At 56.6% G+C, this 57,671-nt stretch carries 50 protein-coding genes and 1 pseudogene (1 of these 51 only partly in view); 20 read left to right on the plus strand and 31 right to left on the minus strand.

Annotation, left to right across the window (positions count from 1 at the left end; all coding sequences use genetic code 11):
* Both gpsA and cysE read left to right on the plus strand, forming a co-directional pair.
* Positions 1-556, plus strand: the 3' portion of a protein-coding gene (gpsA, locus tag ACMGG5_RS06495; RefSeq protein WP_032650747.1) for an NAD(P)H-dependent glycerol-3-phosphate dehydrogenase. Its footprint begins 464 nt before the window's first position; only the last 556 of its 1,020 coding nucleotides appear in the window; the start codon falls outside the window, past its left edge; it ends in the stop codon at positions 554-556.
* A 74-nt stretch (positions 557-630) separates the two neighbouring features.
* A complete protein-coding gene (gene cysE / locus ACMGG5_RS06500) occupies positions 631-1,452 on the plus strand; it encodes a serine O-acetyltransferase (RefSeq protein ID WP_008502718.1) in 822 nt (273 codons plus the stop codon).
* On the opposite strand, the gene trmL is transcribed toward cysE, so the two are convergent.
* The 9 genes from trmL to ACMGG5_RS06545 all read right to left on the minus strand — a co-directional run bounded on the left by trmL (position 1,449) and on the right by ACMGG5_RS06545 (position 11,535).
* Positions 1,449-1,922, minus strand: coding sequence for a tRNA (uridine(34)/cytosine(34)/5-carboxymethylaminomethyluridine(34)-2'-O)-methyltransferase TrmL (gene trmL / locus ACMGG5_RS06505; protein WP_109845874.1), 474 nt, complete (start codon positions 1,920-1,922; stop codon positions 1,449-1,451). The two genes, cysE and trmL, sit on opposite strands and share 4 nt — an antisense overlap.
* 45 nt (positions 1,923-1,967) lie before the next feature.
* Complete coding sequence (locus ACMGG5_RS06510) at positions 1,968-3,308, minus strand: MFS transporter (protein WP_420277620.1); 1,341 nt, start codon at positions 3,306-3,308, stop codon at positions 1,968-1,970.
* Positions 3,309-3,490: 182 nt separating this feature from the next.
* Positions 3,491-4,678: a quinone-dependent L-lactate dehydrogenase gene (gene lldD / locus ACMGG5_RS06515; RefSeq protein WP_061716211.1), complete on the minus strand. Its 1,188-nt coding sequence runs from the start codon at positions 4,676-4,678 to the stop codon at positions 3,491-3,493.
* Positions 4,675-5,448, minus strand: a complete 774-nt coding sequence (gene lldR, locus ACMGG5_RS06520; protein WP_024906606.1) for a transcriptional regulator LldR — start codon at positions 5,446-5,448, stop codon at positions 4,675-4,677. The genes lldD and lldR overlap by 4 nt, the downstream gene beginning before the upstream one ends.
* Complete coding sequence (gene lldP / locus ACMGG5_RS06525) at positions 5,445-7,100, minus strand: L-lactate permease (RefSeq protein WP_023309919.1); 1,656 nt, start codon at positions 7,098-7,100, stop codon at positions 5,445-5,447. Before lldP ends, lldR begins: the two co-directional genes overlap by 4 nt.
* Before the next feature lie 271 nt (positions 7,101-7,371).
* Positions 7,372-7,734 (minus strand): YibL family ribosome-associated protein, encoded by a 363-nt coding sequence (locus ACMGG5_RS06530; protein WP_021242435.1) that lies wholly within the window; start codon positions 7,732-7,734, stop codon positions 7,372-7,374.
* A 58-nt stretch (positions 7,735-7,792) separates the two neighbouring features.
* Entirely contained in the window at positions 7,793-8,383 is a 591-nt protein-coding gene (mtlR, locus tag ACMGG5_RS06535; RefSeq protein ID WP_045907898.1) for a mannitol operon repressor MtlR, read from the minus strand.
* The gene (mtlD, locus tag ACMGG5_RS06540) at positions 8,380-9,528 is read right to left on the minus strand and encodes a mannitol-1-phosphate 5-dehydrogenase (protein WP_023345214.1); all 1,149 of its coding nucleotides are present in this window, start codon (positions 9,526-9,528) and stop codon (positions 8,380-8,382) included. The genes mtlR and mtlD overlap by 4 nt, the downstream gene beginning before the upstream one ends.
* A gap of 99 nt (positions 9,529-9,627) precedes the next feature.
* Entirely contained in the window at positions 9,628-11,535 is a 1,908-nt protein-coding gene (locus tag ACMGG5_RS06545; RefSeq protein ID WP_290094246.1) for a PTS mannitol transporter subunit IICBA, read from the minus strand.
* A gap of 657 nt (positions 11,536-12,192) precedes the next feature.
* Between ACMGG5_RS06545 and ACMGG5_RS06550 the strand changes: the two genes are divergently transcribed.
* The 6 genes from ACMGG5_RS06550 to aldB all read left to right on the plus strand — a co-directional run bounded on the left by ACMGG5_RS06550 (position 12,193) and on the right by aldB (position 19,345).
* On the plus strand, positions 12,193-12,549 hold the full coding sequence (locus ACMGG5_RS06550; RefSeq protein WP_024906600.1) for a DUF3302 domain-containing protein: 357 nt from the start codon (positions 12,193-12,195) through the stop codon (positions 12,547-12,549).
* A 2-nt stretch (positions 12,550-12,551) separates the two neighbouring features.
* The gene (locus tag ACMGG5_RS06555) at positions 12,552-13,688 is read left to right on the plus strand and encodes an HlyD family secretion protein (RefSeq protein ID WP_024906599.1); all 1,137 of its coding nucleotides are present in this window, start codon (positions 12,552-12,554) and stop codon (positions 13,686-13,688) included.
* Positions 13,689-13,778: 90 nt separating this feature from the next.
* On the plus strand, positions 13,779-14,387 hold the full coding sequence (locus tag ACMGG5_RS06560; RefSeq protein WP_024906598.1) for a glutathione S-transferase: 609 nt from the start codon (positions 13,779-13,781) through the stop codon (positions 14,385-14,387).
* Positions 14,388-14,490: 103 nt separating this feature from the next.
* Entirely contained in the window at positions 14,491-15,876 is a 1,386-nt protein-coding gene (selA, locus tag ACMGG5_RS06565; RefSeq protein ID WP_420277621.1) for an L-seryl-tRNA(Sec) selenium transferase, read from the plus strand.
* Complete coding sequence (selB, locus tag ACMGG5_RS06570; RefSeq protein WP_420277622.1) at positions 15,873-17,720, plus strand: selenocysteine-specific translation elongation factor; 1,848 nt, start codon at positions 15,873-15,875, stop codon at positions 17,718-17,720. Before selA ends, selB begins: the two co-directional genes overlap by 4 nt.
* 86 nt (positions 17,721-17,806) lie before the next feature.
* Positions 17,807-19,345, plus strand: coding sequence for an aldehyde dehydrogenase AldB (gene aldB, locus ACMGG5_RS06575; RefSeq protein ID WP_024906595.1), 1,539 nt, complete (start codon positions 17,807-17,809; stop codon positions 19,343-19,345).
* Here aldB and ACMGG5_RS06580 read toward each other — a convergent pair.
* Positions 19,342-20,307, minus strand: coding sequence for a LysR family transcriptional regulator (locus ACMGG5_RS06580; RefSeq protein WP_061716202.1), 966 nt, complete (start codon positions 20,305-20,307; stop codon positions 19,342-19,344). The two genes, aldB and ACMGG5_RS06580, sit on opposite strands and share 4 nt — an antisense overlap.
* A 117-nt stretch (positions 20,308-20,424) precedes the next feature.
* Here ACMGG5_RS06580 and ACMGG5_RS06585 point away from each other — a divergent pair, with 117 nt between their 5' ends.
* Positions 20,425-21,165, plus strand: coding sequence for a MipA/OmpV family protein (locus ACMGG5_RS06585; RefSeq protein WP_024906593.1), 741 nt, complete (start codon positions 20,425-20,427; stop codon positions 21,163-21,165).
* 69 nt (positions 21,166-21,234) lie between these two features.
* On the opposite strand, the gene ACMGG5_RS06590 is transcribed toward ACMGG5_RS06585, so the two are convergent.
* Together ACMGG5_RS06590 and ACMGG5_RS06595 are read right to left on the minus strand one after the other, a co-directional pair.
* Complete coding sequence (locus ACMGG5_RS06590; protein WP_420277623.1) at positions 21,235-23,184, minus strand: glycoside hydrolase family 127 protein; 1,950 nt, start codon at positions 23,182-23,184, stop codon at positions 21,235-21,237.
* A 10-nt stretch (positions 23,185-23,194) separates the two neighbouring features.
* Positions 23,195-24,595 (minus strand): MFS transporter, encoded by a 1,401-nt coding sequence (locus ACMGG5_RS06595; RefSeq protein ID WP_420277624.1) that lies wholly within the window; start codon positions 24,593-24,595, stop codon positions 23,195-23,197.
* Between the two features lie 225 nt (positions 24,596-24,820).
* On the opposite strand from ACMGG5_RS06595, the gene ACMGG5_RS06600 reads away from it, so the two are divergent.
* Positions 24,821-25,630: a helix-turn-helix domain-containing protein gene (locus ACMGG5_RS06600; protein ID WP_420277625.1), complete on the plus strand. Its 810-nt coding sequence runs from the start codon at positions 24,821-24,823 to the stop codon at positions 25,628-25,630.
* On the opposite strand, the gene araD is transcribed toward ACMGG5_RS06600, so the two are convergent.
* From araD to yiaK, 8 genes are all read right to left on the minus strand, one after another.
* The gene (araD, locus tag ACMGG5_RS06605; RefSeq protein ID WP_420277626.1) at positions 25,631-26,326 is read right to left on the minus strand and encodes an L-ribulose-5-phosphate 4-epimerase; all 696 of its coding nucleotides are present in this window, start codon (positions 26,324-26,326) and stop codon (positions 25,631-25,633) included.
* Positions 26,320-27,180 carry an L-ribulose-5-phosphate 3-epimerase gene (locus tag ACMGG5_RS06610; RefSeq protein ID WP_148770358.1) on the minus strand — a complete coding sequence of 287 codons (861 nt, stop codon included), beginning with the start codon at positions 27,178-27,180 and terminating at the stop codon, positions 26,320-26,322. Before ACMGG5_RS06610 ends, araD begins: the two co-directional genes overlap by 7 nt.
* 2 nt (positions 27,181-27,182) lie before the next feature.
* Positions 27,183-27,836 carry a 3-keto-L-gulonate-6-phosphate decarboxylase UlaD gene (gene ulaD / locus ACMGG5_RS06615; protein WP_290094253.1) on the minus strand — a complete coding sequence of 218 codons (654 nt, stop codon included), beginning with the start codon at positions 27,834-27,836 and terminating at the stop codon, positions 27,183-27,185.
* Complete coding sequence (locus ACMGG5_RS06620) at positions 27,833-29,338, minus strand: FGGY-family carbohydrate kinase (protein WP_420277627.1); 1,506 nt, start codon at positions 29,336-29,338, stop codon at positions 27,833-27,835. Before ACMGG5_RS06620 ends, ulaD begins: the two co-directional genes overlap by 4 nt.
* A 95-nt stretch (positions 29,339-29,433) precedes the next feature.
* Positions 29,434-30,753, minus strand: a complete 1,320-nt coding sequence (locus tag ACMGG5_RS06625; RefSeq protein ID WP_024909052.1) for an MFS transporter — start codon at positions 30,751-30,753, stop codon at positions 29,434-29,436.
* Positions 30,754-30,797: 44 nt separating this feature from the next.
* A complete protein-coding gene (locus ACMGG5_RS06630) occupies positions 30,798-31,727 on the minus strand; it encodes a DUF4862 family protein (RefSeq protein WP_420277628.1) in 930 nt (309 codons plus the stop codon).
* A gap of 26 nt (positions 31,728-31,753) precedes the next feature.
* The gene (locus ACMGG5_RS06635) at positions 31,754-32,221 is read right to left on the minus strand and encodes a YhcH/YjgK/YiaL family protein (RefSeq protein ID WP_024909054.1); all 468 of its coding nucleotides are present in this window, start codon (positions 32,219-32,221) and stop codon (positions 31,754-31,756) included.
* A 10-nt stretch (positions 32,222-32,231) separates the two neighbouring features.
* Positions 32,232-33,230, minus strand: a complete 999-nt coding sequence (yiaK, locus tag ACMGG5_RS06640) for a 3-dehydro-L-gulonate 2-dehydrogenase (RefSeq protein ID WP_420277629.1) — start codon at positions 33,228-33,230, stop codon at positions 32,232-32,234.
* Positions 33,231-33,454: 224 nt separating this feature from the next.
* Between yiaK and yiaJ the strand changes: the two genes are divergently transcribed.
* Positions 33,455-34,273, plus strand: a complete 819-nt coding sequence (gene yiaJ / locus ACMGG5_RS06645; RefSeq protein ID WP_021242452.1) for an IclR family transcriptional regulator YiaJ — start codon at positions 33,455-33,457, stop codon at positions 34,271-34,273.
* A 3-nt stretch (positions 34,274-34,276) separates the two neighbouring features.
* On the plus strand, positions 34,277-34,732 hold the full coding sequence (locus ACMGG5_RS06650; RefSeq protein ID WP_048992857.1) for a 4Fe-4S dicluster domain-containing protein: 456 nt from the start codon (positions 34,277-34,279) through the stop codon (positions 34,730-34,732).
* Here the strand turns inward: ACMGG5_RS06650 and ACMGG5_RS06655 are convergent.
* The 4 genes from ACMGG5_RS06655 to ACMGG5_RS06670 all read right to left on the minus strand — a co-directional run bounded on the left by ACMGG5_RS06655 (position 34,716) and on the right by ACMGG5_RS06670 (position 41,468).
* Complete coding sequence (locus ACMGG5_RS06655; protein ID WP_420277630.1) at positions 34,716-36,434, minus strand: ShlB/FhaC/HecB family hemolysin secretion/activation protein; 1,719 nt, start codon at positions 36,432-36,434, stop codon at positions 34,716-34,718. The two genes, ACMGG5_RS06650 and ACMGG5_RS06655, sit on opposite strands and share 17 nt — an antisense overlap.
* Positions 36,435-36,542: 108 nt before the next feature.
* Positions 36,543-37,679, minus strand: a complete 1,137-nt coding sequence (locus ACMGG5_RS06660; RefSeq protein WP_420277631.1) for a collagen-like triple helix repeat-containing protein — start codon at positions 37,677-37,679, stop codon at positions 36,543-36,545.
* 305 nt (positions 37,680-37,984) lie between these two features.
* Entirely contained in the window at positions 37,985-39,241 is a 1,257-nt protein-coding gene (gene avtA, locus ACMGG5_RS06665) for a valine--pyruvate transaminase (protein WP_048992863.1), read from the minus strand.
* Positions 39,242-39,437: 196 nt separating this feature from the next.
* Positions 39,438-41,468, minus strand: coding sequence for an alpha-amylase (locus tag ACMGG5_RS06670; protein ID WP_420277632.1), 2,031 nt, complete (start codon positions 41,466-41,468; stop codon positions 39,438-39,440).
* Positions 41,469-41,782: 314 nt separating this feature from the next.
* Between ACMGG5_RS06670 and ACMGG5_RS06675 the strand changes: the two genes are divergently transcribed.
* Positions 41,783-42,607, plus strand: a complete 825-nt coding sequence (locus tag ACMGG5_RS06675; protein WP_420277633.1) for a protein bax — start codon at positions 41,783-41,785, stop codon at positions 42,605-42,607.
* A gap of 38 nt (positions 42,608-42,645) precedes the next feature.
* Here the strand turns inward: ACMGG5_RS06675 and xylR are convergent, their stop codons facing one another.
* The 4 genes from xylR to xylF all read right to left on the minus strand — a co-directional run bounded on the left by xylR (position 42,646) and on the right by xylF (position 47,623).
* The gene (gene xylR, locus ACMGG5_RS06680; RefSeq protein WP_021242460.1) at positions 42,646-43,824 is read right to left on the minus strand and encodes a D-xylose utilization transcriptional activator XylR; all 1,179 of its coding nucleotides are present in this window, start codon (positions 43,822-43,824) and stop codon (positions 42,646-42,648) included.
* Between the two features lie 33 nt (positions 43,825-43,857).
* Entirely contained in the window at positions 43,858-45,039 is a 1,182-nt protein-coding gene (xylH, locus tag ACMGG5_RS06685; protein ID WP_045907874.1) for a xylose ABC transporter permease XylH, read from the minus strand.
* Positions 45,017-46,558, minus strand: coding sequence for a xylose ABC transporter ATP-binding protein (locus ACMGG5_RS06690; RefSeq protein ID WP_420277634.1), 1,542 nt, complete (start codon positions 46,556-46,558; stop codon positions 45,017-45,019). Before ACMGG5_RS06690 ends, xylH begins: the two co-directional genes overlap by 23 nt.
* Before the next feature lie 72 nt (positions 46,559-46,630).
* Positions 46,631-47,623, minus strand: a complete 993-nt coding sequence (gene xylF, locus ACMGG5_RS06695) for a D-xylose ABC transporter substrate-binding protein (protein ID WP_048992875.1) — start codon at positions 47,621-47,623, stop codon at positions 46,631-46,633.
* A gap of 371 nt (positions 47,624-47,994) precedes the next feature.
* On the opposite strand from xylF, the gene xylA reads away from it, so the two are divergent.
* From xylA to ACMGG5_RS06715, 4 genes are all read left to right on the plus strand, one after another.
* Positions 47,995-49,317 carry a xylose isomerase gene (gene xylA, locus ACMGG5_RS06700; RefSeq protein ID WP_090420479.1) on the plus strand — a complete coding sequence of 441 codons (1,323 nt, stop codon included), beginning with the start codon at positions 47,995-47,997 and terminating at the stop codon, positions 49,315-49,317.
* A 60-nt stretch (positions 49,318-49,377) separates the two neighbouring features.
* Positions 49,378-50,832, plus strand: a complete 1,455-nt coding sequence (gene xylB, locus ACMGG5_RS06705) for a xylulokinase (RefSeq protein ID WP_407820665.1) — start codon at positions 49,378-49,380, stop codon at positions 50,830-50,832.
* A 103-nt stretch (positions 50,833-50,935) separates the two neighbouring features.
* Positions 50,936-51,475: an isochorismatase family protein gene (locus ACMGG5_RS06710; protein ID WP_061716183.1), complete on the plus strand. Its 540-nt coding sequence runs from the start codon at positions 50,936-50,938 to the stop codon at positions 51,473-51,475.
* Entirely contained in the window at positions 51,475-52,395 is a 921-nt protein-coding gene (locus ACMGG5_RS06715; RefSeq protein WP_420277635.1) for a GlxA family transcriptional regulator, read from the plus strand. The genes ACMGG5_RS06710 and ACMGG5_RS06715 overlap by 1 nt, the downstream gene beginning before the upstream one ends.
* Here the strand turns inward: ACMGG5_RS06715 and ACMGG5_RS06720 are convergent.
* The gene (locus tag ACMGG5_RS06720) at positions 52,388-53,383 is read right to left on the minus strand and encodes an acyltransferase (RefSeq protein ID WP_061716181.1); all 996 of its coding nucleotides are present in this window, start codon (positions 53,381-53,383) and stop codon (positions 52,388-52,390) included. The two genes, ACMGG5_RS06715 and ACMGG5_RS06720, sit on opposite strands and share 8 nt — an antisense overlap.
* 183 nt (positions 53,384-53,566) lie before the next feature.
* Between ACMGG5_RS06720 and ACMGG5_RS06725 the strand changes: the two genes are divergently transcribed.
* The 3 genes from ACMGG5_RS06725 to glyS all read left to right on the plus strand — a co-directional run bounded on the left by ACMGG5_RS06725 (position 53,567) and on the right by glyS (position 57,023).
* Positions 53,567-53,872, plus strand: a complete 306-nt coding sequence (locus tag ACMGG5_RS06725) for a YsaB family lipoprotein (RefSeq protein ID WP_024909071.1) — start codon at positions 53,567-53,569, stop codon at positions 53,870-53,872.
* 160 nt (positions 53,873-54,032) lie between these two features.
* Entirely contained in the window at positions 54,033-54,944 is a 912-nt protein-coding gene (gene glyQ / locus ACMGG5_RS06730) for a glycine--tRNA ligase subunit alpha (RefSeq protein ID WP_003860141.1), read from the plus strand.
* A 9-nt stretch (positions 54,945-54,953) separates the two neighbouring features.
* Positions 54,954-57,023, plus strand: a complete 2,070-nt coding sequence (gene glyS / locus ACMGG5_RS06735) for a glycine--tRNA ligase subunit beta (RefSeq protein ID WP_420277636.1) — start codon at positions 54,954-54,956, stop codon at positions 57,021-57,023.
* Positions 57,024-57,116: 93 nt separating this feature from the next.
* Here the strand turns inward: glyS and ACMGG5_RS06740 are convergent, their stop codons facing one another.
* Both ACMGG5_RS06740 and ACMGG5_RS06745 read right to left on the minus strand, forming a co-directional pair.
* Positions 57,117-57,494 (minus strand): hypothetical protein, encoded by a 378-nt coding sequence (locus ACMGG5_RS06740; protein WP_420278607.1) that lies wholly within the window; start codon positions 57,492-57,494, stop codon positions 57,117-57,119.
* Positions 57,398-57,631 (minus strand): annotated as a pseudogene (locus ACMGG5_RS06745) (hypothetical protein); the annotation flags it as partial. The gene ACMGG5_RS06740 and the pseudogene ACMGG5_RS06745, both read right to left, overlap by 97 nt.
* Between the last annotated feature and the right edge of the window lie 40 nt (positions 57,632-57,671).

Genomic DNA, 57,671 nt, shown 5'->3' on the forward strand with positions numbered 1-57,671 from the left:
GCTGGCTTCCACCGACCAGGCCTTCTCCGACGATCTTCAACAGTTGCTGCACTGCGGCAAGAGCTTCCGCGTCTACAGCAACCCCGATTTTATCGGCGTGCAGCTGGGCGGGGCGGTGAAGAACGTGATTGCGATTGGCGCCGGGATGTCAGACGGCATTGGTTTTGGTGCCAATGCGCGTACGGCGCTGATCACCCGCGGGCTGACCGAAATGTCCCGCCTGGGCGAAGCGCTGGGTGCCGATCCGGCCACCTTTATGGGGATGGCAGGCCTGGGCGACCTGGTGCTGACCTGTACCGACAACCAGTCTCGTAACCGCCGCTTTGGCATGATGCTCGGACAGGGCAGCGATGTAAAAGGCGCGCAGGAGAAAATTGGTCAGGTGGTTGAAGGCTACCGCAATACCAAAGAAGTCCGCGAGTTGGCACACCGTTTCGGTGTCGAAATGCCAATAACCGAGGAAATTTATCAGGTATTGTATTGCGGAAAAAATGCGCGCGAGGCAGCATTGACCTTATTAGGTCGTGCGCGCAAGGACGAGCGCAGCAGTAACTAGTCGGAACCGTTGTCATCTGAATGACCCAGCCAGCGCAGAACTGGCTGGTCATTAACTATCGTCTGGAGTAAGCAATGCCGTGTGAAGAACTGGATATCGTCTGGAACAATATTAAAGCCGAAGCCCGGGCGCTGGCCGACTGTGAGCCTATGCTGGCCAGTTTCTACCACGCAACGCTACTCAAACACGAAAACCTGGGCAGCGCGCTCAGCTATATGCTCGCCAACAAGCTGGCGTCCTCGATTATGCCTGCTATCGCCATTCGTGAAGTGGTGGAAGAGGCTTACGCCGCAGACCCGGAAATGATCGCCTCTGCCGCCTGTGATATCCAGGCCGTGCGCACGCGTGACCCGGCGGTCGATAAATATTCTACGCCGCTGCTGTACCTGAAAGGCTTCCACGCTCTACAGGCTTATCGTATCGGCCACTGGCTGTGGAATGAAGGCCGCCGCGCGCTGGCGATCTTCCTGCAAAACCAGGTTTCCGTGACGTTCCAGGTCGATATTCACCCGGCTGCGAAAATTGGCCGTGGGATCATGCTCGACCACGCCACCGGGATTGTCGTCGGGGAAACGGCGGTGATTGAAGATGACGTCTCGATCCTGCAGTCGGTTACTCTGGGCGGTACCGGGAAAACCAGCGGCGATCGCCATCCGAAAATTCGTGAAGGTGTGATGATTGGCGCGGGCGCCAAAATCCTCGGCAATATCGAAGTCGGGCGCGGCGCGAAGATCGGCGCAGGCTCCGTGGTGCTCCAGCCTGTGCCACCGCACACCACCGCCGCTGGCGTACCGGCGCGTATCGTCGGTAAACCAGACAGCGATAAGCCGTCCATGGACATGGATCAGCACTTCAACGGTATTCACCATACGTTTGAGTATGGTGACGGCATTTAACTTCTGAGAATGGCGCCCGGATAACCCAGCTGGCGCCATGCTTCATACACCACGACCGACACCGCGTTCGACAGGTTCATGCTGCGGCTGTCCGGCATCATCGGAATACGGATTTTCTGCTCAGCGGGCAGGGCATCCAGGATCGTGGCCGGCAGGCCGCGGGTTTCCGGGCCAAACATCAGATAGTCACCTGCCTGATAGCTTACGGCGCTATGTGCTGGCGTGCCTTTGGTAGTCAGGGCGAACATGCGCTGCGGCTGCTCGGCTTCCAGAAACGCGGCGTAATCGTGGTGGCGAACGACGGCGGTAAATTCATGATAATCCAGCCCTGCCCGACGCAGACGTTTGTCGTCCCACGTAAAGCCCATCGGCTCAATGATATGCAGACGAAAACCGGTGTTGGCACACAGGCGGATGATATTGCCGGTATTTGGCGGAATTTCTGGTTCGAATAAAACGATGTTAAGCATGCTGCCCCCTTAATTGCGGGGGCAGAATAGCAGAAAAGAGAGGAACTACGCGACGCCGGGTTCCTGCGAGCGGCTGTACAGCATTTTGTAGACGGTTGCCGCAGCGGCCACCAGGGCGGGCACGCTGAGGATCATTAAAATACTGTCTGCCTGCCACTGCATCGAAAGAAGCTGCGCGCTGGTCATGGTACCCGCCACGCCGCCAAAGCGGCCGATCCCCTGCATCCAGGCGATACCCGTCGCGCGGCACTCGGTAGGGTAAAAGGTGGCGGCCAGGGTTTGCATGCCCGACTGCGCGCCGTTCATCGCGATCCCCATCAGGAAAATCAACCCGCCAAACAGGGCGATATGGTTATGCTCAATGCCGAGCAAAAGAATAAGGCCCATCGTCAGCACGAAACCACACGCAACCACCCTGTGCGCTTCCCAGCGGTCCATCATCCAACCTGCAAGCAGGATGCCGGCGGTGCCGCCGAAGGTGAACAGCGAGGTGAGCCAGGCGGATTCAGCCAGAGCATAACCCATCCCCTGCATCAGCGTCGGCATCCAGCTTAGCAGAACGTAGTAGATGACCAGCCCCATAAAATAGGTCACCCACAGCATCAGGGTGCCGGGCAGCCAGGGCATGGAAAACAGCTGCGACACGCTCCCTTTTTTAGACGCGACTTTCTCCTCGGCCAGGAAAAAGCCCGTGACGCTCTCCAGCGTGCCGCGGGCGAACCGGCTGGCAATGCGGCGGACCTGCATGACGTCTCTCCCGCGCTGCACCAGAAACTTCACGGACTCCGGTAAAAACAGCGCCAGCAGCAGCGTTAAAATCAGCGGCGCAATCGCGCCGGTCAGCAGCACGCTTCGCCAGCCGTGGTGGGGGATAAGCCAGGACGAGATCGCGCCGCCGCCCGCCGCACCCAGAGGGAAGCCGCAGTACATGGTATTAATCGCCATGGCGCGGCAGCGCTGGGGGGCAAACTCGGAGATCAGCGTAATGGCGTTCGGCATGGCGGCGCCGAGCCCCAGGCCCGTCAGAAAGCGCCACAGCGTCAGGGTATTGAGGCTTTGCGCCCAGGCCGTGCCCAGGCTTGCCAGGCCGAAGAACAGACACGAAAAGACCAGCACCCGCTTGCGCCCCATCCGGTCCGATACCGGACCTGCGATCAGCGCGCCCAACGACAGCCCCAGCAGCGCTGCGCTCAGCACCGGCCCCAGATCCTGTTTGTGTATCCCCCATTCTGCCGACAGCGTAGGCGCGATGTAACCCATCGCTGCCGTATCAAAGCCATCGATCGCCAGAACCAGAAAGCCCAGCACAATGAGCAGCCAGTGAAACCCTGAAAAGCGACTGTCGTCGATCACCTGCTGAATATCCACCTTACCTGAATAGGTCATACGCTCCCCTCTGATGTGATGTTGTTTTTGTGTTCTTGTCTTTGCTTGTCTATACAATTGCGGACGGCAGGTGGATGTCAAATTTTCTTATCCAATATGTTATCTGGATGTTATTTTCGGCATAAAAAAGCGCCCGAGGGGGAGATCGGACGCGTGAGAAAGAGGCGTTAATGAGGGGGGATTCAGGCCGCGTTTCCCTGAGCAAGGGGAGCCAGCGCTGCAGGTAGTTTGCTTAACTCCTGCACCAGGGAATCCCTGCTGATTTCGCTAATGGTTTTCGCACCGGTCAGCGTCATCGCCACCTTCATCTCTTTTTCGATCAGGTTAAGCAGATTCGCCACGCCTGCCTGGCCGGCCGTCGCCAGGGCGTACAGATACGCGCGTCCCAGCAGCACGCTGTCGGCACCCAGCGCAATCATACGCACCACGTCCAGCCCGTTGCGGATCCCGCTGTCGGCCAGGATGGCGATATCGCCTTTCACCGCATCGGCAATAGCTGGCAGGGCGCGGGCGGAGGAGAGCACCCCGTCAAGCTGGCGTCCGCCGTGGTTAGAGACCACAATCCCGTCTGCGCCAAAGCGGACCGCATCGCGGGCATCTTCCGGGTCGAGGATCCCCTTGATCACCATCGGGCCATCCCAGAATTCGCGGATCCACTCCAGGTCTTTCCACGAGATGGACGGATCGAAGTTGTTCGCCAGCCAGCCGATGTAATCCTCCAGCCCGGTCGGTTTGCCAAGGTAGGCCGAGATGTTCCCCAGATCGTGTGGACGACCGTTCAGGCCGACGTCCCACGCCCACTGTGGATGCGTTACCGCCTGCCAGTAGCGGCGGAGCGACGCATTTGGGCCGCTCATGCCGGAGTGAGCATCACGATAGCGTGCGCCGGGGGTCGGCATATCAACGGTAAAGACCAGCGTGGAGCAGCCCGCCGCTTTAGCGCGCTCAAGCGCGTTACGCATAAAGCCGCGATCGCGCAGGACGTACAGCTGGAACCACATCGGCCGCTTGATGGTCGGGGCGACCTCTTCGATCGGGCAGACGGACACGGTGGAAAGGGTAAACGGAATGCCTTTGGCATCCGCCGCCGCGGCCGCCTGCACTTCGCCACGGCGGGCATACATCCCGCATAAGCCTACAGGCGCGAGCGCCACCGGCATGGAGAGCGTTTCGTTGAACAGTTTTGTCTCAAGGCTCAGGTCAGACATATTCTTCAGCACGCGCTGGCGCAGAGCCACCTCCGACAGATCTTCCACGTTGCGGCGCAGGGTGTATTCGGCATACGCCCCGCCGTCGATGTAGTGGAACAGGAACGGCGGCAAAATGCGCTGCGCCGCGGCGCGATAGTCACTGGCTGCTGAAATAATCATGCTTTGTTCTCCCTGGAAATATCACTTTCGCCAGGCAGACGGGTAATACGCGCCTGTCGGGCCTGGTCTTCATCGAATCGTTTAATGGTGGTGTGCACGAAACCGAGATGCGCCATCATCGCTTTGCGCGCGGCCTCGGCATCACCGGCCAGAATGGCGTTGAGCACCGCCTCGTGCTGTTCGGTCAGCTGGGCAAACACCGGCGGAACCAGATACATGCGCTGGCGGCTCTGCTTCACGGAGGATTGCAGCAGGTCGAAGAACCCGCGCATGGTCTGGAGCAGCACCACGTTGTGCGACGCCTCGGCAATCGCCAGGTGAAAACGGACGTCCGCCTGGGAGGCGATGTCCGGGTCGCTGCTTTGCGTGGCCTCAAAGCAGGCGATGAGTTTCTCTTTGTCGGCGTCGGTTGCCCGCATGGCCGCGTGCCAGGCGGTACTGGTTTCGATGGCGTGACGCGCTTCAAGGATGTCGAAGCTGTAGTCCGGGTCGTTCTCCATCAGCGTCTTCAGCGGCTGAACGATGTTTTGCTCGGACCAGTCGTCATGCTGCCAGCGTACAAAGGTGCCGCCGCCGCGACGGCTTACCAGCACCCCTTCGCTGACCAGCGTCGCCAGCGCCTCGCGCAGTGAATTGCGCGACACGCCAAGCTGGGCGGCGAGCTGGCGTTCGGCGGGCAACTTCATGCCCGCTTCAAGCTGTTGTTCTTCAATCAGCGCCCGCACGCGAGAGGCAATCTCGTCGGACAGGCGTCTGGGCATCACTATCATGGGATCATCCAGGTTAAGACATAGGCCTGCAGGGTGGTGATCACCCCGACCATGCAGGTGAATATCAGGCTGTGTTTCACGGTAAAGCGGAACAGGTCCGACTCTTTACCGACCAGTCCCACCGCCGCACAGGCAATGGCGATGGATTGTGGCGAGATCATTTTCCCGGTCACGCCGCCGGTGGTATTCGCGGCCACCAGCAGGACGTCCGATACGCCAATCTGCTGGGCTGCCGTTGCCTGCAGCGCGGCAAACAGGGCGTTCGACGAGGTATCGGAACCGGTCAGGAACACCCCCAGCCAGCCGAGGAACGGCGAGAAGAAGGTGAAGGCGTGGCTGGTATGGGCCAGCGCCAGTGCCAGCGTCGATGACAGGCCGGAGTAGTTCGAGATAAACGCGAACGCCAGCACCATACCGATTGAGTAAATCGGCAGCATCAGCTCTTTAACGGTCGCCGCAAAGGTCTGCACCGCGGCCGCAGGCTTCATGCGCAGCCATACCACGGAAAGGATAGCGGCAAACAGGATGGCGGTACCGGTAGCGGAGAACCAGTCGAATTTATAGACCGCGGCATACGGCGTGGCGGCGTGCACCACCGGCGGCATACGGGCGACCATCTTGTCGAGGAACGGCACGGAAATATTAATCACCATGTCGTACAGCGCCCCGCCCGGCGCGAACAGGGCTTTAAACGGCGGGATGCTCCACAGGGTGACCGTTGCGGTCAGGAACAGGAACGGCGACCAGGCGCGGATCACCTGGCCCGCGGTATAGCCTGTACGGGCCAGGGTTTGATCGACCTGCGAGGCACCCATGTCGGCGAAGCGGAAAATACGCACCGGCTGCCAGCGTTTCAGGAACAGCGTCAGGCAGACCAGCGAGACCAGCGAAGAGATGATGTCCGGCAGCTCCGGGCCGAGGAAGTTCGAACTGAGGTACTGAGCGATAGCGAACGAACCGCCCGCCACCATCACCGCAGGCCAGGTCTCCTTCACGCCGCGCCAGCCGTCCATAATCGCCATGATCCAGAACAGGACGATAATGGTCAGGAACGGCAACTGGCGACCGACCATCTGGCCGATCTCGAAGCTGTCCAGCCCGGTGACCTGTCCGGCCACCAGAATCGGAATACCCATCGCGCCAAACGCCACCGGCGCGGTGTTCACAATCAGGCACAGGCCCGCAGCATAGAGTGGGTTAAAGCCCAGACCCACCAGCAGCGCGGCGGTAATCGCCACCGGTGCGCCAAAGCCTGCCGCACCTTCCAGAAACGCCCCGAAGGAGAAGCCGACAATCAGCATCTGCAGGCGCTGGTCCGGCGTGATGGAGAGAATCGACGAGCGGATAATGTCGAACTGCCCGGTTTTCACCGAGATTTTATAGACAAAGACCGCGGCGATGATGATCCACGCAATCGGCCACAGGCCGTAGAAGAAACCGTAGACGACGGAGGCCAGCGCGCGATCGACCGGCATTTTGTAAAAGAACAGCGCCACCATCAGGGCGATAGCAACGGTATACGTCGCGGCAAGGTAGCCCTTCAGCTTGAGCTTAATCAGCGCAAAGAAGAAGAACAGGATCGGAAGCGATGCGATCAGGCTCGACAGCCAGATATTACCGGCCGGGTCGTAGTTTTGTTGCCAGAGGCTCATGCAGGTCTCCTGGGGACCAGACAGCCTGCGCTGCGGGTGAGTCTCCGCTCATCTCTGCATCACAGTCTGTGTAAAAGTGGTCCTGCCAATGTTGTGTTGTAGGGTTAATGACAATGAATGGTTAACTGGATGTTATGAGCTAGCAATAGTTTTGTGAGCGGAAATAATGGAATTGTGAACCGGGGGAGGATTGATTGCGCTATTGGTTGGACCAATTCACGCGAAGGGGAAAAGAGTAGGCCGGGTAAGCGCAGCGCCACCCGGCATGAAATCAGAACGCGGTCTTACAAAAGCCCGTCATCTCTTTCAGGCCCATTTCGCGGCCAAGCTCGGTCATCGGGTGAACCACCACCAGACCACGGACGCTTTTCTTCAGCTTGCCCATGTCGGCCTGCTCTTTTTTGGTGATCGCACGACGGTGCGGCATGTTCATCAGCTTCTGCGCTTCTTTGCTCAGCTTCTGGCCTTTGACTTCGCGCAGGCGCTCGATCTCCGCTTCCAGCTTCGCGGTCTCTTTTTCAAGCTCGGCATACTTCTCGGCGGACTCGACCAGTGACAGGCCCGCCATCTGGTGGCGGATGAGATCCAGGCGGTCGCTCAGGCGTTTAATTTCGTTCTTTTCGACTTCTTTCATGACAAATAACTCTGAAAACGGGGAATTTACAGGGAAGGATACACCAATGTGAGCAGGCTTACTTCTGAAACGCTTTTTTTAAGCTGATTCGGGAAATCAGCTCAGTCAGTGAGAGAACCATCGTGGAACGGACAACCTGTTGATAACGCAGCTTTTGCATCGCGTAGAGCTCAGGGTCGCTGTTATCAAACTGCGGTGCCGGAGGAAGCGCGGTGACGCAGTGCAGCTCGCCGAACGGCCCCAGGATTTCATCGTCGGTAAAGGTGTATTCATTACCGTCATGATTGAGTTCTTCGCGCAGCGCCATTAGCAGCTCCGCATCTTCATACTCTTGTCGGTTCAGCACGCCAAGACCATAAATCAGCTTCAGACGCACGGATAAATCGCCCAGCGGTCCGTCTCCGTCCAGTAACGGTTCTACAGCATATTTTACCGCGTAGTCGTCTTTGCGAAACACCTGAAGCACCAGGATATTCACCGCCTCGGTTAACAGCTCGACGGCGGCAATCAGGAAACTTCGTACGGTTTTGCCAGCATTCAGACGCTCAAGCACACGATTTTCAAAGGCCTGGGTTTGTTCCATTATTGCCTGCATATCTGACAATCTGTTATCCGGGCGCAGGCTAACCTGCGCCGCATTGTGCATCATTTGGTTGCGTTGTATGCGTTAACCGCCTCCACAACCACGTCGCTGTTGGCGTCCAGACCGGAAATCTGCGCCAGCGCAGCCTGCGCGCCCTGGGTATCAATCAGCTGAGCCAGTTCCTGCGCCTGCGGGTCCTGCTCGCTGCGGTAGTGCATTGCGGCGGCAATCCCTTTCACCAGGTTGGCGTGCGGCAGGCCGTATTCCAGCGTGCCCAGCAGCGGCTTAATCAGGCGGTCGCCCGCGCTCAGTTTGCGCAGAGGCTGACGGCCCACGCGCTCAACGTCATCTTTCAGATACGGGTTTTCAAAGCGACCGAGGATTTTCTGGATGTATGCTGCGTGTTTCTCAGCATCAAAACCGTAGCGTTTGATCAGCACCGCGCCGCTCTCTTCCATTGCCCCTTTTACCACTGCGCGGATCTTCTCATCGAGGATCGCGTCACGAATGGTCTGATGACCGGCCAATTTTCCGAGGTACGCGGTTATAGCATGCCCGGTGTTCAGCGTGAAGAGTTTGCGTTCGACAAATGCCATCAGGTTATCGGTTAATTCCATTCCCGGAATGGTCGGCAGGGCGCCTTTAAACTGGGTTTTATCAACGATCCACTCGCTGAAGGTTTCCACGGTCACTTCCAGCGGATCGTTGGTCGCGGATTCGGAAGGCGGAACGATGCGATCCACGGCGGAATCCACAAAACCCACGTGCGCTTCAACCCAGGCTTTGTCTTCGTCTGCCACAGCGTTGAGCACGTGGCCTTTCAGCTGCGTGGTGCCGCGCACCATGTTTTCACAGGCGATGATGTTCAGCGGGGTATCGATACCCTGCGCTTTACGTTTTGCGAGGCCTTTCGCGACCGCAGGGGCGATGCGCTCAAGCACAACCGGACCCACGGCGGTGGTAACCAGATCGACGCTGGCGATAAGGTCAATAACGTCGTCGCCGATGCTGCTGACCGCGTTGACGCCAGATACCGTCTCAACCTGCTCGTTTTCACCGACCACATGGACCTGATAGCTATGACGGGCATTCAAGGCATCCAGGACAACCTGATTCACATCGGCGAATGTCAGGGTAATGCCCGCGTCTGCCAGCAGTTTACCGATAAATCCACGACCGATATTACCTGCGCCAAAATGTAATGCTTTCATAGTGTTAACCTTCATCAATGTTTTTACCCGAGAGGGCTGGGGTGAGGAACGTTTTCCCCTCACCCTAGCCCTCTCCCCGGGGGAGAGGGAGGTGTACCGTTATTTGTTAAGCAGAGCCAGAACTTCTTCAACGCTGGTGGTGTTGGCCAGACGCTCAATGACGGACTCATCATCCAGCGCGTTGGTCAGGCTGGTAATCACCTGAATGTGCTCGTTGTTGCGAGCGGCGATACCAATCACCAGACGGGCGATGTCGTCTTCTTCTTCACCGAAGCGCACGCCCTGCGGATACTGACAGAATACGACGCCGGTTTTCAGGACACGATCTTTCGCTTCAACCGTACCGTGCGGCACCGCGATGGATTCGCCCAGGTAGGTCGGGGTCAGTTTTTCGCGTTCCAGCATCGCGTCGACATATTCAGGCTGAACGTAGCCGCCTTTCACCAGCTGCTCACCGGCAAAGCGAATCGCTTCTTCTTTGGTGGCCGCGGTACGACCGAGGAAGATGTTTTCCGCACCCAGCTTAAACAGGTGGGCGTTGCTCTCGTCAAAGCTGTCCTGCAGGCTGGAGCGCACTTTCACTTCGTTGTCTTCGTGACGCTGCGCGGCAACCAGACGTTCGGTCAGGCTGGTATACAGGCCGCTGTCGAGGAAGTTGGTCAGCGAAATGTGCTGTGCCTGTGGTACCTGACGCATGGCGCGTTCGGTCAGATCGCGGTGCGTGATAACCAGGTCAACATCCGGTGGCAGGCTGTTAATGGCGCTGTTGGTCACGGAGATGTTGGTCAGGCCCGCATCCTGCACTTTCTTACGCAGCACGCCTGCACCCATTGCGCTGGAACCCATACCGGCGTCGCAGGCAACGATGATTTTACGCACGTGGCTCAGGTCGTTAGAGACATCACCGGCTGCCAGTGGCGTCGCGCCTTTGGATTCGGCTTTCATGTCGTGCATACGACGGGTTGCGGCTTCGATGTCATCATCTTCTTTCACTTTGCTGGTTTTCAGCAGGATAGAAGAGACCACGAAGGAGACGGCCATTGCCGCAAAGATCGCCGCGAGGTTTGCGAAGTAAGCCCCTTTTGGCGTCATCGCCAGTACCGCCAGGATAGACCCCGGAGAGGCTGGAGAAACCAGACCACCGCCCAGCACGCTCAGGGTGAACACACCGGTCATACCGCCGAGGATAACGGCCAGGATCAGACGTGGGTTCATCAGCACGTACGGGAAGTAAATTTCGTGGATACCGCCCAGGAAGTGGATGATCGCCGCACCGCCAGCAGACTGTTTTGCGCTGCCGCGGCCAAAGAAGATATACGCCAGCAGAACACCCATACCTGGACCCGGGTTAGCTTCAATCAGGAAGAAGATAGACTTGCCGAGATCGTGAGACTGCTGAATACCCAGCGGCGAGAAGATGCCGTGGTTGATGGCGTTGTTCAGGAACAGGATTTTCGCCGGTTCAACAAAGATAGACGCCAGCGGCAGCATGTCGTGCGCAACCATGAAGTTAACGCCTGCCGCCAGAATTTTAGACAGCACTTCAACCGCAGGACCGATGCCGAGGAACGCCAGAATGGCGAGGATCATCCCGATGATGCCCGCAGAGAAGTTATTCACCAGCATTTCGAAGCCGGATTTGATCTTACCATCAACCCAGACGTCGAATTTCTTAATCGCCCAGCCGCCCAGAGGACCGGCAATCATCGCCCCGAGGAACATCGGCATATCCGCACCGACGATAACACCCATGGTGGTGATAGCACCCACGACGCCACCACGGTCACCGCCCACCAGACGACCCCCGGTGAAACCGATGAGCAGCGGCAGGAGATAGGTAATCATTGGGCCAACAAGTTTCGCCAGCGTTTCGTTAGGCAACCACCCTGTCGGAATGAACAATGCGGTGATGATACCCCACGCGATAAACGCGCCGATATTTGGCATCACCATGTTGCTGAGGAAACGACCAAAGCTTTGAACTTTGATCTTGAAATCGGATGACATAAAACACCCCTTCTTCTGTTTACGCTTAGGCTTGTGGCCCGAGGTTTATTGTTAATGAGGCGGCAGAGGTAGCCGGACCCTGTTCTGATGCTGTGAAATCTGGCACTGAATCGTTCAACTGTCCAGACAGCGAAAATTTGTGTGACACATGTCACGTAAATGTAGGGGGTGTGGACATCAATGAGGTGATCTTAATCACAAAACAGGTGTGCAAAAAAAATACGATGGCGAGAAATACGGCAAAAACCACCCTTTTCTGTGATGTTTGTCACGTTTTGGTTTTATGTGTTTGTTTCTGGATTGTGACTGATTTCACAAAATATTTTTATGCGGATTTCTCCGGCTGTGATCGGCGGCAAACTCTGATTCGCGATTCAGCGCCAGGATGATATTGCACGACACGATAAGCTAAAAAACCACTTTTCATGTGTGGTATGGCGAAAAGTTAAAAGGTGGATTACGCTCATATTGTAAGGTTAAGTCTATTATTATTCAGGATATATTTTGACACGCTTATAAACTTGCATGGAGATATTATAAAAATACATACTTCCCGGCCCTGGGAATAATGAACACAACCCCGTGTTTATAAAAATTAATTAGGTTGCGTACCGTTTTATTAATTTAATGAGTTGACGTTGTTTAAGTGAGGAGAATATGTTTCTCAACTATTTTGCGCTGGGCGTATTGATTTTTGTATTTCTGGTTCTGTTTTACGGAATCATCGCCATTCATGACATCCCTTACAATATGGCCAAAAAGCGTAACCATCCGCATGCCGATGCAATTCACACGGCAGGGTGGATTAGCCTGTTTACGCTCCATGCCATCTGGCCGTTCCTGTGGATTTGGGCCACCCTGTACCGCGAAGATCGTGGCTGGGGTATGCAAAACCACATTACAAAGCCTGATGAGGTCCCGGGCATGGATGCGCTCGCCAAACGCGTGGCGGAACTCGAACAAAAGCTGGCCGCGGTAAAGCCTGCTGCTGATAAGAACACGCTGGAGCGCTAATCATGGATCTGTTGATTATTTTGACCTACGTGGCATTTGCCTGGGCCATCTTTAAAATATTCCGAATTCCGGTCAACCAGTGGACGCTTGCCACCGCAACATTAGGCGGCGTATTTATTGTTGCCGGACTTATTCTGTTAATGAACTATAACCACCCGTATACCTTTACGGCGCAAAAAGCGGTTATTTCTATTCCAATCACGCCGCAGGTGACCGGTGTGGTCAGCGAAGTGACCGATAAAAATAATCAGCTCATTAAAAAAGGCGAAGTGTTATTTAAACTGGATCCTGGCCGCTACCAGGCACGCGTCGACAGACTTCAGGCCGACCTGGTAACCGCGACGCACAATATCGATAATCTGAAAGCGCAGCTGGCGGAAGCCGTTGCCAATACCACGCGCGTCTCCGCTGAACGCGATCGCCTCTATAAAGATTATCAGCGCTACCTGAAAGGCAGCCAGGCGAAGGTGAATCCGTTCTCTGAAAGCGATATCGACAACGCGCGGCAGAACTATCTGGCGCAGGATGCGCTGGTGAAAGGCTCCGTGGCTGAACAGGTGCAGATCCAAAGCCAGTTAGACAGCATGGTGAACGGTGAACAGTCGCAGATTGCCTCCTTACGCGCCCAGCTTGCCGAAGCCAAATACAATCTGGATCAGACCGTGGTGCGCGCGCCAAGCAATGGTTACATCACCCAGGTGCTGATCCGTCCGGGGACCTATGCCGCCGCGCTGCCTTTGCGCCCGGTGATGGTCTTTATTCCTGAACAGAAGCGTCAGATTGTGGCCCAGTTCCGTCAGAACTCGCTGCTGCGTCTGAAGCCGGGTGATGAAGCGGAAGTGGTGTTTAACGCGCTGCCGGGCCAGGTGTTCTCCGGGAAGCTTACCGCGATTCTGCCGGTGGTGCCGGGGGGGACCTATCAGGCGCAGGGCGCGCTGCAGTCGCTGACGGTCACTCCGGGTAGTGATGGTGTGCAGGCCATCATTGAGCTGAACCCCAATGCGGAGGTCGATGCGCTGCCAGACGGTATTTTTGCCCAGGTGGCGGTCTATTCGGACCACTTCGCCCACGTCTCGGTCATGCGTAAAGTGCTGCTCCGTATGACCAGCTGGATGCACTACCTCTACCTCGATCACTAATCCTTCCAGGGCAGGAATGCGACACGCAGACCTGCCCTTTTTTCATCGCTTGATCCATACTGACTTTTTTGCAGCATCAAGGATCAGGCAATGAAACTCATCGGTAGCTACACCAGTCCCTTCGTGCGAAAGATCTCGATTCTCCTGCTGGAGAAGGGGATTGAATTTGAATTCGTGAATGAACAGCCCTACAACGCGGAAAACGGCGTTGCGCAGTACAACCCGCTGGGGAAAGTCCCGGCGCTGGTGACGGACGAGGGCGAATACTGGTTCGATTCCCCGATAATTGCCGAGTATATCGAGCTGCTGGGCGTTGCCCCGGCCATGCTGCCGGCTGACCCAAAAGCGGCGCTGGCAGTGAAGCAAATCGAAGCCCTGGCCGATGGCATTATGGATGCGGCGTTAACCTCCGTACGGGAACAGGCCAGACCCGCCGCCCAGCAGTCGGAAACGGAACTGTTACGCCAGCGGGAAAAAATCAGCCGCAGCCTGGACAGGTGCGAGCAGCTTATCCGGGAGGGTAAGATTCACCCCGACAGCCTGAACCTGGGGACCATCGCCATCGCCTGCGCCATCGGCTATCTCAACTTCCGCCGCGTCTCCCCGGGCTGGTGCGTCGACCGTCCGCTGCTGGTGAAACTGGCAGACACGCTGTTTAGCCGCGAGAGCTTTGCCCGTACCGAACCGCCAAAGGCTTGACGCGGGTTATAACACTTCGGCGTCGGAGGCGGTACAATCCCTCCACATGTTAACTCCCTCTCCCGTCGGGAGGGGGGAAGATATTTACTCGCCAGGCGCTTTCATGACTACTCATCATTCGCTGTACAGCCAGATCCCCGCTATCGACCGTCTTCTTCGCGAGCCCCGCATTCATGATGTTGTTGAGCGCTTCGGCCATACCGCGACGGTGGAGATGTTACGCCTGCTTCAGGACGAAGCCCGATGCGCTATTCAGTCAGAAAACGCCTTGCCCGACTGGTGCACGGCGTGGGTGCAGGAAGTTGAACGCCGGCTGGATGGAAAGGCACAAAGCGCGTTACGCCCGGTGATTAACCTGACCGGTACCGTGTTGCATACCAACCTGGGCCGCGCGCAGCAGGCGGAAGAGGCTGTCGAGGCGGTTGTGCAGGCCATGCGAACGCCCGTGACGCTGGAGTACGATCTGGACGGCGCCGGACGCGGGCACCGCGACCGGGCGCTGGCGGAGCTGCTGTGCCAGCTGACCGGCGCGGAAGATGCCTGCATTGTGAATAACAACGCCGCCGCGGTGCTGCTGATGCTGGCGGCCACCGCCAGCGGCAAAGAGGTGGTGGTTTCCCGCGGCGAGCTGGTGGAGATTGGCGGAGCGTTTCGTATCCCGGACGTGATGCGCCAGGCAGGCTGCACGCTACATGAAGTGGGCACCACCAATCGCACCCATGCGAAAGATTATCGCGCGGCGGTGAATGAAAATACCGCCCTGCTGATGAAGGTCCACACCAGCAATTACCATATTGAAGGCTTCACCAAAACGGTTGACGAGGCGGAGCTGGCGGAAATAGGGCGTGAGCTGGATATCCCGGTGATTGCCGATCTTGGCAGCGGCTCGCTGGTGGATCTGAGTCTTTACGGGCTGCCGAAAGAGCCGATGCCGCAGGAGATGATTGCGGCGGGCGTTAGCCTGGTCAGCTTTTCTGGTGACAAGCTGCTTGGCGGGCCGCAGGCCGGGATTATCGTCGGCAAGCGCGAGCTGATTGCACAGCTGCAGCAGCATCCGCTCAAGCGCGCCCTGCGCGCCGATAAAATGACGCTTGCCGCGCTGGAGGCGACGCTGCGGCTCTATCTCCATCCGGAAAAACTGGCCGACCGCCTGCCTACGCTGCGTCTGTTAAGCCGCGATGCCGCCTCGATTCGCGCCCAGGCCGAACTGCTGCTGCCGCGCATTGCCCCGCACTACCCCGATTTTGACGTTCGCATTGAGCCCTGCCAGTCGCAGATTGGCAGCGGTTCTCTGCCGGTGGACAGGCTGCCGAGTGAAGCGCTCACGTTCACCCCGCGTGACGGGCGCGGCAGCCATCTTGACGCCCTGTCGTCGCGCTGGCGCGGTCTCTCGACGCCGGTTATCGGGCGGATTTACGACGGCAGAATGTGGCTGGATCTGCGCTGCCTTGAAGATGAAGAGCGATTTCTGGAGATGTTGTTGAAATGATTATTGCCACCGCCGGTCACGTCGACCACGGAAAAACCACGTTGCTGCAGGCGATTACTGGCATTAACGCCGACCGCCTGCCGGAAGAGAAAAAGCGCGGCATGACCATCGATCTGGGTTATGCCTACTGGCCCCAGCCTGATGGCCGCGTGCTGGGCTTTATAGATGTTCCGGGGCATGAAAAGTTTCTGTCCAACATGCTGGCGGGAGTGGGGGGCATCGATCATGCCCTGCTGGTGGTGGCCTGCGATGACGGCGTCATGGCGCAAACCCGTGAGCACCTCGCGATCCTACAGCTGACCGGCAACCCGCAGCTGACCGTGGCGCTGACCAAAGCCGATCGCGTGGATGACGCACGCGTCCGCGAGGTGTGCGAAACGGTCCAGGCGACCTTACGGGAGTATGGTTTTGCCGACGCGTCGCTTTTTGTCACCGTGGCGACAGAAGGGCGGGGTATCGAGGAACTTCGCCACCATTTGCAGCAGCTTTCGTCGCGCGATCATGCCAGCCATCACCGCTTCCGTCTGGCGATTGATCGGGCGTTTACCGTCAAAGGCGCGGGTCTGGTGGTTACCGGTACGGCGCTGAGTGGTGAAGTCAGCGTGGGAGATTCGCTCTGGCTGACGGGCGTGAACAAACCGATGCGCGTGCGCGGGCTGCACGCGCAAAACCAGCCCGCTGAACGTGCCCATGCCGGACAGCGTATCGCGCTGAACATTGCCGGGGATGCAGAAAAAGAGCAGCTTAACCGCGGCGACTGGCTGCTGGCCGATGCCCCACCGGAACCGTCTGAACGCGTCATTGTTTCCCTGCAGACACACATGCCGCTGACCCAATGGCAGCCGCTGCATATTCACCACGCGGCCAGCCATATCACCGGGCGCGTGTCGCTGCTGGAAAACGATCTTGCCGAGCTGGTATTCGATTCACCGCTCTGGCTTGCAGACAACGATCGTCTGGTACTGCGTGATATTTCCGCGCGGGAAACGCTGGCCGGGGCGCGGGTCGTCGCGCTGAATCCACCTCGACGCGGCAAGCGTAAACCTGAATATCTGCAGTGGCTGGCCGCGCTGGCGCAGGCCAGCGATGATAACGCCGCGCTGCGGGTGCATCTCGATCGCGGAGCGGTAAGTCTGCGTGATTTTGCATGGGCACGCCAGCTGAGCGAGGAAGGCCTAATCCAGCTGACCCGGCAGCCGGGCTTTATTCAGGCTGGAAACAGTCTGCTTAATGCCCCGGTTGCGGCACACTGGCAGCGTAAGATACTGAATACGCTGGCGACGTACCATGAACAGCATCAGGACGAGCCAGGCCCGGGCCGTGAGCGTCTGCGACGCATGGCGTTGCCGATGGAAGACGACGCGCTGGTGCTGCTGCTGATTGAAAACATGCGCGAAAGCGGGGTGATTAAAAGCCACCACGGCTGGCTGCATCTGCCGGATCACAAGGCCGGGTTCACCGCAGAGCAAGAGGCGATATGGCAAAAAGTCGCCACGCTGTTTGGTGATGAGCCGTGGTGGGTTCGCGATCTGGCTCGCGAAACCAACACCGATGAACAGGTGATGCGTCAGGTATTGCGCCATGCGGCGCAGCAGGGGCTGATAGTCGCGATCGTAAAAGATCGTTATTACCGTAACGATCGTATTGTGGCGTTTGCCAATCTGATCCGCGAGCTGGATCAGGAGCGGGGCTCCACCTGCGCGGCCGATTTCCGCGACCGGCTGAACGTGGGCCGCAAGCTGGCGATTCAGATCCTGGAGTATTTCAACCGCATCGGCTTTACCCGCCGTCGCGGTAACGATCATTTATTGCGAGATTCGTTGTTATTTCCTGAAACTCCGTGACCTCCGTCGTAAACACCGTTACCGGCTGGCGAGAAAATCGCCAGCCGGAACTACCCTTGTTGTACACCAACAGCAAGGAGACGGTCATGACAAACAATCCTCCCTCATCGCGTATCCAGCCCGGCGAGTATGGTTTTCCCCTCAAGCTGAAGCCCCGTTATGACAACTTTATTGGCGGCGACTGGGTCGCTCCCGTCGACGGCGAATACTATTCCAACCTGACCCCGGTTACCGGCCAGCCGCTGTGTGAGATTGCCAGCTCCGGCAAGCGCGATATCGACCTGGCGCTGGATGCGGCGCACAAAGCGAAAGAGAAATGGGCTCATACCTCCGTTCAGGACCGCGCGGCCATTTTGTTCAAAATCGCCGACCGGATGGAGCAAAATCTTGAGCTGCTGGCGACGGCGGAAACCTGGGATAACGGCAAGCCTATCCGGGAAACGATGGCGGCTGACGTGCCGCTGGCCATCGACCACTTCCGCTATTTTGCCTCCTGTATTCGCGCTCAGGAGGGTGGAATAAGCGAGGTAGACAGCGACACCGTGGCGTATCACTTCCACGAGCCGCTAGGCGTCGTCGGGCAAATTATTCCGTGGAACTTCCCGCTGCTGATGGCGAGCTGGAAAATGGCGCCCGCGCTGGCGGCCGGGAACTGTATTGTGCTGAAACCGGCGCGTCTGACGCCGCTCTCGGTGCTGCTGCTGATGGAAATTGTTGGCGATCTTCTGCCGCCGGGCGTGATTAACGTGGTCAACGGTGCTGGCGGTGAGATTGGGGAATATCTGGCGACCTCGAAACGGATCGCTAAAGTGGCGTTTACCGGGTCGACGGAAGTGGGCCAGCAGATCATGCAGTACGCTACGCAAAACATCATTCCGGTGACCCTGGAGCTGGGCGGGAAATCCCCGAACATCTTCTTCGCAGACGTGATGGAGGAAGAGGATGCCTTCTTCGATAAAGCCCTGGAAGGGTTTGCGCTGTTTGCGTTTAACCAGGGCGAAGTCTGCACCTGCCCAAGCCGCGCGCTGGTGCAGGAGTCCATCTATGAGCGCTTTATGGAGCGGGCCATTCGCCGCGTTGAGTCTATCCGCAGCGGTAATCCGCTCGATAACGTCACGCAGATGGGCGCGCAGGTCTCGCACGGACAGCTGGAGACTATCCTCAACTATATCGACATCGGCAAGAAAGAAGGGGCGGATATTCTGACCGGCGGACGCCGTAAAGTGCTGGGAGGAGATCTGCAGGAAGGGTATTACCTTGAGCCGACGATCCTCTTCGGTCAGAACAACATGCGCGTCTTCCAGGAGGAAATTTTCGGACCGGTGCTGGCCGTGACCACCTTTAAAACGATGGAGGAGGCGCTGGAGATTGCCAACGACACGCCATATGGCCTGGGGGCAGGCGTCTGGAGCCGCAACGGTAATCTGGCCTATAAAATGGGCCGCGGCATTCAGGCCGGGCGCGTCTGGACCAACTGCTACCACGCCTATCCGGCGCACGCGGCCTTTGGCGGTTATAAGCAGTCGGGCATCGGGCGTGAAACCCACAAGATGATGCTGGAGCATTACCAGCAGACGAAATGTTTGCTGGTCAGCTACTCCGATAAACCGCTGGGGCTGTTCTAATCGCCCAGCTCAGGCCGTCCATGGGCGGCCTGAGCAATTTGCTGGCGCAGGCAGTTCAGAACGCCGTCCAGGACGTATTGCACACGCCAGGGCTGGTATTCACGTTTGCGGAAGATGGCCGTCAGATCGAGCCACCACTCCTCCTGATGCGGGAAGCAGGGGACCAGCATCCCCTGCGTTAATTCTTTCTTCAGACTCTCTTTGGGTGCAAAAACAATCCCAAGATTATTTCTTGCCAGCTCCAGGGCCGTCTGCGTATTGTCGCAAATATAATTACCGGTCACCCGGTAGTCGTGCACGTTATCACTGCCGTGCACGCGGAAACGCCAGATGTTCGCATCATCGACCAGCATGGAATCAATAAGAATGCAGGAGTGATTAATTAAATCTTCAGGTCCCGTTAAGGGATGTTTATTTAAATACTCTACGGTTGCGAATGCCGTAACGGAATATTTTGTCAACACGCTGGCGACCAGGCTTTCGTCTTTCGGTTGCGCATAGGTAATTAAAATATCGCAGTCATCAGGAAAGGAAACGCCTTCTGAAAATTCATTCCGGTCCAGATTGTAGGTTTTCAGGGAGATGCGAATGTCACCGATGTCTTCTATCTGATGGATCACGTGGCGCGCGAGATAGGTCACGATACCTGTGGGGGCATAGATTGTGACCTTTCCGCGCTTTTCATGCTTATAATCAGCAATGAAATTAACGAGTTGACTGTTCTTATCCAGCGTGGCATTAACGTAAGGGAGTAACGCTTCACCAAACTGGGTCAGGGCCAGCTGGCGCGTGGTGCGCTCAAACACCTTCAGTCCAACCCGCGTTTCAAAATCAGACAGATATTTACTGACGTTGGCCTGCGCCATGCCCAGCAGGGCCGCGGCATCACCAATGCTGTGGGTGGCTGCGATGACGGATATAATTTTTAATTCGCGTGGCTTTAGCTGTAATTTATTCATCATGCGCACCCATCTATATGATTTTATATATAATATTATATAAACCGCAGCGTTGCATTGGCAAATTTGTAACCATTATTATGCGCCTCGCTTGTTTGGCATTTTAATGGATTACATGTAATGACTATTAAATACAATTTACTCATCGCTGCCACGTTATTTGCAACATCCTCAGCAATGGCCGGTGACTTTTCACTTGGAGCGGGGGCTGTATTTAATGAGTCTCCTTACAAAGGCTATAACGAAAATACTACCGCAGTACCGTTAATTAGCTATGAAGGCGATCGTTTCTATGTTCGTCAGACCACTGGCGGATGGATCCTGTGGAAAGACGCAAAAAATGAATTCAGTCTGACCGCGTCGTGGATGCCGCTGCATTTCGATCCTGATGACAACGACGACCATCAGATGAAGCAGCTGGATGAGCGTAAAGCTTCTGCCTTCCTCGGCGGCGCGTACTACCGCCATGAGAGCTGGGGTTCGCTCAAAGTGGCGGTCTCTGGTGATGCCATGGATGAAAGCGGCGGCGTGATCGGCGAGGTATCTTACTTCCGTCCAATCAGGATGGAGCGCCTGACCCTGACGCCTTCTGTTGGTGTGTTCTACAGCGACGAAAGCTATAACGATTACTACTATGGCGTATCCGGCAGCGAGTCTCGCCGCTCAGGACTGGATCAATACACCGCCGGTGACAGCTGGACGCCATACGTTGGGCTGGCGGCTAAATATCAGTTAACCCAGAAGCTGTACCTTAACGCCAGCGCGGTCTACACCGTGTTGCCTGACGACGTGAAGAACAGCCCGATGATTGACCGCGACGACAGCTTCGCGCTGATGACCGGCCTGACCTGGCGTTTCTGATGCGGTAAAGCCTGTTTACTCCCTCTCCCGTGGGAGAGGGATGGGGTGAGGGCAACAGGCCGCAAATATTCAGCCTTCATCCACCCAGATCCGCATTTCCCCTTCTCCCCGGTTAGCCCAGCTAAACCAGGGAATAAAGGTCAGCGTCTGGGGCTGACGTTGTACCGGCGAGCGATCGTACTGCCACAGCGCATCCGTGTCCTCCACGTGACACCCAATCCCCTCTGCCTGTATTAGCATCTTGTGCGCGAAAATCCCTTTCCCTTCAAAGACCCTGAACTCGCTGTTTTCAGGCAGAGAAAGGTGATGAAGATTGGCGCCGTTATCGGCCTCTTCCAGGCAGTAGACTAGCGGGCCGCGCTGCAGGGCGACTTTCCCCGCCTGCTGGCGGACCTGTGGGTTGCCATACACACGGCGAACCGGCATAGGTAACCTTAGCGTAATGACGTCACCCTCCTGCCAGCTGCGGGTAAGATAAAGGTATCCACGGGAGATCTCGCCCGTTACCGCTTCTCCATTTAATGAAACGTCAGGCGCGGCACACCAGTCCGGCAGCCTCAGGGCTAGCGTATGCGTGACGGGAACAGGCGAGGTAATGTCGATTTTTACCTGTTCATGCCACGGATAGTTACCGCTAATTCGCAGCGCCAGGGTTTCGTCGCCAACCGGTATGGCGACATCGTTGCCCACGTAAAGGTTAATAAAAAGCGCATCCTGGCGAACGGTATAAATGTAGTGCCCCAGCGACGTCAGCACGCGGGCGATATTCGGCGGGCAGCAGGCGCAGCCAAACCAGCGCTGGCGGACGGGCTTCACGTGATCGTAGATATGGTTGAACGCCAGGGTTTTCGGATGGACTTCCAGCGGGTTCACATAGAAGAAATGCTTACCATCCAGCGCCATTCCACCCAGTACCGTGTTGTATAGCGCGCGCTCCATTACGTCGGCGTAGTGGCCGTCGGCCTCCATCTCCAGCATCCGGCGGGCAAACATCATCAGGCCGATGGAGGCGCAGCTTTCGGCGTACACCGTATCGTTGGGCAGATCGTAATCGCTGCTGAACGCCTCGCCGCTGCTTTGTGAGCCGATTCCACCGGTAATATACAGCTGGCGCTGCGCCATGTTTTTCCACAGCCGCAGACAGTCCTGTCGTTTACCCTCGTCATGACTCAGGCGCGCCAGATGCGCCATGCCCGCCATCAGATAGACAAAACGCAACGCATGGCCGACGGCCGTTTGTTGTTCCGAAAGCGGCTGATGCGCCTGGCTGTAGGCTTTGTCTTTGACCATCCAGGCCGGGCCATAGGTGTTCCAGTACGACGTTCTGCCGCGCTTCTCGTATTCGATATCGTAGAAGTGAGGCTGAACGCCGCGTTGCTCGATGAAATATTTCACCAGAGTGAGATAGCGGAGCTCCTGCGTGATGTCGTAAAGCCGCATCAGCGCCAGTTCGATTTCCGGATGGCCCGGATAACCGTGTAGCTGGTTCTCGCCGGGGCCAAACACGCTGTCGATATGGTCTGCCAGCCTGCACACCACCTCCAGCAGACGGCGTTTTCCGGTGCCCTGAAAATACGCTACGCCCGCTTCTATCATATGTCCGGCACAGTACAGCTCGTGACACTCGGCCAGATTCGTCCAGCGTTCGCCCGGTGCCTTTACCGTGAAGTACGTGTTGAGATAACCGTCTTCACACTGCGCCGCAGCGACCAGCTCAATCACCTCGTCGGCGGTTTTCTCCAGTTCAGCATCAGGCTTCTGGCACAGCGACCACGCCACGGCTTCCAGCCATTTCGCCACGTCGCTGTCCTGAAATACCATGCCGTAGAATTCACCCTGCTCCAGACCCGCCGCAATGCGGAAGTTGGTGATGGCGTGGCTGGGTTCGGCTTCCGTCACGCGGTCGTTTAGCGCATCCCACTGGTAGGGGATCACCACCTCACGTACCAGACGTTGATACTGCCCGAGAAACGGGTCGTTAATTTTCAGTTTATGCAGATCGGCTTCCATTATGGACATCGTGTTCTCCTCAGGAGGGTACGTGACGCTGGCGCAGGTCGGTAGCAATGCGCGACATCATAGGGTTGTTGAGTCTGCACCAGCGGATAGAGACGGCCAGCAGCAGATGGAAAAGGGCGGGGAGCAGCGTCTCCATGGCGGTGATGCCCTGCAGCGAAGCAGGCGTCTGGTTGCCCGCACCGGGCTGGTAGGCCACGGCGATAAACACCAGGCTGATGATCCCGGCGCTGGAGGCCCACGCGAGCTTGATGAAAAACAGGTTGAAGGCGAAGTTCATGCCCGACGAACGCACCCCGGTTTTCCACTCGCCATAGTCGTCGGCAAAGGCCATCAGCGAGAAGTGCAGCGGCAGGGTAAACCCGAGAATGACGCCGTTGCTCAAAATGACGATTAGCCACAACGTCTGGTGCGCCGGGCCGCCAGGCAGGAACCACATTCCCACCGCGAGCGCGGCGAGCACCAGGTTGGTGTAGTAGTAGAGTTTGACGGTATCAATACGGCGCGACAGCGGGCTGACGATGACCGCCCCCAGAATGGCGGCAAAAGTCACCATGGTGAAAAACAGCGAGGTATAGGCGGTACTGCCCTGCAGCACGTATGTGATGAAGTACATATACCCGCCGCCGCGAATGTTGAAGACGTTGATCAGCAGAAATGACATCACCAGCATCAGCAGCAGTTGATCGTTTTTACGCAGACCGGCCAGATGCTCGCGCAGGGTAAATTTCCCCATCAGCGCCAGCGGAACACGCTCGCGTACCCAGAAGAAGCAGCACAGGAACATCACCACGGCGATGGCACACAGGACGCCGACGCCAAGCTGATAACCTTTCGCGGCATCTCCCTGGCCCAACTCCGCGACCAGCCACGGCAGGCCCACGGAGACCAAAAACCCCGCCACGCCGCAGAGCACAAAGCGCCAGGACTGGCAGGAGATCACCTCGTTGTGACGAGTGGTCATGGTGTTAATCAGCGCGCAGTAGGGAACGTTGATGGCGGTATAGCCGACGGACAACAGCAGATAGGTCCCGAATGCCCAGGCGATTTTCACGCCCATGCTGGCTTCCGGAACGGTGAAGGTCAGCACGCCGATAATGCCGATCGGGAAGGCGACCCACAGCTGCCACGGACGAAAGCGCCCCCAGCGGCTTTGCGTGCGGTCGGCAATAATGCCCATTACCGGGTCGGAAATGGCGTCAAATACGCGCAAGGCAATAAACAGCGTGCCCACGAGCGCAGGGGTCAGGCCAAAGACATCAGTATAGAAAAAGGTCAGAAAATTCATGATCAGGCAGGTAATCACCGTCCCGCCCGCGTCGCCCAGGCCGTAGCCAATTTTTTCGCGCACGGACAAGTGGCTATCTGTTGCCCCTTGTGTCACGTCTGATTCTGTAATCGGTGTGGAAGTCATGAAGTAACTCCTCGGTAATCGAATTTATTATCGTATTTGTGCAAGGTACGCATTTATTCTGCACCGAACGGAAAGGCCAACAAGGGAAGGGAAAAGTATAAAAAGATGACGATTCCGACCTGATGATAAAAATGTGATTCCGATCGGACAGTTATTCGAATATTGATTAATAATCAAAGCGTAAGTTGAATATCAACGGCAATAAAAGCGGAATGGTGAATATCCATGCTTGAATTATCCATAGCGCTTCCGATTAAGGTCCAAAATGGCGGGTTATTTATCTCCCGGGGCGTGGGCCGCCACCCTGCGCGAAAATTAACGTCGTGGGAGATTATTTTTGTCGAAAAAGGGACATTAACGATCCAGGAAGAAAGCACGTTATTTGAGGTAAAAGCAGGAGAGAGTTTGCTGCTTTGGCCAGACCGATGCCATGTGGGCGTGGACGACTTTCCGGCCGATCTTAAATTTTACTGGCTGCATTTTGAGGTTGAGCATCATCTGCACCGGTTGCCCAATCTGGCAATCGAACAACACTGCCGCGTGAGGGATGCACAGTATGTAATTTCTCTTTTTCGCCAGTTCCTAAGCGAGCAGGAGAAATTACAGCGAAGCGTGGCGCTGGAAATCATTTTATTACTGATTTTGCAGCAAATTTCTATTTCATCAGGCTATGAAGATAACGCAGATGAAGCCGGTGCGGCAATGGCGTGGAAGGCGAAACAGCTTATTCGCACGCAGTTTCATTTACCGCTTTCTACCTCGCAGCTGGCAAAAGCGTTGCACTGCAATGCCGATTATCTCGGGCGCGTATTTCGCAGGACGTTCCATTTAACCCTGACGGAGGCGATACATCGCCAGCGCGTCAGGGCGGCGGAAAAGCTGTTGCTGGATGGTTCTGCCTCGCTTACCGAAGTGGCAACCCGCTGCGGCTTTAATGACGTGGGCTATTTCCGGCAAATCTTTTCGAAGCATACCGGGCTAACACCCGCCGTCTGGAAACGGCGGTACTGTAAAGAGCATATCAATTCCGGCTGATCACTGGCCGTAATAGGCATTCACCCCGTGCTTGCGCAGATAATGCTTGTCGAGCAGTTCCTGCTGCATAACCGGAAGCTGTGGCGCGAGCTGGCGAGAGAACAGGCCCATATAGGCGCACTCTTCCAGCACGACGGCATTGTGGACCGCATCGGCAGCGTCTTTACCCCAGGCAAACGGGCCGTGGGAGTGGACCAGCACCGCCGGGATCTGCATCGGGCTGAGATCGCGCTCCTCGAAGGTTTTGATGATCACTTCACCCGTCTGATATTCGTATTCTCCGGCAATCTCTGCCGCGGTCATCAGGCGCGTGCAGGGGATCGCCCCGTAGAAATAGTCCGCGTGCGTTGTGCCCCAGGCGGGTAAATCCTGTCCCGCCTGTGACCAGATGGTGGCGTGGCGGGAGTGGGTATGCACGATGCCGCCAATCTCCGGATAACGACGGTACAGCGCAAGATGGGTGGGCGTGTCTGAAGAGGGTTTTTTATTTCCCTCGACCACTTCGCCGGTAGCGATATTCACCACCACCATATCCTCCGCCGTCATCACGTCATACTCCACGCCGGAGGGCTTAATCACCATCGTGCCGCTTTTGCGGTCCACTGCGCTGACGTTGCCCCAGGTGAACGTCACCAGCTGGTGGGCGGGCAACGCCAGGTTAGCCGCCAGTACCTCGGCTTTAAGTTCGTCTAGCATGTCATGCCTCCTTCCTGCATACGGGCTTCAATCCAGCGGCGCGCCTGGATAATCTCCAGCACCGGCTCTTTTGCTTTTTCAGTCCACATCTCAATCAGAAACGCGCCGCGATAGTTCAGTTGATTCAGCGTGTTAAACACGCCGACAAAATCGACGCAGCCCTCGCCAAACGGCACGTCGCGGAACTGCCCGGGGCTTTGCGCGGTGACGGGCTGGGTGTCTTTCAGGTGAATAGCCGCAATGCGGTCAATGCCCAGCGTCAGCTCGGCGGTGACGTCGTTGCCCCACGCGCTCAGGTTGCCAACGTCCGGATAAACGCTGAACCACGGCGAGGCGAGCATGTCGTCCCACTTTTTCCATTTGCTGATGGAGTTCATAAACGCGGTATCCATGATCTCTACCGCCAGCATTACCTGCGCGGCGGCGGCCTGCTCTACCGCCCACGCCAGCCCGTCGGCAAAGCGCTGTTGCGTGCCTTCGTCGTGCTCTTCGTAGTACACGTCATAACCCGCAAGCTGGATGGTGCGAATGCCTAAGTCACGCGCCAGCCTGATGGCTTTGGTCATGATTTCGCGGGCGCGTAGGCGCACGGTTTCATCGCGGCTGCCAAACGGGAAGCGACGGTGGGCAGACAGGCACATGGACGGGATAGACACCCCGGTTTCCAGCATCGCTTCAACCAGAGAGGCACGCTGCGTGGTGCTCCAGTCGAGGCGCGATAATCGCTCGTCGGTTTCATCGACAGACATCTCAACAAAATCGAACCCGCAGCTTTTCGCCAGTACCAGCCGCTCGGGCCAGGAGAGATCTTTTGGCAGCGCTTTTTCGTAAATCCCTAACGGATGCTGACGCATGGTTACGCTCCCCAGATGTCGCGAATGTGCGAATGGAATGCCTGCGCCACCTGCGGCGGATTTTCTGCTCCAGCCAGCGCGCGCCCGGCAATAAAGGCTTTAACGTTGATCTGCTTAAACAGCGGCAGGTCGGCGGGGGTGATGCCGCCGGTAATCGAAAGCTGTAAACCGATGTCGGAGAGCGCTTTCATTTTCGCGAGATCCGCTTCACCCCACTGCTGACCGCTCGCCTGTGCGTCGCGCCCGCGGTGGTAGATTGCCTGTTTCACGCCGACGCGATGCCACGCGCGCGCGTCGTCCAGCGTCCAGTTGCCAAAGAGCTCCATTTGGATTTCACCGCCGCGGCGCAGGGCCACCTCGTGGCCTCGCTCAACGGTGGCCAGCGGGGCGGCGCAGATGATGGTCATCCAGTTCGCGCCCGCGCCAAACGCCTGTTCTGCCAGCGTTTCTCCGGCGTCGGCCACTTTCCAGTCCGCAACGATGATTTTATCCGGGCACTGCTCGCGCAGGGCGCGCACGGCGTTTAGCCCTTCGGTCAGGCACAAAATGGTGCCCGCTTCGACGATATCAACGTGATCGGCAAGCGTCGCGACGTCACGCTGCGCGGCCTGAAGAGAGGTATGGTCGAGCGCCAGCTGCAGTAATGGTCGGCTCATAGGTTGTTCTCCTTAACTCGGGCGTGATAGCCCTGTAGTGCTGAAATCAGTAGCTGATAGCGGTGATACTTGCGCTGATAGGCCGCATGGGCGCGCATGTCGGGCTCGATGACCCGGATGCCATGTTTGAGTGCACGCTGCGCTGAGTGGAAGTCGGTGAACACACCGGTACCCACCATCGCCGCCAGCGCCGCGCCGGAGCAGCCGGTCTCTTCCACCTGCGGCAGCTCAATCGCCAGCCCGCTGACGTCCGCGAGCATTTGCATCCACACGTCCGAATGGGTCGGGCCACCCGTCACGCGCAGCGCCTGCACCTGAGTAAAGCGCTCAAGCATGCGGTTGAGGTGGGTCATGTGGCAGAACACCACCCCCTCATAAACCGCCTGTAGCAGGTGCGCGCGGGTGTGTAGCGCCTGCATCCCGTAGAAGCCGCTGGTCATCTCCAGCCCGGCGTTGCTGCCGTAGAGGAACGGCAGGAAGTACACATCGCTTTCGGCTTTCGGCAGGCTGGCGACGGCGTGGTTGATCTCGCTGAACGACATGTCGCCCCACTGTGCGGTGAGCCACTCAAGGTTGCCGGACGAGGTGGGGCTGGCTTCGTGAACGATATACTGCTGCGGGTGCACGTAGCGGCCATAGACGTACGGGAAGGGTTCGTTGTCGCGAAGCGCACTGGCGATCCCGCTGGTGACGGCCCAGGTGCCCAGCACGGCGTTCAGCGTGTGCTCGTCCTGCAGTCCGGCGCAGAGCGCGGTAGAAACCACATCAAACAGTCCACCCACGACGGGCGTGCCCGCCGCGAGACCGGTAAGGGTGGCTGCCTGAGCGGTGATTTCCCCGCAGATTTCTGCTGAACCGACAATTGGCGGCAGGGCGCCGTCAATCTCGCTGATACCGAGCCAGCGCGTAAGCTGTGGGTCGTATTTCCCGGTATTCATGTTGTAGAGATTGGACTCGGAGATGTTGCTCTCTTCGCAGCCCTTCACGCCGGTCAGGCACCAGCGCAGATAGTCGTGCGCCATCATTACGCTACCAATCTGCTGATAGCGCTGCGGCTCATTCTCTTTGACCCAGCGCAGAAGCGAGGCCGGGTGTCCGGTCCACAGCGTCTGGCGCGTATGCGGGTAGAGTTTTTCGGGAATGTCATCCTGCTGCCAGCGCTGCACAATCTCCAGCGCACGGCGATCGGAGGAGAGTATGGCGTTACCCAGCGGTTGGTCCTGTTTATCGAGCAGAAACAGTCCCTTGCCTTGAGCAGAAATGCCGACGCCTTTAATCTGGTTGCCGTTTACGCCTGAATGTTTGAGCAACGCGGCGACGGTAGCGTGGCAGTGCTGCCACAACTCATGCATATCCCGCTCGGCGTAGCCCGCTCGCGGGCTGAGCGTGGTAACGGAGCGACGTTCGATACAGACTTCCTTGCCCTGGCTGTTGTATAAACCGGCTTTCAGATAAGTACCGCCACAATCGATACCCAGCCAGAAGGGCTCTTTTTCACTCATCTTCATCTCACTTATTCGCCGGGTGGCGCTTCGCTTACCCGGCCTATGGTTCGGTTTTCTCCCTCTCCCTGTGGGAGAGGGCTGGGGTGAGGGTATCAGGCCGCACGTTTATGCGGAGTCACCGTGGGATTGGGCTCTGCGCCGGCATCGCATTTCGCCGGTAACAGCAGAGCCAGTAGCGACGCCAGGGCGAGTGAAACGGCCAGGCAGTAAACGCCGGCATCTTTGCTGTACAGGGTGATAAGCACCCCAACCGCATACGGGCCACAGAAGCCACCGAGGTTGCCCAGGGCGTTGATCACGCCTCGCGCGCCGCCCGCCATCTCTGCGCTGAACAGTCGCGCCGGAATGGTCCAGAACACGCCCGCGGCGGATTGCAGGAAGAACCCGCAGCCCACCAGTGCGGCATAGGCCAGCCAGGTACTCTCTTTCAGCGCCACGGAGAGGAACATGCAGAGCGCGAAGCCAATCAACGGCAGGGAGACAAACAGCTTGCGCTTGCCGGTGCGGTCAGAGAGCGTGGAGAACAGGAACATGCCCGCAATGGCCCCGATGTAAGGCAGGATGGCGAGCATGCCCACCTGACCGATGCTGGTGTGCGTCAGCTCTTTCAGGATGGTCGGCAGCCAGAGCGTGTAGCCGTAAATCCCGGTCTGATAGAAGAAGTTCAGGGCGATCAGTTGCCACATGGTTTTGTCGGACAGCACTGCGCCGAGCGACGCGTTTTTCACCTCTTTGCCAGCGATGGCCTGCTGCTCCGCCGCCAGCGTTTGCACCAGATAGTTTTTCTCCGCCTCTGAAATCCAGCGGGCTTCCTGCGGCCGGTCGTACACGGTGAACGCCCACAGCACCAGCACAACGACGGACATTAAACCTTCAATGATGAACAGCCAGCGCCAGTCGAGCGCGGTGATGATCCAGCCCGACAGCGGGGCGGTGATGATCCCGGCGATGGGCACGAACATGATCACAATCGCGTTGGCGCGACCGCGCTCGGCGTCCGGGAACCAGTTGCTGATCATGGTGAGCACAACGGGCAGCATCCCGCCTTCCGCCACGCCGAGTAAGAAGCGCAGCACCAGCAGCTGATACTGATTCGTCACCAGGCCCGTGAGCACAGAGATCACCGCCCAGGCAACCAGCGACCAGCCGATAAACTTCTTGCCGCTGCCGTGCACGGCAATCTTGCCGCCGGGAACCTGCAGGAACAGATAGCCGATAAAGAAGATCCCGCCCGCCAGGCCTGCCATTGTTGCGGTAATACCTAATTCTTCATCCATACCACCCGGCATCGCAAATGCGATATTCACGCGGTCCATATATGAAATAATGCAGGCGATAAGAATGGGAGGAATGATTCTTAGCCAGCGCTGGCGCGGAATGTCCGCATGTAGAGCATGAGTAGAAATATTCATAGTTAATCTCTCAGTAAGGTAACCGGAATAAACTTTTCTTATTGTTATTGCGTTGCTTTATTCATTGCGCTGATACCGTCGCGTAAAATGGCGATGCGATGGCTGACATCAGCATTAGCATTTATTTCCAGTAATTTAATACCGGAGAATTTCAACGTTGCGGCGCTCGCTGCAGTAAAGAGTGATTTTGCGTGTTCAGTTGTCATCAAACTGTCGGCGCAGAATGAGGAAAAAGGCGCGTGCAGATCCTGCCATTCACCGTACTCCCCGCCGTGGGTGGTCGTGCCCGAAAACATCAATGCACCCAGTTTCCCGGCATTGAGTGCGGCCTGAACATGGTCAAGCGGAAGGGTGGTGTTACGGCCTTCGATGGCTGAACGCGCCCAGTTGATGCAGACGTTGATATCCGTCTCTTTCACCACCTCCAGCACCTGCTCTAAGGGCAGGAAACCCTTGCGCGGTGCCGGGCCGTTCATGGCATCGCAGTGTTCCAGCACCAGATCGCAGCCCCAGTCCCAGCCTGTAATTTCACGGATGGAGCGGGAAAACGCCTCGGTGGCTTGTTCGACGGAAACATTGCCCGCCTGCGGGGCTGCCTGCATTTCCAGGGCTATCACTTTGCCCGGATAACGGGCGTTCACGGCGTTAACTTTCTGGTGCAGATGCCGGTAAAAGTCTATACATGCTTTACGCTGCGTTTCGTCGGCTGACGCCAGGCCAAATGCGCTGTTGATACCGCGGCGGCGCATGGTTTCCATCACTGCCGTGACCACAATTTGCCAGTCACCCGGCGTATGGCGGAACAGCCATTCGTCGCCAAGAGGATGAAGATTTTCAAGGCACGGCTGTTCCAGCCCGCGAATATTCGGCGTGTCGGAAAGTTCCCGCCAGAAGGTTTGTTCTTCTTGTTCCCCTTTCTGGTGAAACGAGGGTGCGCAGGGGTACGCACCAATAATAAAACCGGTGTTGGTCATTTCGCATTCCTGTATTTATCAGAAAATTAATCTAATTCGCTGATTGCCACTTTCACCACAATTTTACGAATTGCAGTTTCCTTGTTTTTAATACAGGCAGGACGGTGTACATCCTGCGGGAAAAATAGGGCATAGCTGCCGGGTATCATTTCGATAAACGATTCATTTTCACTGTCGTGATAAAAAATGATATCGCGTTGTTCCAGCAATGATTCGCTTATTTCGTTATTGCCGGTATCAATAGCGATACCGATTTTCTCTTCACCCCACGCCAAAAACTGAATATCCAGATAGCGGCGGTGCACTTCCGGGCGGTTCTCGTGCGGTTCCTTTGTCGTCAGGTCGAGAACCTGAGCAAAAATGTTGCGACCTTCAATTTCTACTACGCCTGGCGCCAGGGTGGTGAAATCCGTCGTGCGCAGAAAATTAAGCGCTTTTTCAATCCCCTGCGGCAGGCGACACGGATTTGGCTGGGAAATATGTCCGAATATCATGGCCCACTCCTTACAGAGACTGGATTTTCGCCCACACGCTGTCGTCGATGGTGATGCCGTCGCGGCGGTTCTCTTCCAGCAGGCGCGTGAATTCATGCCCCGGAAGGCGGACGGCAACGTTTTCATCTGACCGCTGCGAGGTGGTGATGAAGTCCATAATGCGCTGCAGTTTGGCATCGCGGGTTGGACCGTCGATCAGGCGATCCACCTCGATGGCGATAAAGATCTGCGATACGCCATACTCGTCGCTGTTGTCCTGGGTCACTTCCGCGACGGAAGCTCCGTTGGAGAGCAGGGTGGCGATCATGTCGAGCACGATGGATAAGCCGGACCCTTTCCAATAGCCCATGGGCAGAATGCGGCGGTTTTTCTCGATCACGCCCGGCTCTCGGGTGAGGTTACCTTCGTCGTCAAAGCCGCCGTCGACCGGCAGCTCGCGCCCGGCCAGGCGATTCACCTCCAGCATGCCGTAGGAGAACATTGACATCGACATGTCGACCATGGTGATCGGGTTAGAGGGAATAGCCACGATCAGCGGATTGGTGCCGATGCAGCACTCTTTTGATCCCCACGCGGGCATCACGGCAATCGAGTTGGTCCAGCAAATACCGATATAGCCCTTCTCCGCCGCCTGCCAGCCGTAGCTGCCGCCGCGCATCCAGTGGTTCGCGTTACGCAGTGCCACCAGACCAATGCCGTGGTCGGACGCCAGCTCGGTGGCGCGATCCATCATCTTTTTCGCCGTCAGGTTGCCAATGGAGCGCTGGGCATCCCACTGTTCGATGGCGCCTAATGTCATCACCCGTTTGGGCTGGGCGTCGGGAATGATATCGCCTGCATCAAGCTGCTGAATAAAGCGCGGGAAGCGGTTCACACCATGCGAATAGACGCCGGACTCCGTGGTGCGAGCGAACATGTCGGCGCAGGCGTCTGCGGTTTCCGCTTTCACGCCGCGATCGAGCAGAACCCGATTAAACGCCGCTTTCAACTCTTCGAAGGTCACTTTCATCCCTGTTCTCCTGTTCTTTTAAGGGCAAGTGCGAGTGCTTTTTTATCGCTAAATTTCACTATACGAAATCTGATTTCAAATATAGCGATCAAATTTTGTCAGATCAACGACATTCATGTTTTCCAAAATCGATTAAAATCAACTGGTTGTGTTTTTTCTGTTGAGATCGTGAACTGACCCACACTTTGCGCTACCATCAGGACGCGCTAAACAGGAGCCATGTAATGAGCATGAAAGAGAGCGAAATGACGCAAGAGAAAGAGAGGCCTGCAGGCAGCCAGAGCTTGTTTCGCGGCCTGATGCTGATTGAGATCCTCAGCAACTATCCGAACGGGTGTCCACTTGCGCATTTATCGGAACTGGCGGGGCTGAATAAGAGCACCGTGCACCGCTTGCTGCAGGGGCTACAGTCATGCGGGTACGTGACCCCGGCACCCGCGGCGGGCAGCTATCGCCTGACCACCAAATTTATCGCCGTCGGGCAAAAGGCGCTGTCGTCGCTGAATATCATTCACGTGGCCGCTCCGCACCTCGAAGCGCTGAACATTGCGACCGGCGAGACGGTGAATTTCTCCAGCCGGGAAGACGACCACGCGATCCTGATTTACAAGCTCGAACCGACAACCGGTATGCTGCGCACGCGCGCCTATATCGGCCAGCATATGCCGCTCTACTGCTCCGCAATGGGCAAGATCTACATGGCGTTTGGTCATCAGGATTACGTGGCGAGCTACTGGGAGAGCCATCAGGAACAGATCCAACCTTTGACGCGCAACACCATCACTGAGCTGAGTGCGATGTATGATGAGCTGGCGGAAATTCGCGATCGCAGCATGGCGATGGACAAAGAAGAGAACGAGCTGGGCGTTTCCTGTATTGCCGTGCCGGTGTTTGATATCCACGGCCGCGTCCCGTATGCGATCTCTATCTCGCTGTCGACGTCGCGCATGAAGCAGGTGGGTGAGAAGAACTTGCTCAAGCCGCTGCGCGAAACGGCAGAGGCTATCTCAAAAGAGCTGGGTTTTAACGTGCGCGAGGCGTAACTGATGAACCGATTTATCATGGCGGATGCGGGAAAATGCATCGGATGCCGCACCTGCGAAGTGGCCTGCGCGGTTGCGCATCAGGACGTCTTCACCGCACAGACTTTCACCTCCCGCCTTCGGGTGGTGAAGGGGGACGCCTACACTACGGCGGTGGGTTGCCATCAGTGCGAGGACGCGCCCTGTGCTAACGTCTGCCCAACCCATGCCATCAGCCGTACGGCGGGCACCTGGCTCGTTGAGCAGACGCGCTGCATTGGGTGCAAAAGCTGTGTGGTGGCCTGTCCGTTTGGGGCGATGCAGGTTCGTCTGGAGGGAAATAGAGCGCAGGCGCTGAAATGTGATTTGTGCAGTCATCGCGAAGGCGGACCGGCCTGCGTGGAGGCCTGTCCAACCCACGCGCTGCGCTGCGTTGATCCTGCCAGTATTCGTGCTGAAAAGCTTACTGCATTTTATTGAAATTCCACGTGAACGTCAGACTGTAGCGCCAGTCTCTGCTGCGACTGTCTGTCGGAACATCCCCGACGGGTCTTGCCGCCTCCACCGTGACGCTATAGTGGCGCGTATCGCCTATCATCACCCCGGTCGCCACTGACCCGAGCCGTTGATGAGGCAAACCGGAGGTGTTAAACCAGGTTTGCGCGGTATCGGCCAGGATGTAGGGCTGGATTGTGGCAAGCCAGGTGCTCTCTTTTCGCATCTGGATATAGCGCAGTTCTACCTGCCCGCCATAGCCGTAATCACCGCTTGCTTCACTGTCCTGGTATCCACGGCCAAAGCGCTGGGCACCGAAGCTAACGCGTTCGGGCTCCGGCAACGTGTTATTTGACCAGTCTCCCTCCCAGGACGTTGATAGCCGCCATTTGTCGGCAAACAGCCAGGCAGCGTCCAGATAGCTTTTTGTGAGCGTAAAATTCATATCGGGTTTAGGGGCTGAGACGATATCCGCACCCATCGCATCAATACCCTGACGGACGTTGAGCCTGCCGCTGATGCTGGCGGTTGTGAATTGATGTGCACCATTAATGCCCACTTCCAGCGCGGGATAACGCGCGTGTTGGTTGACGGAGTTCAGACTATAGGTTTTGCCCTGTAGTCTTGCCTGCAGGGCATAATCATCCTGGCGGTCGGTGTAATCAAAACCGCCGGTCAGATTAATTTGTGATTTTTGCGTCAGCAGCAGAGGATAGCCAAACGTCACGCCCCCGTTGTATTGCGTTGTTTTTTGCTTCGAATCGACTTTGATATTGTTCGGCAAAGAGAGCAGGAGAGAAAAATCTCGCGGATCTTCACGGTAATAGCTGCCTTTTAGCTGCATGGTCAGCCCTTCATCGTTTAAAAACTGCTGCCAGTTGAGACCGACATAGTTTTTTCGCGTGTTGCTATCTAACGGTACAAGCGTGGCCACGCCAAGCTGATCGCCATAGCTTGTCATGTTGCTGAGCGTGCCGTTCAGCATCATTAAATCTTGCCCTTTACGGGTATCGATGGTGGAAGCGATATTCCAGCTCCGCTCCTGATTACCGGTTATCTGCATCGCCGCCGCGCCATAGATATTGGTTGGCAGCTGCGCGTTGGCCGTGACCGGAACGTTAGGGGTACGGGTCATCAGCTGGCTATAGCGATCGAACGTATCCTGTGACAGCGGTTTTTCCGCCATGATTTTTTCTGACAATCGTTTAAGACGCTCGGCGATTTGAGGATTATTACTGGTGATGTCGCTGTGAGCGACATACCCTTCAACCAGAACAATTTTAATATTGCCCTGCTGGAAATTATCATCCGGCAGCCAGGCATAGGAGAGCGGAAAACCGTCGGCCTTATAGCGCGCCGTAATATCATTTACCAGCCCGGTGAGCGTTTTTAGCGGCACGGTTTTTCCGGCGTACGGCCTGAAGGGCTGAAGCAATTCCTGCAAGGGATAACGCGTGCCGCCAATAAACTGAATGTGATGAATGGTAATGGGCGTTTCAGGCGTCAGCGTTGACTGCGGTTTTTCTATTTTGACTTTCGGCTGTGGGACGGCCTCAGTTTGTTCTGGGGCAACGTTACGCGAAACTTGCGCCGGGTTATCAGGGTTAATAATAGAGGGCAGTGTATCGGCGCGGGCCATGCTCAGCACAACCAGCCCCGTCAGCGAAAAAAGGAAGTGGTGTTTCATCGCGCTATCCCTGTTCATCATTCCCGGTTAGGGGGAGTGTCGCCGTATAAAGCGCCCCTGAACCAGGGGCGCAGAATGACAATAAGCAGGTTACTGTTTGACCGGTGGTTAATGTGTTGTTGCGTTGGCCGTAACGCCCGACGTCAGGGTACTGAGGGTCGTATTGACCGTTGCACCCAGACTGTTGTTCGTGGCCGCCACGTTTGCATTAGCTGTGAGAGCGCCTGATCCTCCTCCGGTCGTCGAGGTGGCGGGTTTAACCAGCGTGCCGCTATCCGTCACCGTCTGGCCGACGTTCTGGACGACCTGACCCGCGCCGTTAAGCCCGCTATTACTGTTGCTGACGTTGGCCCCCACGCCGCTCACGGTGTTACCCACCTGAGTCAGCAGACCGTTGACCGGTGTGCCGAGACCCGTTGTGGTGCCCACGCTTTGCGTCACGCCCTGTACTCCGCCCAGCGTCTTGTTAGCCACGGTCGTGGTATCTGTTGTTACCTGAGTGACCGCAGGGCTGCTTACCGTGTTGGTGAGACCCGTGCCGGTGTTACTGACCAGTTGCCCGGTACTGTTGACCACGCTGCCCGTCAGGCCGGTTACGCCGCTGACCGGTGTTCCGGAAGTGGAGCTCGCCAGGCCCGTGCCTACCGTTGAAACGGTATTGCCCAGGGAGGTGACCGACGTGGTCACGCCTTTAACCGTTGTGCCCACACCGTTCGCGTTGTTTGGATCGCCAACGCCAGTCGTGACGCCTGTCCCCACGGTGGATACGGCACTGCCAACACCGCTGACGGTGGTAGAAACGGTTGACGTGACGGGATTATTTGTCGGAAGCTGGCTTCCAAGACCATCCACCGTAGAGCCGACGCTGGTTACTGTTTTACCGGCATCACCCAGTATGGTATTTGCGCCTGCGGTAGTGGTTCCGCCACCACCCGTGTTGCCTGTTCCGGTTCCTCCGCTGCCATTGCCTCCAGAGCCCGATCCTGAACCAGAACCCGTTCCGCCGCCAGCGCCTGTCCCGGTACCTGAACCCGTCCCGGTACCCGAGCCGTTGCTGCCCGAACCGCCATTGCTCGCGGTCGAGCCACTTCCATCACCTGAGCCGCTGCTGCTTCCCGTCGCAGGGTTATTTTTGGCCGTTGAGTGATGAGAGCCGCCACCGCTTCCACTACAGGCAGAAAGAGAGAACGCGAGCAGTACCGCAACAGCAATAGCGCTGATGCGACTAACATTATTAGGTAGCATATGAATACTCCACGCAAAAGAACGCCGAGCGGCGTATTAGTGAGTATATGCAGTATTTTTAAATATGCATGAAAGTGACTTGATAAGGTATTTTGCGGTGTTGCAGGTGGTTATTTCAAAATAACAATAAGTTAAGATCTTTAATTGATGCTTAATTATTGACGGGAAAGTTAGTGAGCGTAAATTAAAGGGATATTCCTAAGGAAACTCAAGAGAGATGATAAATTAAACGCTACAGGATATATCCTTAATATAAGATTCAGATCACGGAAAAATAAGGCTCTTCATTTGAAGAGCCTTATTATTTAACAATTGCCTTCGCGCCAGGCTTTTTCGATCTCTTCGGCGAGAATTTTAACACCCGCTTCGATTTTTTCCGGATCGGGGACGTAGTTCATGCGCATGCACTGATGGGTATGCGGCCACGGCTTATCCAGACCCGGGAAGAAATAATCGCCCGGCACCATCAGTACGCCGCGCTTTTTCAGGCGCTGGTAAAGCAGTTCGGTGGTGATAGGTAAATCCTTAAACCACAGCCAGAGGAAAATCGCCCCTTCCGGTTTGTGGATTAGGCAGCGTTCTTCCGGCAAATAGCGGCGAATTGTCGCAATCGTCTCCTGAACGCGCTGGTAATAGAAAGGCTTGATCACGTCATTCGACAGGCGCAGCAGGTCCTTGCGTTTGATCATTTCGCACATCATTGCCGGGCCAATGCCGCCCGGTGAAAGGCTGATTATGCCGTTCATATTGGTGATGGCGGTGATGATTTTCTCATTGGCAATGATGATGCCGCAGCGGCTGCCCGGCAGACCCAGCTTAGAAAGGCTCATGCACAGGACGATGTTCGGGTTCCACAGCGGGCGTGCTTCGCTGAAGATAATGCCCGGGAACGGTACGCCGTAGGCGTTATCGATCACCAGCGGGATGCCGTGCTGATTTGCCAGTACATCCAGCTTCATCAGTTCGTCGTCGGTGATCACGTTGCCCGTTGGGTTAGTCGGGCGCGATACGCAGATCATGCCCGTCTCTTCACCAATATGCAGGTGTTCAAAATCGACATGATATTTGAACTGGCCTTCCGGCAGCAGCTCAATATTCGGGCGCGCGGAGACGAACAGATCCTCTTCCAGGCCGGAATCAGCGTAGCCGATATACTCCGGTGCCAGCGGGAACAGCACTTTTTTGGTGGTGCCGTCGGCGCGACGCCCTGCGAACAGGTTAAACAAGTAGAAAAACGCGCTCTGGCTGCCGTTTGTCAGTGCAATATTCTGTGGTTCGATATCCCAACCCAGCTCGTCACGCAGCATTTCGGCGAGGAGTGCCAGCAGCTCGGTTTTACCCTGCGGGCCGTCGTAATTGCAAAGCGCATCGGTTGCTTTGCCGCTTTCCAGCATCTGAGCGAGCAGCGTCTGGAAATAGGTCGTCATCTCCGGGATTTGAGCCGGGTTTCCGCCGCCGAGCATGATTGCGCCCGGTGTGCGCAGCCCGTCGTTGAGGTCCTCCATCAGGCGAGTAATGCCTGAATGGCGGGTAAATTTGTCGCCGAAAAGTGAAAACGTCATAGCAGGTGATCTGTCGAGCTTATTTTGAAAGTGGGTAACCATAACGCTAGCACCGTGCTGGTGCAAATCGGGTGATGTGGTCGGATTTGTTGTTTTATAGGGCAGAGTTGGATTTGTGTAGTGAATAGTTCTGGTGGGATTTCCCCTCACCCCGGCCCTCTCCCCTGCGGGGAGAGGGTTAGGGTGAGGGGGATAATTATTGATTACCCGCCCATACCACCATCACCTTATCGCCCTTGTGCTCGCGCACGAAGCCATACCCCTCTTTCAGCGACAGCGTGGTTTGTTTGCCTTCACCGATCGCCGGATGGCGGGCGCGGAACTGACCCAGCGTTTGCCAGTGGGCGACGGTTAGGGCCTGCTTGCCCGTGACGTCCTGCCAGTTCATATCTGACCGGGTACCCTGCAGCGGGTCGGAGCCTGTCGGCCCGAACGGACGTTCAGATTCATCGCCGTAGTAAATCTGCACGCTGCCCGGTGCCAGCAGGAGCAGCTCCGCCGCGCGCTGGCCTCCTTCGCGGAACAGACGCGTATCGTGTGATGAGAGATAGCTCAGCACGTTGAAGCTTTGCAGCTTCTCCGCCATCTGCTGCCAGGTGAGATCCATATCGGCCAGGCAATCCACCGCTTTTGCCGCCTGCTCCTGATAGTCAAAGTTGATCATCGCATCAAAACCGTGGCGGTAATAATCGCTTTGCATCACCCCGTGGCCCCAGGATTCCCCGGTCATCCAGAACGGTGCGTTGTCGAGCTTTTTGTCCGGGTTCGCCCCTTTCCAGGCGGCCAGCGCCTGGCTTGCCTGGTCTTTCAGCTGTTGCCAGGCCGCAAGCTCAACGTGTTTAGCCGTATCCACCCGGAAACCGTCGATGCCGTAGTCACGGACCCACTGGCTGAGCCAGTGGGTAAGGTAGTCGCGCGGGGTATATCCCTTGATGGCCTTCGCGTGGGTATCGGGCTTGTGTTGGTAAAAGTTTGGCAATCCGGAAGGCGTCGTGGATTCCGTTTTCAGATCCGGCAGAAATGCCAGCGACATGGTTAAATCATCGAAGCCGGGGTTATCGTAATCACCGATGTCGGTGCGGATCCACTTTTTACCCCACCATTTTTCCCATGCGGCTTTGTCACTAAAGTTGATGTAGTCGTTAAAGCTGTGCCAGGTCTGGCCTGCGCCCGGCTTCCAGTCCGTCCAGCGTTCTCCCAGCGTCTTTTTCAGCTCATCACCTTGCAGGTACAGGGCACCAAACTGATATTCCTGCATGTCTGCCAGCGTGGCATAACCAACGTGGTTCATGACGATATCGAAAAGAACGCGGATCCCGCGCTTGTGCGCTTCGTCGACAAGCTGGCGTAAATCATCTTCAGTTCCCATATTGGCGTCGAGCGTTGTCCAGTCCTGGGTGTAGTAGCCATGATAGGCATAATGCGGGAAATCACCTTTGGTTCCGCCGCCTACCCAGCCGTGGATCTGCTCAAGCGGGGAGCTTATCCAGAGCGCATTCACCCCCAGCTGCTGCAGGTAATCGAGCTTGCTGGTCAGCCCCTTCAGATCGCCACCGTGGAACGTGCCAATCTCCTGCATGCCGTCTTTATGGCGGCCATAGCTGTTGTCGTTGCTCGGGTCGCCATTCACATAGCGATCGGTTAGTACAAAATAGACGGTGGCATTTTGCCAGCTAAACGGTGCAGGCCTGTCGGTTTCGGCGCGCTCAAGCAGCAGCAGGCCGTTACTGTTGGCGGCTGGCTGCAGGGTGATTTTTCCATCTTGTACGGTCGCCGTCTGTTTACTGTAGTAGTCGCGCACCACGGTGCCTTCCGGGAAGGTGTTGCTGACGTCCAGCGTCAGCGGCTTACCGTCCCACTTCGGACACTGGCGGATGACGTTTGCAACCGGCTGTTCTGCGGCACTCTGAATCGTCAGCAGCAGGGTGGGCGTGCCGGAACGGGTATCAATCCGCATCAGGTATTCACCGTCGCGGAAAAGTCGCCACTGCGGCGGTGTGCCGTCACAGGGCTTGAGCGACAGCATCTCATTGAGTTTTATCGCGCCTGTGGGCTGCCAGCACGTCTTGTCAAAACTCAGCGTAAGAGGACGCGTACCCTTCGCAAGCTTTGCCTGGCTGGTGAAGACTCCGGTGCCTTCGGCGCTAAATGCGCTAAACCCCGGCGATGACCAGTCGGCATGTGCCAGTGCGGGTAACATCAGAAAGGCTAATGCGGTGCGTTTCATTCCTTTTTCCTGTCGCGGCATTTTTGACCAGTGTGCCAGCAGGCAGAGGGGAAAAACTCATCCCCTGTCGCTTTCTGCCGGGAGGATGTGTGAGGATGAGTGATCTTGCGCAAAATTAGGCAGTTATCTGCGAGAACGCACACATATTTTCGGAAATGATGTTTTTATGAGCAAGTTTCAGGTGACATAGTTTCGGAATTGGACTATTTCTATACGTGCTCTTGAAGTCTATTTTTGATATGATTTGAGATTCCGCTCTCAAATTTGTGAAAAAAATAAGGTGTTGGGATGATTACATCCGACCAGGAGACCTAATGATATCGACTCCCATTCGACGATATGGGGCTGCGATACTCATGTTACTCACCACGGTATTTTCGGGTGAGGTGCTTGCGAAGACGCACACGGATACAACGAGTAAGAAAGCCCACGTAATAAAGACGACAAGTAGTAAGGTTAGCAGTAAACAAGAGTATTCTCGCAATAGTGCAAAGAGTAGTTCACTTCCTGATTTGCGAAAATACCCTTCCGGAACACCAAGGAAAAAAGCGTTTCTCCGGACGGTAATGCCTTACATCACGAGTCAAAATGCCGCGATTACTGCGGATCGTAACTGGCTGATCTCCAAACAGTACGATAGCCGCTGGTCGCCGTCAGAGCGCGCGCGTCTGAAAGATATCACGCAGCGCTACAAGCTGAGCTGGAACGGTAACACGCGTCGTGTGCCGTGGAATGCTCTCCTTGAGCGTGTGGATATCATCCCGGGCAGCATGGTTGCGACCATGGCTGCTGCCGAAAGCGGCTGGGGGACTTCTAAGCTTGCGCGTAGCAACAACAACCTTTTCGGCATGAAGTGCGTGAAAGGTCGTTGTAACAATGCCCCTGGCAAGGTGAAAGGCTATTCGCAGTTTGAATCTGTGAAGGATTCCGTCAGCGCCTACGTGGTGAATCTGAATACGCACCCGGCCTACTCATCGTTCCGTAAATCACGCGCTCAGCTGCGTAAAGCGGACCAGGAAGTGACGGCCAGTACGATGATCCACAAGCTGAAAGGTTATTCGACGAAGGGACAGAGCTATAACAACTATCTGTTCGCCATGTACCAGGATAACCAGCGCTTAATCGCCGCCCATATGTAATCTCAAAAAACGCCTTCCACTGGAAGGCGTTTTCTTTTCTAAATCAGCACCTCGCTGTGGCGATCCCGATACTCCTTCGGCGTGGTGTCATACTCTTTGCGGAACACCGAATAGAAATATTGCAGAGACGGGTAACCGCACATCTGCGAGATTTCGTTGATCGACAGTGACGTAGAGATGAGCAGGCTGCGTGCTTTCTCCAGCTTTTCAGCATGGATAACGGCATGAATGGTTTCGCCCACCTCTTCTTTAAAACGCTTCTCCAGATTCGAACGCGAAATGCCCACCGAATCCAGCACCTGATCGACCTTAATCCCTTTGCAGGCGTGGTTGCGAATATAGTGCATGGCCTGAATGACGGCCGGGTCGCTTAAGGAGCGATAATCGGTCGAGCGACGTTCTACGACGCGAACCGGTGGCACCAGCAGGCGCTGAAGCGGCAGAGATTCTTTATCCAGCAGACGGTGCAGCAGCTTCGCCGCCTGATAGCCCATTTGACGCGTGCCCTGAGCCACGGAAGAGAGCGCCACGCGAGACAGGTAGCGGGTAAGCTCTTCGTTATCAATGCCAATCACGCACAGCTTTTCGGGCACCGGAATGTGTAAATGTTCGCAGACCTGCAGCACGTGGCGCGCGCGGGCGTCCGTCACGGCAATAATGCCGGTTTGCGGCGGAAGCGTTTGCAGCCAGTCAGCGAGACGGTTCTGCGCGTGCTGCCAGTTTTCCGGGGCAGTTTCCAGCCCCTGATAGACCACGCCGCGATACTTCTCCTGCGCGACCAGCTGGCAAAATGCGTGTTCACGCTCAACGGCCCAGCGCTTGCCGCTGGTGGCGGGTAAACCATAAAACGCGAAGCGGTGGACGCCTTTCTCTTTTAAATGGAGAAACGCGGCCTCGACCAGGGCATGGTTATCGGTGGCAATATAGTGAACCGGCGGATAGTGTTCGGGCGAATGGTAGGAGCCGCCGACGCCCACGATCGGAACGTCGACGTCGGTCAGCAGTTGCTCAATGACGGGGTCGTCATAGTCGGCGATAACGCCATCGCCCAGCCAGTCTTTGATGTTCTCCAGACGGGTGCGAAAATCTTCCTCAATAAAGATATCCCACTCGGATTGCGACGCCTGCAAATATTCACCCACGCCTTCCACCACCTGACGGTCGTAGGCTTTGTTGGCATTGAATAACAACGTAATGCGGTGACGCTTTTCAAACATGGCTCACTTCCCAATTAAGTCACAATACCGTTATCAGGCCCGTCGCTTGGTGGCCGAGTCCATCCAGACTGCCAGTAAAAGAATGGCCCCCTTGACGATATACTGCCAAAACGTCGGGACGTCCATCATACTCATCCCGTTATCCAACGACGCCATGATAAATGCCCCCATCACCGCGCCCGCGACGCTGCCGATACCCCCTGCGAGGCTGGTGCCGCCAATAACGCAGGCGGCGATAGCATCCAGCTCGGCGATGTTACCGGCGGAGGGGGAACCCGCCCCCAGACGCGAGCTGAGGATCAACCCGGCGATGGCGACCATCAGGCCGTTAATGGCGAAGACCGCGAGTTTGGTGCGTTCAACATTAATGCCCGAGAGGCGAGCAGCCTCAAGGTTGCCGCCGATGGCATAAATACGGCGGCCAAACGCGGTGCGCGTGGCCATAAACATGCCGCCCAGCAGTAAAAGCGTCAGCAGCAGCACGGGGGTCGGAACACCGCGATAGTCGTTTAAAAGCCAGATGGCGCCCAGCACAATGACGGCCGTGAGCGCCTGACGTCCCACCACCGACGTGGATGCTGGCGACGCCAGCCCCAGCGCCTGACGACGCATGCGTCCACGCCACTGCCATGCAACAAACGCCAGCAATCCCGCCACGCCGATGGTAAAGCCCACGCCATCCGGGAGGTAGCTCTGACCAATCTGCGACATGGCCGCGCTGGTCGGGGAGACGGTGGTACCGTTGGTGATGCCGATTAAGATCCCACGGAAGGCCAGCATCCCCGCCAGGGTGACGATGAACGATGGCACTTTACGGTAGGCTACCCACCAGCCGTTCCAGGCTCCCAGTACCAGCCCCAATACCAGCGTGACCGCCACGGTCAGCGGCAGCGGCCAGCCGAGCCAGACGTCAAAAATCGCCGCCACGCCGCCGAGGAGCCCCATCATCGAACCAACCGACAGGTCGATTTCCGCGGAGATAATCACGAACACCATGCCGACGGCGAGAATGCCGGTGATGGCGGTCTGGCGGAGCAGGTTGGAGACGTTACGCGCGCTTAAGTACGAACCATCGGTCATCCAGGTAAAGAAGAGCATGATGACGATAATCGCCGCGATCATCACGAAAACCTGCAGGTTCAGCGCTTTTAGCCCTGCAAACGCACCGGGCGTCGGAACGGCGACTTTGATATCAGACGGATTGCTTTTCGACATGACGTTCGCTCCTTAAAGCGGCTTCCATCACCTGCTCCTGCGTCAGGTTCTGGTTAATCAGGTTGGCTTTCAGTTTTCCCTCGTGCATGACCAGCACGCGGTCGCTCAGGCCGAGCACTTCGGGTAACTCAGACGAAATGACAATGACGGCAATCCCTTGCTGTACAAGCTGATTAATCAGTTTGTAGATTTCATATTTGGCACCGATATCAATCCCGCGCGTGGGCTCATCAAGGATTAATATGCGTGGATTGAGAAGCAGGCAGCGCGCCAGAATCGCCTTCTGCTGGTTGCCGCCGCTCAGACGGCTAATGGCCAGTTCTGGTGAGGAGGTTTTGACCTTCAGCCGGGCAAGTGACTGGAGAATGCACTGCTGCTCGGCGGCATCGTCCAGGCTGCTCAACGCGCCGGAGAACCGATCGAGCGCCGCAAGCGTAATGTTTTTTCCCACCGCCATAACCGGCACGATGCCGTCTTTTTTGCGGTCTTCCGGCACCATGGCAATGCCGCGGGCGATCGCCTGCTGACAGTTGTCGATTTTCACCGGCTGGCCGTCGATATAAATCGTGCCCTCCCAGCGCCCTGGCCACACGCCAAACAGACACTGTACGGCCTCCGTGCGCCCGGCGCCGACTAACCCGGCGATACCGAGGATTTCGCCGCTGTGCAGAGAAAACGAGACGTTATTCACACGCTTGATGTGGCGGTTAACGGGGTGCCACGCGGTCAGATTTTCCACGCGCAGCACTTCATCACCTTTGGTGTGAGGCTCATTCGGGTAGAGCGCCGTCAGCTCGCGGCCCACCATCATGGTGATGATGTCATCTTCGCTCATGCCCGCGGCTTCACGCGTGCCGATGTGCTGCCCGTCGCGGATCACGCAGATGGTGTCCGAAATGGCTTTAACCTCGTTCAGCTTGTGTGAAATATAGATGCAGGCGATGCCGTGATTTTGCAGGTCGCGGATGATATTGAGCAGAACCGCAGTTTCCTGCTCGGTGAGCGAGGCCGTTGGCTCATCAAGGATCAGCAGTCTGACCTGTTTATTGAGCGCTTTCGCGATTTCGACCAGCTGCTGTTGCCCGAGGCCCAGATCCCCCACGCGGGTATCCGGTGAAATGTTGAGGCTTACCTGCGCCAGCAGCTTTTCGCAGCGGAGCGTCATGGTGTCGTAATCCAGCACGCCGTGGCGGGAAATTTCGGCCCCGAGGAAAATGTTCTCCAGCACGGTGAGATGCTTCACCAGCGCCAGCTCCTGGTGGATGATGGCGATGCCTTTGCGTTCGGTATCGCGGATGTGTGTCGCCTGGATAACTTCACCGGCAAAGACGATTTCGCCTTCGTAGCTGCCGTGTGGGTAGATCCCGCACAACACTTTCATCAGCGTCGACTTGCCCGAACCGTTCTCACCGCACAGCGAAATCACTTCGCCGGGGTTCAACCGGAGGCTGACGTTGTCGACGGCTTTCACCGTGCCGAAGCGTTTGGTGATGCTTTTCATTTCAAGTAAATAAGGCATAACTGCTCCACATAACCCGAGGGAAGAACAGTACAACGTGATGCGCCCCCGCAGAGCAGGGGCCGCGCCGGATTACAGTTCGCTCTTCTTGTGGAAACCGTCTTTAATGACGGTGGCGTCAATGTTCTCTTTATTGACTTCAATAGGGGTGAGCAGGCGAGCCGGAACGTCTTTCAGCCCGTTATTCAGCGTGGCGTCTGCTTTTGGTTGCTTACCGTTGCCCAGTTCCACGGCGATTTCCGCCGCCGTATTGGCCAACTCGGTAATCGGTTTGTAGACCGTCATGGTTTGGGTGCCGGCGATAATACGTTTTACGCCAGCCAGATCGGCATCCTGTCCTGAAATGGCGACTTTACCCGCCAGCCCCTGGGCGCTCAGGGCCTGAATCGCACCGCCTGCGGTGGCATCGTTGGAGGCCACAACCGCGTCAATTTTGTTGTTGTTGGCCGTCAGCGCGTTTTCCATAATCTTCAGCGCGTTTTCTGGCAGCCAGCCGTCGGCCCACTGATCGCCGACCACTTTAATTTTCCCGTTGTCGATATACGGCTTAAGGACTTTCATTTGTCCTTCACGGAACAGTTTGGCGTTGTTATCCACCGGAGAGCCGCCCATCAGGAAATAATTGCCCTGAGGCACTTTGTCGATCAGGCTTTGCGCCTGTAATTCCCCGACTTTTTCATTGTCGAACGAAATATAATAATCAATGTCCGCATTATTAATCATGCGGTCATAGGCCAGCACTTTTATGCCTTCCTGTTTGGCTTCTTTCACCACGTTACTTAATACCTGGCCGTTATAGGGGATAATGACCAGCACATCGACGCCACGGTTGATCATATTCTCGATCTGCGACATTTGTGTTTCTTCGTTGCCGTTAGCCGACTGAACAAACACGCTGGCGCCGAGGGATTCTGCTTTTTTAACAAAAATATCGCGATCTTTTTGCCAGCGCTCCAGACGCAGGTCGTCAATCGCCATGCCAATTTTGACCTCTTTGGCATGTCCTGCAAAGCTTGTAAGGAGGAGCGTAGTGCAGAGCGTTAGAGTCAGGTTCTTTATCTTCATAATTATTAGGCCTTTTTGTAGGGGTATGTGTTGCTGAGATAAAAGAAACATTCACTGCTGAGACGCAGCAAATTTTTAACGCGGAAAGGCGGGCTGGCAATTACAGATTTTTATCTTCCCATTATGATATTTGGTTTATTTCTGAATTTATGACCGCGATCGGATTTTAAAATACGTAACGCCTTAATTACATTTGATTCTGGAATACGCGCCGAGAAATAGTTTGTCTGCGCATTATTTTGCGAGCCAGCGCACAGTTGTGCATTCTCTCAATAGCAGTGTGAAATAACGTAATTGAGCAACCCAAAATGTCTATTCACTATTACTCCTGTATCAACGACTCGCCGCATACCCTGATTATGGAGCTCAATATGCAAGCTTATTTCGACCAACTCGATCGTGTTCGTTACGAAGGCCCAAAAACGACCAATCCTTTAGCATTTCGTCACTACAACCCGGATGAGCTGGTGCTGGGTAAGCGCATGGAAGATCATCTGCGCTTTGCCGCCTGTTACTGGCATACCTTCTGCTGGAACGGCGCCGATATGTTCGGCGTGGGTTCCTTTGACCGCCCGTGGCAGCAGCCGGGTGAGGCCCTTGAACTGGCGAAACGCAAAGCCGATGTCGCGTTTGAGTTCTTCCACAAGCTGAACGTGCCGTACTACTGCTTCCATGACGTGGACGTGTCACCGGAAGGCGCATCGCTGAAAGAGTATCTGAACAACTTTGCGCAGATGGTGGATGTACTGGCGGCGAAACAGCAGCAAAGTGGCGTGAAGCTGCTGTGGGGCACGGCAAACTGCTTTACCAACCCTCGCTACGGCGCGGGCGCGGCAACCAACCCGGATCCAGAAGTGTTTAGCTGGGCGGCCACGCAGGTGGTGACGGCAATGAACGCCACGCATCAGTTGGGTGGTGAAAACTATGTCCTGTGGGGCGGACGTGAAGGCTATGAAACCCTGCTCAACACCGATCTGCGTCAGGAGCGCGAGCAGATTGGCCGCTTTATGCAGATGGTTGTCGACCATAAGCACAAAATCGGCTTCCGCGGCACGCTGCTGATTGAGCCGAAGCCGCAGGAACCGACGAAGCACCAGTATGACTACGACGTGGCGACGGTGTATGGCTTCCTGAAGCAGTTCGGTCTGGAAAAAGAGATCAAAGTGAACATTGAAGCCAACCACGCCACGCTGGCGGGCCACTCTTTCCACCACGAGATCGCGTCTGCGATTGCGCTGGGCATCTTCGGCTCGGTCGATGCTAACCGCGGCGACGCGCAGCTGGGCTGGGACACCGACCAGTTCCCGAACAGCGTGGAAGAGAATGCGCTGGTAATGTACGAAATCATCAAAGCGGGCGGTTTCACTACCGGCGGCCTGAACTTTGATGCCAAAGTGCGTCGCCAGAGCACCGACAAATACGATCTGTTCTACGGCCACATTGGCGCGATGGACACCATGGCGCTGGCTCTGAAAGTGGCGGCACGTATGATTGAAGACGGCGAGCTCGATAAACGCGTGGCGAAGCGTTACAGCGGCTGGAACAGTGAGCTGGGCCAGCAAATTTTGAAAGGTCAGTTATCACTTGCGGAGATCGCGAAGTACGCTGAACAACATCAACTGGCGCCGCAGCACCAGAGCGGGCATCAGGAACTGCTGGAAAATCTGGTCAATCACTACCTGTTCGATAAATAACAGCACCCAGGCCCGGTAAGCGCAGCGCCACCGGGCATTTCTGTTAAAGGAGTCACCGTAATGTATATCGGGATCGATCTTGGCACATCGGGTGTGAAAGCCATCCTGTTAAGCGAGCAGGGCGACGTGTTAGCAACGCAGACGGAAACGCTGCAGGTTTCACGTCCGCATCCGCTGTGGTCGGAACAGGATCCGGAGCAGTGGTGGCAGGCGACGGATCGCGCAATCAAAGCTTTAGGCGAGCAGCACAGCCTGCGCGACGTGAAAGCCCTGGGGATTGCCGGACAAATGCACGGCGCTACGCTGCTGGACAGCGAGCATCGCGTGTTGCGACCCGCCATTCTCTGGAACGATGGCCGCTGTGCAGAAGAGTGCGCGCTTCTTGAGGCGCGTGTACCCACGTCTCGTGAGATTACCGGCAACCTGATGATGCCCGGCTTTACCGCGCCCAAGCTGCTGTGGGTGCAGCGACACGAGCCGGAGATTTTCCGTCAGGTGGCGAAAGTCCTGCTGCCGAAAGACTATCTGCGTTTTCGCATGACGGGCGATTTCGCCAGCGACATGTCCGATGCCGCCGGCACCATGTGGCTCGACGTGGCGAAGCGCGACTGGAGCGAGGCGATGCTGGATGCCTGCCATCTGACCCGTGAACACATGCCCGCGCTGTTCGAAGGCTGTGAGGTGACGGGCGCACTGTTGCCAGACGTTGCAGAACGCTGGAATATGCCTGCCGTACCGGTGGTGGCTGGAGGTGGCGACAATGCCGCGGGTGCTGTCGGTGTCGGCATGGTTGAGGCGGGCCAGGCGATGCTGTCGCTGGGAACGTCTGGCGTCTATTTTGCCGTCAGCGACGGATATCGCAGTAATCCCGAAAGCGCTGTGCACAGTTTCTGTCATGCCCTTCCGGGTAAATGGCATTTGATGTCGGTGATGCTCAGCGCGGCGTCCTGCCTGGACTGGGCGGCAAAACTCACCGGCATGGCCGACGTGCCGGCGCTCATTTCTGCGGCGCAGCAGGCGGATGACGCTGCGGGTACCGTCTGGTTTTTACCGTATCTTTCCGGCGAACGTACGCCGCACAACAACCCGGAAGCGAAAGGGGTGTTCTTCGGCTTAACCCATCAGCATGGCCCGGCAGAACTGGCGCGTGCGGTTCTGGAAGGCGTGGGCTATGCCCTGGCCGACGGGATGGACGTGGTGCACGACTGCGGCCTGAAACCGACGAGCGTCACCCTGATTGGCGGCGGTGCGCGAAGCCCTTACTGGCGACAGATGCTCTCGGATATCAGCGGCTTGCAGCTGGATTTCCGCACAGGAGGGGATGTTGGCCCCGCGCTCGGCGCCGCGCGTCTGGCTCAAATAGCCATTCATCCGGAACAACCGCTTTCGCAACTGCTGCCGCAGCTTACCCTTGAACAGGCGCATGTACCTGATACGGTGCGCCATGCGCGGTACGCGGAAAGGCGCGACGTGTTCCGCAAAATCTACCAGCAGCTGCTGCCGCTGATGTCGTAAAAACGCTTGTCCGGGAAAGGCACGAGGATGTCCTTTTTTGGTCTGTGCGTGCCTTTATTTCCTTGCCAGTATGGTGTTACACCCACTGGCAAGGAGATCCATCATGTCACGCATTTCACTCATCAATATTGATACTCAGCAGTCGTTCCATCATCGCAATTACTGGCAGGAGGACGATATTCCTGCCTTTCAGCAGGCGATGCTGGGGCTGATTGAAGGCTGCCAGGCGCGCAATATTCCGGTCGTTGATATTTTTCATGTGGATGAAGACGGTCCCTTTACCCTGGAGAGCGGCTTTGTCAAACCGATGGCCTTTTTACGTCATCAGCCGGATGTAGTTTTCCAGAAACACGTCCATAATGCCTTCACGGATACCGGGCTCGATCGCTGGCTGCGCGAGCGTGATATCAACCAGCTGATTATCTGCGGCATTCGCACTGAGCAATGCTGCGAAACCACCGCCCGGGTGGCATCCGATCTGGGCTATGCTGTGACCTTTGTCAGTGAGGCAACGCTGACGTTTCCGATGACGTACAGGGGCATTACCCTTAGCGCAGCGGAAATTCGCCATCGTACCGAGACGGTACTTTCGGGGCGTTTTGCCGAGATTAAAACGGTAGCGGAGACGCTGGAGTCCCTGTAATGAGCATCGACGTTTGGTTCGTGATGTTGCCCGGTGTGCTGTCATTAGACATGACCGGCCCGGCAGAGACCTTTGTGCTGGCTGGCGACGCGTTTCGTCTGCATTACATCGGCCCGCAACCGGAGGTTCCGACGTCGATAGGCCTGACGATGAGCGGCATCCAGCCGTTACCGGAAAGGCTTCCTGAGGGGAGCCTGCTGGTATTGCCCGGCGTGAGCGACTCCCGCAGTCAGTTTTCGACACCACAGGCGTTACAGATACAGCACTGGCTGATGCGCCTGCAGCCGGTCATTCAGCGCCGGGATATCACGGTGATGTGCGTCTGTTCCGGAGCCTTACTGGCGGCGAAGTCGGGCCTGCTGAACAACCGGCAGTGTACAACCCACCATGACGTTATCAGCCGTTTACGCACCGCAGCTCCCACGGCGACGATTAAAGAAAACCGCATCTTTGTGCAGGACGAGAACATCTGGACCAGCGCGGGGATCACGTCGGGCATCGATCTGGCGCTGCATATGATTAACCGCCTGTGCGGCCCCGAAAAGGCGCTGGCCGTGGCGCGTGAGATGGTGGTCTGGTTCCGCCGTTCCGGTGACGATCCCCAGCTATCTCCGTGGCTACGCTACCGCAATCATCTTCATCCGGCGATTCATCGGGCGCAGGATGCGCTCACCGCCGAGCCGCATAAAACGTGGAGCTTGCCTGACATTGCCGCACTGGCGCACGTTAGCCCGCGTCATCTCACCCGGTTTTTCCAGTCACATTTAGGCATTAGCGTTCGCGATTATCTGGAGCAGCTGCGTCTGGCGGTGGCGGAGCAGTGGCTATTGCAAGGGCGCGGCGTGGAGCAGGCTTCACTGGCGGCAGGGTTTTCCTCCCCGCGCCAGTACCATCGCGCCCGGCAGCGAAGCATTAGCTGACGAAGCGGCGAGCGTCGATTTTTTGCAGCAGCATCGACAGCAGCAGGCTGATCGCCAGCGTGGCGGCAAAAATCCAGACGATATCCAGCGCCGGCCAGCTTTTTAGCTCAATGCCTCTCGTGCGCAGCGCGTGGATCACCAGCGCGTGAAAACCGTAAATCCCGAGAGAGTGCCGCGAGATCAGACTCAGCACGGGCACGGGACGCGCGTTCAGGGTGTTTTTGGCGAGCGTGAGCAGCGAGACGGCACAGATAAAGACCATCGGCCCGCAATACAGATACCAGGTATCGGCAAAATTGCCGCGCCACTGCAGCTCGTGCAGCGTCCCGCGTGAAATCACCGCCACGCCAGCGATAAACAGCGCCCCGCAGAGCCAGTTCAGACCGCGTTTTTGCGTATCCATCATTCCGATGGCGCGCCCCAGCATGCCGTAAAGCACGTAGTAAAAAGTATCGCCGTTGATATAGAGATTGACCGGAAGCCACTCAAATCCGTCGATTTTCTGTGAGAGCGTATTCGGGTTGGCAATAATGCCAGCCACCACCATCAGGGCCAGCAGCATTTTACCGCTGACGTTTTTTACCTGGATGAGCGGGGAGACCAGATAGATAACGATAATGGCGAAGAAGAACCACAGGTGGTAGAACACCGGTTTTTGCAGCACGTATTTCAGCGATAGTCCGGCGTTTATTGAGGTGAACAGAGTGATATAGAGCAAGGCAACGGCGCTGTAGAACCCCAGGCAGGCCGCGATGCGAATGAAGTGCCTCGGCTGCGCGCTGCGTTCGCCAAAAAAGAGAAAGCCGGAAATCATAAAGAACAGCGGCACGCTGACGCGTGACGCAGAGTTGAGAATATTGGCGATATCCCAGTTAACGGGGCTGATGCTGTGCGCATTCGTGACATACCAGGTCGTCGTGTGGATCATGACCACCATCAGACAGGCTATTCCTCGCAGGTTATCAATCCAGTTAATTTTTGACTGCATCAGTTCCTCGTATTCCCTGTAAATTGAGTGTGACTCCCATTGTCCAAATGTCTTCGTTTGGAAAATTCTGAGTTTTATTCCGCAGGCTTGTCGGGAGGCCACGAGATTCGCAGAATGCCGGACCATAATCTATAAAAGCGTTGATACTAAAAATAACAGCCACTGACCAGGGCGGTAATAAAAATGATGATGAAGCGTGTGGCGTCACTCTTTCTGCTGTTGATCCTGGCGGGATGCAGTGCGCCACAGGAAGCCCCTGTGCAAAAAGCGCAGCAGGGTAAAATGAGCCCGGAACGTTCACTGAATATGGAAGCGCTCTGTAAAGATCGGGCTGCTCGCCGCTATAACTCGGACGTGCAGAAAATTGACGTTACCGGCTTCGAACGTTTTCAGGGCAGCTATGAGCTGCGGGGCCATACGTCGCGCAAAGAGGGCTTTGTCTGCTCGTTTGATGCGGACGGCCAGTTTTTACACCTCTCCATGCGTTAGTCTGCTCGTATAATCAACAGCCAGACGCCGTCAGCGTTCTGGCCGGAAGGCTTATTTCCCAATTTTCCCTAAACAACCCCGTTTCGTACTGTATATCTTGCAGCCAGCGGGTATACTGGTCCCTTCCATTTAAAACCACACGTATCCAGCACGAAATACTATGCAAAAGTTTGATACCAAGACCTTCCAGGGCCTGATCCTGACCTTACAGGATTACTGGGCTCGTCAGGGCTGTACCATTGTTCAACCTTTGGACATGGAAGTCGGCGCCGGCACTTCACACCCGATGACCAGCTTACGCGCGTTGGGTCCAGAGCCAATGGCGACTGCTTATGTGCAGCCTTCCCGTCGTCCGACCGATGGTCGTTACGGTGAGAACCCGAACCGTCTGCAGCATTACTATCAGTTCCAGGTGGTGATTAAGCCATCACCCGACAACATTCAGGAACTGTACCTCGGGTCGCTGAAAGAGCTGGGTATGGATCCAACCATCCACGACATCCGTTTCGTGGAAGATAACTGGGAAAACCCAACGCTGGGTGCCTGGGGTCTGGGTTGGGAAGTGTGGCTGAACGGCATGGAAGTGACCCAGTTCACCTACTTCCAGCAGGTGGGTGGTCTGGAATGTAAGCCGATCACCGGTGAAATCACCTACGGTCTGGAACGTCTGGCGATGTACATTCAGGGCGTAGACAGCGTTTACGACCTGGTCTGGAGCGACGGCCCGCTGGGTAAAACCACCTACGGCGACGTGTTCCATCAGAACGAAGTGGAGCAATCCACCTATAACTTCGAATACGCGGACGTGGACTTCCTGTTCACCTGCTTCGAGCAGTACGAGAAAGAAGCGCAGCAGCTGCTGGCGCTGGAGACTCCGCTGCCGCTGCCTGCCTACGAGCGTATTCTGAAGGCCGCCCACAGCTTCAACCTGCTGGACGCCCGCAAAGCCATCTCCGTGACTGAACGTCAGCGCTACATCCTGCGTATTCGTACCCTGACCAAAGCCGTTGCAGAAGCTTACTACGCGTCCCGTGAAGCCCTTGGCTTCCCGATGTGCAACCGAAACAAATAAGAGGCGGCCATGTCTGAGAAAACTTTCCTGGTGGAAATCGGCACCGAAGAGCTGCCACCAAAAGCCCTGCGCAGCCTGGCTGAATCTTTCGCTGCGAACGTGACTGCCGAGCTGGATAACGCTGGCCTGGCACACGGTAACATTGAGTGGTTTGCTGCACCGCGCCGTCTGGCGCTGAAAGTGGCAAATCTGGCGGCGTCTCAGCCGGATCGCGAAGTCGAAAAACGTGGCCCGGCGATTGCCCAGGCCTTTGACGCGGAAGGCAAACCGAGCAAAGCGGCTGAAGGCTGGGCGCGCGGCTGCGGCATCACCGTTGATCAGGCCGAGCGTCTGACCACGGATAAAGGCGAGTGGCTGCTGTACCGTGCGCACGTGAAGGGCGAAAGCGCGGAAGCGCTGCTGCCGGACATGATTGCCACGTCTCTGGCGAAGCTGCCGATTCCTAAGCTGATGCGCTGGGGCGCGTCTGACGTGCACTTCGTGCGTCCGGTTCACACCGTGACCCTGCTGCTGGGCGACACCGTTATTCCGGCCACCATTCTGGGCGTGGCGTCCGATCGCGTGATCCGCGGCCACCGCTTTATGGGCGAGCCTGAGTTCACTATCGACAATGCCGACCAGTATCCGCAAATCCTGCTGGAGCGCGGTAAAGTTATTGCCGACTACGAACAGCGTAAAGCCAAAATCAAAGCGGACGCCGAAGAAGCGGCGCGCCAGATTGGCGGTAACGCCGACCTGAGCGAAAGCCTGCTGGAAGAAGTGACCTCTCTGGTTGAATGGCCGGTTGTGCTGACCGCGAAGTTTGAAGAGAAATTCCTGGCCGTACCGGCTGAAGCGCTGGTGTACACCATGAAGGGTGACCAGAAGTACTTCCCGGTCTATGCCAACGACGGCAAGCTGCTGCCAAACTTCATCTTTGTGGCGAACATCGAATCGAAAGATCCGATCCAGATTATCTCCGGTAACGAGAAGGTCGTGCGCCCACGTCTGGCGGATGCCGAGTTCTTCTTCAATACCGACCGTAAAAAACGTCTGGAAGATAACCTGCCGCGCCTGCAGACCGTGCTGTTCCAGCAGCAGCTGGGTACTCTGCGCGACAAGACCGACCGTATCGCGGAGCTGTCCGGCTGGATTGCCCGTGAAATTGGTGCGGACGTTAACCACGCGACGCGTGCGGGTCTGCTGTCCAAGTGCGACCTGATGACCAACATGGTGTTCGAATTTACCGACACCCAGGGCGTGATGGGCATGCACTACGCGCGTCACGATGGCGAAGCGGAAGACGTGGCTGTGGCCCTGAACGAGCAGTATCAGCCGCGCTTTGCGGGTGACGAACTGCCGTCCAACCCGGTTGCCTGTGCTGTAGCGATTGCCGATAAGATGGACACCCTGGCGGGTATCTTTGGTATCGGTCAGCATCCGAAAGGCGACAAAGACCCGTTTGCGCTGCGTCGTGCTGCGCTGGGCGTGCTGCGTATTATCGTTGAGAAGAACCTGAACCTGGATCTGCAGACCCTGACCGAAGAAGCGGTGCGTCTGTACGGCGACAAGCTGACCAACGCGAACGTGGTGGATGACGTCATCGACTTCATGCTCGGTCGTTTCCGCGCCTGGTATCAGGACGAAGGTTACACCGTTGACACAATTCAGGCGGTGCTGGCGCGTCGTCCGACCTGTCCGGCTGATTTCGATGCGCGTATGAAGGCGGTTTCCCACTTCCGTACGCTGGAAGCGGCATCTGCCCTGGCCGCGGCCAACAAGCGTGTATCCAACATTCTGGCGAAATCCGACGAGACGCTGAACGAGCGCGTAAACGCCGCGACGCTGAAAGAGCCGGAAGAGATCGCCCTGGCGATGCAGGTTGTGGTGCTGCGCGACAAGCTCGAGCCGTACTTCGCGGAAGGTCGCTACCAGGAAGCGCTGGTGGAGCTGGCCGAGCTGCGTGACGTTATCGACGCCTTCTTCGAGAGGGTGATGGTAAACGTAGAAGATAAAGAGCTGCGTATTAACCGTCTCTCTATGCTCGAGAAACTGCGTGAGCTGTTCCTGCGCGTGGCGGATATTTCGCTGCTGCAGTAATGTGCCCGTTGTGACAAATGCTAAAAACCCGCTTCGGCGGGTTTTTTTATGGATCTTTTGTAGGCCGGATAAGCGCAGCGTCATCCGGCAGGTTTAGCCGATCGCGACTGTACCTTCATCCGTCTGCAGCCAGCGCGGTGCCTTCAGCGTATCGGCAAAGTAGCTGACCAGTTCACACAGCAAATCTTCCATCACGATTGCAGATTGTCGCGGCAGTGTGCCGTTCATCAGCAACTGCGTAATCTCCTGACAGTAGCGCCCCAGCTGATCGCACTCGGGTTCAAAAGCCGGAACGCGTGACGGGAGTTCCTTCACGGTCAGGCGGGCTTTTAAAGCGTCCGGAACAGGATCCAGAAGCGCGGGTTGCAGAAGATTCAGACAGGAAAAAAGTCTGCCGTAAAGCGCCATTTTTGGGGCGGGTTCTTCGCAATCAACCAGTGCGTCGGTAAAACGTTCGCAGTTATCCGCCAGTTCGGTGAAGTCGGTGGTGTGGTTGAAGGGCAGGGTGAATAAAGAATGAGCGTGGGTTGGGGTAGTAGCCATATTGGCAGCCTCCGATAAGTGATAAAGCTTCCACCACCGGAAATGCTAACTTCGCTGGTGGTGGACTGAACAGAGTTAGCATCACCGGCCTTATCGGATACCGGC

Source organism: Enterobacter sp. BNK-34, from assembly GCF_048684445.1.
Taxonomy (GTDB): Bacteria; Pseudomonadota; Gammaproteobacteria; order Enterobacterales; family Enterobacteriaceae; genus Enterobacter; species Enterobacter pseudoroggenkampii.

Bases quoted from the DNA above. Each gene is read 5' to 3' on its own strand.
- yiaK (WP_420277629.1), bottom strand. From the start codon at position 33,230: ATGAAAGTGACCTTCGAAGAGTTGAAAGCGGCGTTTAATCGGGTTCTG.
- ACMGG5_RS06590 (WP_420277623.1), bottom strand. From the start codon at position 23,184: ATGTCCATAATGGAAGCCGATCTGCATAAACTGAAAATTAACGACCCG.
- ACMGG5_RS06725 (WP_024909071.1), top strand. From the start codon at position 53,567: ATGATGATGAAGCGTGTGGCGTCACTCTTTCTGCTGTTGATCCTGGCG.
- ACMGG5_RS06550 (WP_024906600.1), top strand. From the start codon at position 12,193: ATGTTTCTCAACTATTTTGCGCTGGGCGTATTGATTTTTGTATTTCTG.
- ACMGG5_RS06630 (WP_420277628.1), bottom strand. From the start codon at position 31,727: ATGACCAACACCGGTTTTATTATTGGTGCGTACCCCTGCGCACCCTCG.
- xylR (WP_021242460.1), bottom strand. From the start codon at position 43,824: ATGTTTGAAAAGCGTCACCGCATTACGTTGTTATTCAATGCCAACAAA.
- ACMGG5_RS06595 (WP_420277624.1), bottom strand. From the start codon at position 24,595: ATGACTTCCACACCGATTACAGAATCAGACGTGACACAAGGGGCAACA.
- ACMGG5_RS06620 (WP_420277627.1), bottom strand. From the start codon at position 29,338: ATGAGTGAAAAAGAGCCCTTCTGGCTGGGTATCGATTGTGGCGGTACT.
- ACMGG5_RS06580 (WP_061716202.1), bottom strand. From the start codon at position 20,307: ATGATGAATAAATTACAGCTAAAGCCACGCGAATTAAAAATTATATCC.
- araD (WP_420277626.1), bottom strand. From the start codon at position 26,326: ATGCTAGACGAACTTAAAGCCGAGGTACTGGCGGCTAACCTGGCGTTG.
- trmL (WP_109845874.1), bottom strand. From the start codon at position 1,922: ATGCTTAACATCGTTTTATTCGAACCAGAAATTCCGCCAAATACCGGC.
- aldB (WP_024906595.1), top strand. From the start codon at position 17,807: ATGACAAACAATCCTCCCTCATCGCGTATCCAGCCCGGCGAGTATGGT.
- selB (WP_420277622.1), top strand. From the start codon at position 15,873: ATGATTATTGCCACCGCCGGTCACGTCGACCACGGAAAAACCACGTTG.
- glyS (WP_420277636.1), top strand. From the start codon at position 54,954: ATGTCTGAGAAAACTTTCCTGGTGGAAATCGGCACCGAAGAGCTGCCA.
- lldR (WP_024906606.1), bottom strand. From the start codon at position 5,448: ATGATAGTGATGCCCAGACGCCTGTCCGACGAGATTGCCTCTCGCGTG.
- ACMGG5_RS06530 (WP_021242435.1), bottom strand. From the start codon at position 7,734: ATGAAAGAAGTCGAAAAGAACGAAATTAAACGCCTGAGCGACCGCCTG.
- ACMGG5_RS06545 (WP_290094246.1), bottom strand. From the start codon at position 11,535: ATGTCATCCGATTTCAAGATCAAAGTTCAAAGCTTTGGTCGTTTCCTC.
- lldP (WP_023309919.1), bottom strand. From the start codon at position 7,100: ATGAGCCTCTGGCAACAAAACTACGACCCGGCCGGTAATATCTGGCTG.
- ulaD (WP_290094253.1), bottom strand. From the start codon at position 27,836: ATGAGCCGACCATTACTGCAGCTGGCGCTCGACCATACCTCTCTTCAG.
- ACMGG5_RS06655 (WP_420277630.1), bottom strand. From the start codon at position 36,434: ATGAAACACCACTTCCTTTTTTCGCTGACGGGGCTGGTTGTGCTGAGC.
- ACMGG5_RS06560 (WP_024906598.1), top strand. From the start codon at position 13,779: ATGAAACTCATCGGTAGCTACACCAGTCCCTTCGTGCGAAAGATCTCG.
- cysE (WP_008502718.1), top strand. From the start codon at position 631: ATGCCGTGTGAAGAACTGGATATCGTCTGGAACAATATTAAAGCCGAA.
- ACMGG5_RS06715 (WP_420277635.1), top strand. From the start codon at position 51,475: ATGAGCATCGACGTTTGGTTCGTGATGTTGCCCGGTGTGCTGTCATTA.
- mtlD (WP_023345214.1), bottom strand. From the start codon at position 9,528: ATGAAAGCATTACATTTTGGCGCAGGTAATATCGGTCGTGGATTTATC.
- ACMGG5_RS06690 (WP_420277634.1), bottom strand. From the start codon at position 46,558: ATGCCTTATTTACTTGAAATGAAAAGCATCACCAAACGCTTCGGCACG.
- ACMGG5_RS06720 (WP_061716181.1), bottom strand. From the start codon at position 53,383: ATGCAGTCAAAAATTAACTGGATTGATAACCTGCGAGGAATAGCCTGT.
- ACMGG5_RS06555 (WP_024906599.1), top strand. From the start codon at position 12,552: ATGGATCTGTTGATTATTTTGACCTACGTGGCATTTGCCTGGGCCATC.
- ACMGG5_RS06660 (WP_420277631.1), bottom strand. From the start codon at position 37,679: ATGCTACCTAATAATGTTAGTCGCATCAGCGCTATTGCTGTTGCGGTA.
- ACMGG5_RS06675 (WP_420277633.1), top strand. From the start codon at position 41,783: ATGATATCGACTCCCATTCGACGATATGGGGCTGCGATACTCATGTTA.
- selA (WP_420277621.1), top strand. From the start codon at position 14,491: ATGACTACTCATCATTCGCTGTACAGCCAGATCCCCGCTATCGACCGT.
- ACMGG5_RS06600 (WP_420277625.1), top strand. From the start codon at position 24,821: ATGCTTGAATTATCCATAGCGCTTCCGATTAAGGTCCAAAATGGCGGG.
- ACMGG5_RS06650 (WP_048992857.1), top strand. From the start codon at position 34,277: ATGAACCGATTTATCATGGCGGATGCGGGAAAATGCATCGGATGCCGC.
- xylF (WP_048992875.1), bottom strand. From the start codon at position 47,623: ATGAAGATAAAGAACCTGACTCTAACGCTCTGCACTACGCTCCTCCTT.
- xylB (WP_407820665.1), top strand. From the start codon at position 49,378: ATGTATATCGGGATCGATCTTGGCACATCGGGTGTGAAAGCCATCCTG.
- ACMGG5_RS06585 (WP_024906593.1), top strand. From the start codon at position 20,425: ATGACTATTAAATACAATTTACTCATCGCTGCCACGTTATTTGCAACA.
- xylA (WP_090420479.1), top strand. From the start codon at position 47,995: ATGCAAGCTTATTTCGACCAACTCGATCGTGTTCGTTACGAAGGCCCA.
- ACMGG5_RS06710 (WP_061716183.1), top strand. From the start codon at position 50,936: ATGTCACGCATTTCACTCATCAATATTGATACTCAGCAGTCGTTCCAT.
- ACMGG5_RS06610 (WP_148770358.1), bottom strand. From the start codon at position 27,180: ATGCGTCAGCATCCGTTAGGGATTTACGAAAAAGCGCTGCCAAAAGAT.
- ACMGG5_RS06670 (WP_420277632.1), bottom strand. From the start codon at position 41,468: ATGAAACGCACCGCATTAGCCTTTCTGATGTTACCCGCACTGGCACAT.
- ACMGG5_RS06635 (WP_024909054.1), bottom strand. From the start codon at position 32,221: ATGATATTCGGACATATTTCCCAGCCAAATCCGTGTCGCCTGCCGCAG.
- avtA (WP_048992863.1), bottom strand. From the start codon at position 39,241: ATGACGTTTTCACTTTTCGGCGACAAATTTACCCGCCATTCAGGCATT.
- yiaJ (WP_021242452.1), top strand. From the start codon at position 33,455: ATGAGCATGAAAGAGAGCGAAATGACGCAAGAGAAAGAGAGGCCTGCA.
- glyQ (WP_003860141.1), top strand. From the start codon at position 54,033: ATGCAAAAGTTTGATACCAAGACCTTCCAGGGCCTGATCCTGACCTTA.
- lldD (WP_061716211.1), bottom strand. From the start codon at position 4,678: ATGATTATTTCAGCAGCCAGTGACTATCGCGCCGCGGCGCAGCGCATT.
- ACMGG5_RS06510 (WP_420277620.1), bottom strand. From the start codon at position 3,308: ATGACCTATTCAGGTAAGGTGGATATTCAGCAGGTGATCGACGACAGT.
- xylH (WP_045907874.1), bottom strand. From the start codon at position 45,039: ATGTCGAAAAGCAATCCGTCTGATATCAAAGTCGCCGTTCCGACGCCC.
- ACMGG5_RS06625 (WP_024909052.1), bottom strand. From the start codon at position 30,753: ATGAATATTTCTACTCATGCTCTACATGCGGACATTCCGCGCCAGCGC.
- mtlR (WP_045907898.1), bottom strand. From the start codon at position 8,383: ATGATGCACAATGCGGCGCAGGTTAGCCTGCGCCCGGATAACAGATTG.